Origin of the sequence: Pseudomonas sp. AKS31, assembly GCF_023634765.1 — a bacterium.
Taxonomy (GTDB): Bacteria; Pseudomonadota; Gammaproteobacteria; order Pseudomonadales; family Pseudomonadaceae; genus Aquipseudomonas.
This window is the reverse complement of the sequence record NZ_JAMLFX010000001.1, coordinates 1,303,586-1,360,826: the sequence shown is the minus strand read 5'-3', so window position 1 is coordinate 1,360,826 and position 57,241 is coordinate 1,303,586. Positions and strand designations below refer to the sequence as shown.

Annotated in this window: 53 protein-coding genes, 1 pseudogene and 1 riboswitch (1 of these 55 only partly in view); of the genes and pseudogenes, 14 read left to right on the top strand and 40 right to left on the bottom strand. The window is 59.4% G+C overall.

Annotated elements, in window-relative coordinates; all coding sequences use genetic code 11:
- A pseudogene (locus M9827_RS05970) lies at nt 1-442 on the bottom strand (MFS transporter) (its annotated part extends 141 nt beyond the left edge of the window); the annotation flags it as partial.
- Nucleotides 443-588: 146 nt separating this feature from the next.
- Here M9827_RS05970 and M9827_RS05965 point away from each other — a divergent pair.
- Nucleotides 589-1,131, top strand: a complete 543-nt coding sequence (locus M9827_RS05965; protein ID WP_250604168.1) for a TetR/AcrR family transcriptional regulator — start codon at nt 589-591, stop codon at nt 1,129-1,131.
- Nucleotides 1,132-1,390: 259 nt separating this feature from the next.
- A complete protein-coding gene (locus M9827_RS05960) occupies nt 1,391-4,861 on the top strand; it encodes a hybrid sensor histidine kinase/response regulator (protein ID WP_250604166.1) in 3,471 nt (1,156 codons plus the stop codon).
- Nucleotides 4,862-4,949: 88 nt separating this feature from the next.
- Here M9827_RS05960 and M9827_RS05955 read toward each other — a convergent pair whose 3' ends face one another.
- Nucleotides 4,950-6,314 (bottom strand): DNA recombination protein RmuC, encoded by a 1,365-nt coding sequence (locus tag M9827_RS05955; RefSeq protein WP_250604223.1) that lies wholly within the window; start codon nt 6,312-6,314, stop codon nt 4,950-4,952.
- Between the two features lie 175 nt (nt 6,315-6,489).
- A complete protein-coding gene (locus tag M9827_RS05950) occupies nt 6,490-6,813 on the bottom strand; it encodes an SEL1-like repeat protein (protein WP_250604164.1) in 324 nt (107 codons plus the stop codon).
- A 962-nt stretch (nt 6,814-7,775) separates the two neighbouring features.
- On the opposite strand from M9827_RS05950, the gene M9827_RS05945 reads away from it, so the two are divergent.
- The 3 genes from M9827_RS05945 to M9827_RS05935 all read left to right on the top strand — a co-directional run bounded on the left by M9827_RS05945 (nt 7,776) and on the right by M9827_RS05935 (nt 10,176).
- On the top strand, nt 7,776-8,000 hold the full coding sequence (locus tag M9827_RS05945; RefSeq protein ID WP_003223079.1) for a hypothetical protein: 225 nt from the start codon (nt 7,776-7,778) through the stop codon (nt 7,998-8,000).
- A gap of 275 nt (nt 8,001-8,275) precedes the next feature.
- A complete protein-coding gene (locus M9827_RS05940) occupies nt 8,276-8,758 on the top strand; it encodes a hypothetical protein (RefSeq protein WP_250604162.1) in 483 nt (160 codons plus the stop codon).
- Between the two features lie 146 nt (nt 8,759-8,904).
- Nucleotides 8,905-10,176 (top strand): OmpP1/FadL family transporter, encoded by a 1,272-nt coding sequence (locus M9827_RS05935; protein ID WP_250604160.1) that lies wholly within the window; start codon nt 8,905-8,907, stop codon nt 10,174-10,176.
- 213 nt (nt 10,177-10,389) lie between these two features.
- Here the strand turns inward: M9827_RS05935 and M9827_RS05930 are convergent, their stop codons facing one another.
- From M9827_RS05930 to cobO, 14 genes are all read right to left on the bottom strand, one after another.
- Nucleotides 10,390-10,950: a glutathione peroxidase gene (locus tag M9827_RS05930; protein WP_250604158.1), complete on the bottom strand. Its 561-nt coding sequence runs from the start codon at nt 10,948-10,950 to the stop codon at nt 10,390-10,392.
- A 55-nt stretch (nt 10,951-11,005) separates the two neighbouring features.
- Nucleotides 11,006-11,128 (bottom strand): hypothetical protein, encoded by a 123-nt coding sequence (locus M9827_RS27720; protein ID WP_268989378.1) that lies wholly within the window; start codon nt 11,126-11,128, stop codon nt 11,006-11,008.
- On the bottom strand, nt 11,125-12,333 hold the full coding sequence (locus tag M9827_RS05925; protein ID WP_250604156.1) for an MFS transporter: 1,209 nt from the start codon (nt 12,331-12,333) through the stop codon (nt 11,125-11,127). The genes M9827_RS27720 and M9827_RS05925 overlap by 4 nt, the downstream gene beginning before the upstream one ends.
- Nucleotides 12,334-12,386: 53 nt before the next feature.
- A complete protein-coding gene (locus M9827_RS05920) occupies nt 12,387-12,791 on the bottom strand; it encodes a MarR family winged helix-turn-helix transcriptional regulator (RefSeq protein WP_007919794.1) in 405 nt (134 codons plus the stop codon).
- Nucleotides 12,792-12,992: 201 nt separating this feature from the next.
- Nucleotides 12,993-13,724, bottom strand: coding sequence for an adenosylcobinamide-GDP ribazoletransferase (locus M9827_RS05915; RefSeq protein WP_250604154.1), 732 nt, complete (start codon nt 13,722-13,724; stop codon nt 12,993-12,995).
- A 1-nt stretch (nt 13,725) separates the two neighbouring features.
- Nucleotides 13,726-14,301 (bottom strand): alpha-ribazole phosphatase family protein, encoded by a 576-nt coding sequence (gene cobC / locus M9827_RS05910; RefSeq protein WP_250604152.1) that lies wholly within the window; start codon nt 14,299-14,301, stop codon nt 13,726-13,728.
- The gene (gene cobT / locus M9827_RS05905; RefSeq protein WP_250604150.1) at nt 14,298-15,353 is read right to left on the bottom strand and encodes a nicotinate-nucleotide--dimethylbenzimidazole phosphoribosyltransferase; all 1,056 of its coding nucleotides are present in this window, start codon (nt 15,351-15,353) and stop codon (nt 14,298-14,300) included. The genes cobC and cobT overlap by 4 nt, the downstream gene beginning before the upstream one ends.
- A complete protein-coding gene (gene cobU, locus M9827_RS05900; RefSeq protein WP_250604148.1) occupies nt 15,350-15,871 on the bottom strand; it encodes a bifunctional adenosylcobinamide kinase/adenosylcobinamide-phosphate guanylyltransferase in 522 nt (173 codons plus the stop codon). Before cobU ends, cobT begins: the two co-directional genes overlap by 4 nt.
- 149 nt (nt 15,872-16,020) lie before the next feature.
- A complete protein-coding gene (locus M9827_RS05895; protein ID WP_250604146.1) occupies nt 16,021-17,472 on the bottom strand; it encodes a cobyric acid synthase in 1,452 nt (483 codons plus the stop codon).
- Nucleotides 17,469-18,461, bottom strand: coding sequence for a threonine-phosphate decarboxylase CobD (gene cobD / locus M9827_RS05890; RefSeq protein WP_250604144.1), 993 nt, complete (start codon nt 18,459-18,461; stop codon nt 17,469-17,471). The genes M9827_RS05895 and cobD overlap by 4 nt, the downstream gene beginning before the upstream one ends.
- The gene (gene cbiB, locus M9827_RS05885) at nt 18,454-19,362 is read right to left on the bottom strand and encodes an adenosylcobinamide-phosphate synthase CbiB (RefSeq protein WP_250604142.1); all 909 of its coding nucleotides are present in this window, start codon (nt 19,360-19,362) and stop codon (nt 18,454-18,456) included. Before cbiB ends, cobD begins: the two co-directional genes overlap by 8 nt.
- Entirely contained in the window at nt 19,359-20,009 is a 651-nt protein-coding gene (gene bluB / locus M9827_RS05880) for a 5,6-dimethylbenzimidazole synthase (RefSeq protein WP_250604140.1), read from the bottom strand. Before bluB ends, cbiB begins: the two co-directional genes overlap by 4 nt.
- Complete coding sequence (locus M9827_RS05875) at nt 20,006-21,406, bottom strand: cobyrinic acid a,c-diamide synthase CobB (protein WP_250604138.1); 1,401 nt, start codon at nt 21,404-21,406, stop codon at nt 20,006-20,008. Before M9827_RS05875 ends, bluB begins: the two co-directional genes overlap by 4 nt.
- On the bottom strand, nt 21,403-22,014 hold the full coding sequence (gene cobO / locus M9827_RS05870) for a cob(I)yrinic acid a,c-diamide adenosyltransferase (RefSeq protein ID WP_250604136.1): 612 nt from the start codon (nt 22,012-22,014) through the stop codon (nt 21,403-21,405). Before cobO ends, M9827_RS05875 begins: the two co-directional genes overlap by 4 nt.
- Before the next feature lie 81 nt (nt 22,015-22,095).
- Nucleotides 22,096-22,321: riboswitch (cobalamin riboswitch) on the bottom strand.
- Between the two features lie 163 nt (nt 22,322-22,484).
- On the opposite strand from cobO, the gene M9827_RS05865 reads away from it, so the two are divergent.
- The gene (locus M9827_RS05865; RefSeq protein ID WP_250604134.1) at nt 22,485-23,069 is read left to right on the top strand and encodes a hypothetical protein; all 585 of its coding nucleotides are present in this window, start codon (nt 22,485-22,487) and stop codon (nt 23,067-23,069) included.
- A gap of 66 nt (nt 23,070-23,135) precedes the next feature.
- A complete protein-coding gene (locus M9827_RS05860) occupies nt 23,136-24,449 on the top strand; it encodes a PQQ-dependent sugar dehydrogenase (protein WP_250604132.1) in 1,314 nt (437 codons plus the stop codon).
- A 133-nt stretch (nt 24,450-24,582) separates the two neighbouring features.
- Here M9827_RS05860 and M9827_RS05855 read toward each other — a convergent pair whose 3' ends face one another.
- The 5 genes from M9827_RS05855 to M9827_RS05835 form a co-directional block, all read right to left on the bottom strand.
- Nucleotides 24,583-25,119 carry a C40 family peptidase gene (locus tag M9827_RS05855; RefSeq protein WP_250604130.1) on the bottom strand — a complete coding sequence of 179 codons (537 nt, stop codon included), beginning with the start codon at nt 25,117-25,119 and terminating at the stop codon, nt 24,583-24,585.
- Between the two features lie 219 nt (nt 25,120-25,338).
- The gene (locus tag M9827_RS05850) at nt 25,339-25,956 is read right to left on the bottom strand and encodes a C40 family peptidase (protein ID WP_007919826.1); all 618 of its coding nucleotides are present in this window, start codon (nt 25,954-25,956) and stop codon (nt 25,339-25,341) included.
- Nucleotides 25,957-26,170: 214 nt separating this feature from the next.
- A complete protein-coding gene (gene hda / locus M9827_RS05845; RefSeq protein ID WP_007919828.1) occupies nt 26,171-26,875 on the bottom strand; it encodes a DnaA regulatory inactivator Hda in 705 nt (234 codons plus the stop codon).
- A 206-nt stretch (nt 26,876-27,081) separates the two neighbouring features.
- Nucleotides 27,082-28,155 carry an AI-2E family transporter gene (locus M9827_RS05840; RefSeq protein WP_250604128.1) on the bottom strand — a complete coding sequence of 358 codons (1,074 nt, stop codon included), beginning with the start codon at nt 28,153-28,155 and terminating at the stop codon, nt 27,082-27,084.
- A 34-nt stretch (nt 28,156-28,189) separates the two neighbouring features.
- A complete protein-coding gene (locus tag M9827_RS05835) occupies nt 28,190-29,233 on the bottom strand; it encodes a DUF2066 domain-containing protein (RefSeq protein WP_250604126.1) in 1,044 nt (347 codons plus the stop codon).
- Between the two features lie 373 nt (nt 29,234-29,606).
- Here M9827_RS05835 and purM point away from each other — a divergent pair, with 373 nt between their 5' ends.
- Genes purM through M9827_RS05820 form a run of 3 tightly spaced genes read left to right on the top strand, consistent with a single transcriptional unit; the run spans nt 29,607 to nt 32,037 of the window.
- Nucleotides 29,607-30,665: a phosphoribosylformylglycinamidine cyclo-ligase gene (gene purM, locus M9827_RS05830; protein ID WP_034156237.1), complete on the top strand. Its 1,059-nt coding sequence runs from the start codon at nt 29,607-29,609 to the stop codon at nt 30,663-30,665.
- The gene (gene purN / locus M9827_RS05825) at nt 30,665-31,315 is read left to right on the top strand and encodes a phosphoribosylglycinamide formyltransferase (protein WP_095119952.1); all 651 of its coding nucleotides are present in this window, start codon (nt 30,665-30,667) and stop codon (nt 31,313-31,315) included. The genes purM and purN overlap by 1 nt, the downstream gene beginning before the upstream one ends.
- An 8-nt stretch (nt 31,316-31,323) precedes the next feature.
- Complete coding sequence (locus tag M9827_RS05820; RefSeq protein WP_095114118.1) at nt 31,324-32,037, top strand: DUF3108 domain-containing protein; 714 nt, start codon at nt 31,324-31,326, stop codon at nt 32,035-32,037.
- A gap of 274 nt (nt 32,038-32,311) precedes the next feature.
- Here the strand turns inward: M9827_RS05820 and M9827_RS05815 are convergent, their stop codons facing one another.
- A complete protein-coding gene (locus M9827_RS05815) occupies nt 32,312-33,937 on the bottom strand; it encodes a methyl-accepting chemotaxis protein (RefSeq protein WP_250604124.1) in 1,626 nt (541 codons plus the stop codon).
- A gap of 130 nt (nt 33,938-34,067) precedes the next feature.
- Nucleotides 34,068-35,123, bottom strand: a complete 1,056-nt coding sequence (locus M9827_RS05810) for an amidohydrolase family protein (RefSeq protein ID WP_250604122.1) — start codon at nt 35,121-35,123, stop codon at nt 34,068-34,070.
- 129 nt (nt 35,124-35,252) lie between these two features.
- Between M9827_RS05810 and M9827_RS05805 the strand changes: the two genes are divergently transcribed.
- Together M9827_RS05805 and M9827_RS05800 are read left to right on the top strand one after the other, a co-directional pair.
- Nucleotides 35,253-35,669 carry an OsmC family protein gene (locus M9827_RS05805; protein WP_007919858.1) on the top strand — a complete coding sequence of 139 codons (417 nt, stop codon included), beginning with the start codon at nt 35,253-35,255 and terminating at the stop codon, nt 35,667-35,669.
- Nucleotides 35,670-35,730: 61 nt separating this feature from the next.
- Nucleotides 35,731-36,597, top strand: coding sequence for a pirin family protein (locus M9827_RS05800; protein WP_250604120.1), 867 nt, complete (start codon nt 35,731-35,733; stop codon nt 36,595-36,597).
- Between the two features lie 226 nt (nt 36,598-36,823).
- Here M9827_RS05800 and M9827_RS05795 read toward each other — a convergent pair whose 3' ends face one another.
- From M9827_RS05795 to M9827_RS05780, 4 genes are all read right to left on the bottom strand, one after another.
- A complete protein-coding gene (locus M9827_RS05795) occupies nt 36,824-37,552 on the bottom strand; it encodes a dienelactone hydrolase family protein (protein ID WP_250604117.1) in 729 nt (242 codons plus the stop codon).
- Nucleotides 37,553-37,620: 68 nt separating this feature from the next.
- Nucleotides 37,621-39,525 carry a molecular chaperone HtpG gene (gene htpG / locus M9827_RS05790; RefSeq protein WP_250604115.1) on the bottom strand — a complete coding sequence of 635 codons (1,905 nt, stop codon included), beginning with the start codon at nt 39,523-39,525 and terminating at the stop codon, nt 37,621-37,623.
- A gap of 82 nt (nt 39,526-39,607) precedes the next feature.
- Nucleotides 39,608-40,060, bottom strand: a complete 453-nt coding sequence (locus M9827_RS05785; protein WP_123449649.1) for a PaaI family thioesterase — start codon at nt 40,058-40,060, stop codon at nt 39,608-39,610.
- Nucleotides 40,057-40,533 (bottom strand): PaaI family thioesterase, encoded by a 477-nt coding sequence (locus M9827_RS05780; protein ID WP_250604113.1) that lies wholly within the window; start codon nt 40,531-40,533, stop codon nt 40,057-40,059. Before M9827_RS05780 ends, M9827_RS05785 begins: the two co-directional genes overlap by 4 nt.
- 158 nt (nt 40,534-40,691) lie before the next feature.
- Between M9827_RS05780 and M9827_RS05775 the strand changes: the two genes are divergently transcribed.
- Nucleotides 40,692-40,928 (top strand): hypothetical protein, encoded by a 237-nt coding sequence (locus tag M9827_RS05775; RefSeq protein WP_007959016.1) that lies wholly within the window; start codon nt 40,692-40,694, stop codon nt 40,926-40,928.
- 77 nt (nt 40,929-41,005) lie between these two features.
- Here the strand turns inward: M9827_RS05775 and M9827_RS05770 are convergent, their stop codons facing one another.
- The 12 genes from M9827_RS05770 to sdhC all read right to left on the bottom strand — a co-directional run bounded on the left by M9827_RS05770 (nt 41,006) and on the right by sdhC (nt 55,445).
- Entirely contained in the window at nt 41,006-41,407 is a 402-nt protein-coding gene (locus M9827_RS05770; RefSeq protein ID WP_095119944.1) for an MAPEG family protein, read from the bottom strand.
- The gene (locus M9827_RS05765; RefSeq protein ID WP_095119943.1) at nt 41,407-42,144 is read right to left on the bottom strand and encodes a DUF599 domain-containing protein; all 738 of its coding nucleotides are present in this window, start codon (nt 42,142-42,144) and stop codon (nt 41,407-41,409) included. Before M9827_RS05765 ends, M9827_RS05770 begins: the two co-directional genes overlap by 1 nt.
- A 266-nt stretch (nt 42,145-42,410) precedes the next feature.
- Nucleotides 42,411-43,724: a branched-chain amino acid transport system II carrier protein gene (brnQ, locus tag M9827_RS05760; protein WP_250604111.1), complete on the bottom strand. Its 1,314-nt coding sequence runs from the start codon at nt 43,722-43,724 to the stop codon at nt 42,411-42,413.
- 362 nt (nt 43,725-44,086) lie between these two features.
- Entirely contained in the window at nt 44,087-44,968 is an 882-nt protein-coding gene (gene sucD, locus M9827_RS05755; RefSeq protein ID WP_007919877.1) for a succinate--CoA ligase subunit alpha, read from the bottom strand.
- A complete protein-coding gene (gene sucC / locus M9827_RS05750) occupies nt 44,968-46,134 on the bottom strand; it encodes an ADP-forming succinate--CoA ligase subunit beta (RefSeq protein ID WP_007919879.1) in 1,167 nt (388 codons plus the stop codon). The genes sucD and sucC overlap by 1 nt, the downstream gene beginning before the upstream one ends.
- A gap of 199 nt (nt 46,135-46,333) precedes the next feature.
- A complete protein-coding gene (gene lpdA, locus M9827_RS05745; protein ID WP_123465866.1) occupies nt 46,334-47,770 on the bottom strand; it encodes a dihydrolipoyl dehydrogenase in 1,437 nt (478 codons plus the stop codon).
- A 97-nt stretch (nt 47,771-47,867) separates the two neighbouring features.
- Nucleotides 47,868-49,091 (bottom strand): 2-oxoglutarate dehydrogenase complex dihydrolipoyllysine-residue succinyltransferase, encoded by a 1,224-nt coding sequence (gene odhB / locus M9827_RS05740; protein WP_103307282.1) that lies wholly within the window; start codon nt 49,089-49,091, stop codon nt 47,868-47,870.
- Between the two features lie 42 nt (nt 49,092-49,133).
- Complete coding sequence (locus tag M9827_RS05735) at nt 49,134-51,965, bottom strand: 2-oxoglutarate dehydrogenase E1 component (RefSeq protein ID WP_250604109.1); 2,832 nt, start codon at nt 51,963-51,965, stop codon at nt 49,134-49,136.
- Nucleotides 51,966-52,216: 251 nt separating this feature from the next.
- A complete protein-coding gene (locus M9827_RS05730; RefSeq protein WP_095050238.1) occupies nt 52,217-52,921 on the bottom strand; it encodes a succinate dehydrogenase iron-sulfur subunit in 705 nt (234 codons plus the stop codon).
- A gap of 11 nt (nt 52,922-52,932) precedes the next feature.
- Nucleotides 52,933-54,705 carry a succinate dehydrogenase flavoprotein subunit gene (sdhA, locus tag M9827_RS05725; protein ID WP_250604107.1) on the bottom strand — a complete coding sequence of 591 codons (1,773 nt, stop codon included), beginning with the start codon at nt 54,703-54,705 and terminating at the stop codon, nt 52,933-52,935.
- Between the two features lie 3 nt (nt 54,706-54,708).
- Nucleotides 54,709-55,077 carry a succinate dehydrogenase, hydrophobic membrane anchor protein gene (sdhD, locus tag M9827_RS05720; RefSeq protein WP_003222999.1) on the bottom strand — a complete coding sequence of 123 codons (369 nt, stop codon included), beginning with the start codon at nt 55,075-55,077 and terminating at the stop codon, nt 54,709-54,711.
- Nucleotides 55,071-55,445: a succinate dehydrogenase, cytochrome b556 subunit gene (gene sdhC / locus M9827_RS05715; RefSeq protein ID WP_016773673.1), complete on the bottom strand. Its 375-nt coding sequence runs from the start codon at nt 55,443-55,445 to the stop codon at nt 55,071-55,073. Before sdhC ends, sdhD begins: the two co-directional genes overlap by 7 nt.
- 363 nt (nt 55,446-55,808) lie before the next feature.
- Between sdhC and gltA the strand changes: the two genes are divergently transcribed.
- Complete coding sequence (gene gltA / locus M9827_RS05710) at nt 55,809-57,098, top strand: citrate synthase (protein WP_003222994.1); 1,290 nt, start codon at nt 55,809-55,811, stop codon at nt 57,096-57,098.
- Nucleotides 57,099-57,241 lie beyond the last annotated feature (143 nt).

Below are 57,241 nucleotides of genomic sequence, written 5' to 3'. Positions count from 1 at the left end.
GCCAGTAGGTCAGTTGCAACGGTGCCGGAGCAAACTCCGCCAGTAAACCGCAACCCATGCTGCCCAGGGCCATGCCGAGCAACGGCGCGACACTGTTGATCAGCGGCCCTTGCTGACGATCCGTGTCGAGCAGGGTCGCGCTTAAAACAGCGGTAGCCATGCCGGTGGCAAATCCTTGCAGAACACGCGCACTGATCAGCCACGCCACGCTGTCGGCGTAGATAAACAGCAGCATCGCCAACGCATTGAGCAACACAGCGGTGAAGATCACCGGTTTGCGTCCCAGGTGATCGGACAGCGAGCCGACGGTCAATAGCGCCGCCAACAGACTGAGTGCATAAACGCCGAAGATCAGCGTCAACACCGCCGCCGAGAAGTGCAACTGATCCTGATACAGGTGATACAACGGCGTCGGCGCCGTGGAAGCGGCGAGAAAACTCAGTAAAGTGATCGCCAGAAACCATAGGCTGGATCGATTGGAAGCAAGGCTGGTCATGGGCACACTCCGCAAAAGCTAATTTTTTGCTTTTGCGGAGTGTGCTACTGCCTCGCGCTTAAAGCAAATTCTTTGTGTTAAGGTCTGCCCCCATGGCTATTAAAGAAGGTTTACGCCCCGGCGGCCGCAGCGCCCGGGTGCAAGATGCAATTCATTCCGCAGTCCGTGCGCTCCTGCAAGAACAGGAGCGCTCAAGCGTGACTGTCCCGCAGATCGCCGCGCGCGCAGGCGTTACACCGTCGACGATTTACCGGCGTTGGGGTGATCTGTCGGCGTTATTGGCCGACGTCGCCCTCGCCCGCATGCGCCCGGACAGCGAACCGGCGCAGACCGGCAGCTTGCGCAGCGATATTCGCGCATGGGCCGAGCAGTATCTCGACGAGATGAGTTCCGAGCCCGGACGCCACATGATGCGTGACGTGCAGGCGAGCGCTACGCCGGGTTATTGCGTGACGATCATTGGCGCGCAGTTGCAGACGATCATTGACCGCCATCCGGATGAGTCGGCACCGAGTGTCGATCGGCTGATCAATCTGGTGGTCGCGCCGGTCGTCTTCCGCATTCTGTTTTCGGCGGCGGCGCTGGAGGTGGATGAACTGCATCGGCTGATCGATATTGCGTTGAACCAGCGCTGACGCCGCCGCCCATGTAGGAGCTGCGGCACGCTGCGATCTTTTGATCTTGATTGCAAAGATCAAAAGATCGCAGCCTCGTTTCACTCGACAGCTCCTACAGGGTTTTGTGTTCGGCAACGTCACCGCAAAAACCACCCGGCTCCCCGCCTGCGACACCCCGCCACGCCAAGACCTTGGTCGACACTGACTAACCGCCCCGCGCATGCGAGACTGTCCGCCCGGGCAGGATTGCCGGGGAGTCTTTTGTCGGGAGTGTTGCATGTCGCTGTCCACCGGGCTGATCGCCGCCGTCGCCCTGGCCTATATGGCCATCATGTTCGCCATCGCCTTCTACGGCGACCGCCGCAGCACGCCGTTGCCGCCGCGCGTGCGTGCCTGGGTATACAGCTTGTCGCTGGCGGTTTATTGCACCAGTTGGACGTTCTTCGGCGCAGTCGGCCAGGCAGCGGAACAACTGTGGTCATTCCTGCCGATTTACCTCGGGCCAATCCTGCTGCTGGTCGGCGCGCCGTGGGTTCTGCAGAAAATGGTGATGATCAGCAAACAGGAGAACATCACCTCCATCGCTGACTTTATCGCCGCGCGCTACGGCAAATCGCAATCGCTGGCGGTGGTCGTGGCGCTGATCTGTCTGGTCGGCGTCCTCCCCTATATCGCCCTGCAACTCAAAGGCATCGTCCTCGGCGTGAACCTGTTGATCGGCGCCGGTGCCGACGCCATGGGCACCCGCGCCCAGGACACCGCGCTGATCGTGTCGCTGGTGCTGGCGTTGTTCACCATTGTTTTCGGTACGCGCAACCTCGATGCCACCGAGCACCACCGCGGCATGGTGCTGGCGATTGCTTTCGAATCGCTGGTCAAACTGTTCGCTTTTCTCGCCGTCGGCGCCTTCGTCACTTATGGCCTTTATGACGGTTTCGATGACCTGTTCAACCAGGCCATGCTTGCCCCGCGCCTCGAGGAATACTGGAAAGAAACCATCAATTGGCCGTCGATGGTGGTGCAGACCGGCGTGGCGATGATGGCGATCATCTGCCTGCCCCGGCAGTTCCACGTTACGGTGGTGGAGAACATCGACCCGCAGGATCTGCGCCTGGCGAAATGGGTGTTTCCGGCCTATCTGGCCCTGGCCGCGCTGTTTGTCGTGCCGATCGCTCTGGCCGGTCAGATGATGCTGCCGAGCGACGTACTGCCCGACTCCTTCGTGATCAGCCTGCCACTGGCGCAGGCCCATCCGGCGCTGGCCATGCTGGCGTTTATCGGTGGTGCGTCGGCGGCGACCGGTATGGTGATTGTCGCCAGTGTGGCGTTGTCGACCATGGTCTCCAACGACATGCTGTTGCCGTGGCTGCTGCGGCGCAATAACGCCGAGCGCCCGTTCGAAGTGTTCCGCCAGTGGATGCTCTCGGTGCGCCGCGTCAGCATCGTCGTGATTCTGTTGCTGGCCTACGTCAGCTATCGCTTGCTCGGCTCCACCGCGAGCCTGGCGACCATCGGCCAGATCGCGTTCGCCGCCGTGACTCAATTGGCGCCTGCCATGCTCGGCGCGCTGTACTGGAAACAGGCCAACCGTCGCGGCGTTTTCGCCGGTTTGGCCGCTGGTACTTTCCTGTGGTTTTACACGCTGATCCTGCCGATTGCCGCGCACAGCCTCGGCTGGTCGCTAAGCAGTTTTCCGGGACTGGCGTGGCTGCACAGCAATCCGCTGAACCTGCCGATCACCCCACTGACCCAAGGCGTGGTGCTGTCGCTGGCGGGTAACTTCACCCTGTTTGCCTGGGTCTCGGTGCTGTCGCGCACGCGCGTGTCGGAGCACTGGCAGGCCGGGCGTTTCATTGGTCAGGAAATCAGTGCCCGGCCGAGTGCACGCTCAATGCTGGCGGTGCAGATCGACGACTTGCTGCAACTGGCCGCGCGCTTTGTCGGTGAAGAACGTGCACGCCAGAGCTTTATCCGTTTCGCCTACCGTCAGGGCAAAGGCTTCAACCCGAACCAGAATGCCGATGGCGAATGGATCGCCCATACCGAGCGTTTGCTGGCCGGTGTGCTCGGCGCATCTTCGACGCGCGCTGTCGTAAAAGCCGCCATCGAAGGCCGGGAGATGCAGCTGGAAGACGTCGTGCGCATCGCCGACGAAGCCTCGGAGGTGCTGCAGTTCAACCGCGCCCTGCTGCAAGGTGCGATCGAGAACATTACCCAGGGCATCAGCGTGGTCGACCAGTCACTGAAACTGGTGGCCTGGAACCGGCGCTATCTGGAGCTGTTCAACTACCCGGACGGCCTGATCAGCGTCGGCCGGCCGATTGCCGACATCATTCGCTACAACGCCGAACGGGGTTTGTGTGGCCCCGGCGAAGCGGAAGTGCACGTTGCCCGGCGTTTGCACTGGATGCGTCAGGGCCGCGCGCACACCTCTGAACGACTGTTCCCCAACGGCCGGGTGATCGAACTGATCGGCAACCCGATGCCGGGTGGCGGTTTCGTCATGAGTTTCACCGACATCACCGCGTTCCGCGAGGCCGAGCAGGCGCTGACCGAAGCCAATGAAGGGCTGGAACAACGGGTCAGCGAACGCACCCAGGAACTGTCGCAACTCAACGTCGCGCTGACCGAAGCCAAGGGCACCGCAGAAGCCGCCAACCAGTCGAAAACCCGTTTCCTTGCGGCGGTCAGTCACGACTTGATGCAACCGCTGAACGCCGCGCGGCTGTTTTCCGCCGCCCTCTCCCATCAGAACGACGGCTTGAGCAGCGAGGCACAACAACTGGTGCAACACCTCGACAGTTCGCTGCGCTCGGCCGAGGACTTGATCAGCGATCTGCTGGATATTTCCCGCTTGGAAAACGGCAAGATCAACCCGGATCGCAAGCCGTTTGCGGTCAATGAGCTGTTCGACATTCTCGGTGCCGAGTTCAAGGCGCTGGCGCAGGAACAAGGCCTGACCTTCCGCGTGCGCGGCAGTCATTTGCGTATCGACAGCGACATCAAATTGCTGCGACGGATTCTGCAGAACTTCCTCACCAACGCCTTCCGTTATGCCAAGGGCCCGGTGTTGCTCGGTGTGCGTCGACGTGGCGGCGACCTGTGCCTGGAAGTGTGGGATCGCGGGCCGGGGATTCCCAAAGATAAACAGCAGGTGATTTTCGAAGAATTCAAACGCCTCGACAGTCATCAGACCCGCGCCGAAAAAGGCCTGGGCCTGGGTTTGGCGATTGCCGATGGCTTGTGCCGGGTGCTCGGCCACACCTTGCGTGTGCGCTCGTGGCCGGGACGCGGCAGCGTGTTCAGCGTCAGCGTGCCGCTGGCTCGCTCACAAGCCATACCGGCAAGCGTCGCCGCCGAATTGAATGGCAAGTTGCCTAGCGGCGCGCGGGTCCTGTGCATCGACAATGAAGACAGCATCCTGATCGGCATGAACAGTCTGCTCAGTCGCTGGGGCTGCCAAGTGTGGACGGCGCGCAATCGTGAAGAATGTGCAGCGCTGTTAAATGACGGCGTGCGGCCGCAACTGGCGCTGGTCGACTATCACCTTGACCACGGCGATACCGGCACTGAGCTGATGGCGTGGTTGCGCACGAGCCTCGGTGAGCCGGTACCCGGGGTGGTGATCAGTGCTGACGGGCGACCGGAGATGATTGCGCAGGTGCATGCGGCGGGGCTGGATTATCTGGCCAAACCGGTGAAACCGGCGGCGCTGCGGGCGTTATTGAGTCGGTATCTGCCGCTTTAAAAGTAAAAAGATCGCAGCCTCCGGCAGCTCCTGCATTGGGATGGCGTACATCCTGTAGGAGCTGCCGGAGGCTGCGATCTTTTGATCTTTACTCAGGAAGTTCGACGAGGCCATCGACATCGGTCATCGCCCGCTCCAGCAAGTCCGCCGGCAAGCTCTTGCTCGCCCGTGCGCCGAGCAATTTGAGCTGTTCACTGCGACTGACCAGATTACCGCGCCCTTCTGTCAGCTTGTTGCGTGCTGAACTGTAGGCTTTATCCAGCTGTTGCAGGCGATTGCCGACCTCGTCGAGATCCTGAATGAACAGCACGAACTTGTCGTACAGCCATCCGGCGCGCTCGGCGATTTCCCGGGCGTTCTGGCTCTGGCGTTCCTGCTTCCACAGACTGTCGATCACCCGCAAAGTCGCCAGCAACGTCGTTGGACTGACGATGACGATGTTGCGGTCGAAGGCTTCCTGAAACAGCGCTGGCTCAGCCTGCAATGCCGCCGAAAATGCGGCCTCGATCGGCACGAAGAGCAAAACGAAGTCGAGGCTGTGCAGCCCTTCCAGACGCTTGTAATCCTTGCCGGCCAAGCCTTTGACGTGATTACGCAACGACAGCACGTGCTGTTTGATCGCGACCTGCCCGAGGCTGTCGTCGTCGGCAGCAACGTATTGCTGATAGGCGGTGAGACTCACCTTGGAGTCCACCACCACTTGCTTGTCGCCCGGCAAATAGATGATCACATCGGGCTGGAAGCGCTCGCCATCCGGGCCCTTGAGATTGACCTGGGTCTGGTACTCGCGACCCTTCTCCAGACCAGCGTGTTCGAGCACACGTTCGAGAATCAGCTCGCCCCAGTTGCCTTGGGTTTTCTGGCCTTTGAGGGCGCGGGTGAGGTTGGTGGCTTCGTCGCTCAGGCGCAGATTGAGCGCCTGCAAGCGTTCCAGTTCCTTGGCCAGCGAGAAGCGCTCGCGGGCCTCGGCCTGATAACTTTCTTCCACGCGTTTTTCGAAGGATTGAATGCGCTCCTTGAGCGGATCGAGTAACTGCCCGAGCCGTTGCTGACTGGTCTCGGCAAAGCGCTGCTCGCGCTCATCGAAGATCTTCCCGGCCAGTTCGGCAAACTGCGCACGCAGTTCATCGCGCGAGCCTTGCAGGTCGTTGAGGCGTTGCTGGTGGCTTTCCTGTTGCTCGCGCAGTTCGGCGTTCAGTGACGCGGCCTGCGCGTCGAGGCGGCGCAGCTCAGCTTCCTTGTTCGCCCGTTCGAGGTTCCAGGCGTGGGAGGCATCGCGGGCGTCATCACGCTCGATCTGCAGCAGTTCGACCTCCCGGCGCAGCGCCGCCAGGTCAGCCTGCTTGGCGGCGTTAGCCTGGCCAAGATCGGCAACTTCATCGCGGCTGGCGTCGAGCTGCGCGTTGAGTCCGTCCTGTGCCAATTGCGCCATGGCCAGCCGTTCTTCGAGCAGGGCGACCTCGGCCTGGCCGTTGCTCGCCCGGCGTTGCAGTTGCCAGGCCAGCGCCAGCAGCGGCACCCCCGCCCCTGCAAGCCCCAGCAATACGCTGGTCAAGTCAATCGCCATAGCCACTCCCGCCGATCTTATAAAGCCTGAAGGTTAACCAAGGTGTCAGGTCTTGGACAGCTCAGTCTTCGAGCAGACCGAGTTCCTGCTGCGCACGACGGTCGCCGGCGCGGGCGGCCTGGCGCAGCAGATCCTGACCGATGCGCCGATCCCGAGCGTTACCGCACTCGCGGCACATCAACAGACCGAGACGGCTTTGTGCAGCCACCACGCCTTCACGCGCAGGTTGTTTGAGCAAGCGGCCAGCGAGATGTTTGGCATTGTGACTGTCGCTCAGGCGCGGGCTGTCGAGCAGCCATTCTGCGACGCGAACGGAAAATCGCTTGGGCGGGGTGACAGGAGAAGGTTGTGAGGTAACAGAGTCTGATACTGAGCGAAACTTCATAAAGCACTGTGGGACGAATCGGAAGGCGCGCCACTCTACTCTCTTTTTCTTACAGGTAAAGTCGAAAAACAACCCGGCACGCCCGTCCTAGAGCAAGCGCTCGGGACAATCCACAGAAGCTGTGGATAACTCAGTGGACAACCGTCCTCCAACCGCCGCAAAGCCTTATGGAATGGGGCTCGCAGTCAAACTGACGATTTTTTCACCAACAAAAAAAAGCGATGTTTTTCATTGACTTAAACTTTCGATACAGGCAGCCAGTGGAGTCAGGATCGGTATGACAGTGCCGTTACAGCTTGCGCAACTAATGTGCACAAGTACCTGTTACCCGGTTATATCGATGCGCTTTTTCGGGTCGTTTTGCTAACCGGTCCGGGGATAAACCGGTCTGGCGCGCGGCTTGATGAACACACCGTCACCGACCGACGGTCAATAGCTGCGCCAAATGCGGGCAATTCTGCGAACCTCAAAGCAGACTCAACAGGCGTCTGCAATCTTTTTCTACGCGAAGTTTGCTTTAGCCGTTTCGATCCGTTAGTATCCGCGGCGTTAGTACCAAGCTGAAAGTCAATTCCGGTCGAACACATCCCCACGGTCAACCTTCTACCAAGAAGCCCTACCGAAAAAAGCGGGAACGACCCCTCGATGGTTTCCAGGTAAATCTTGCGACAACACAGCCTTCCAATGATGTGAAGGGTGTTGCGAAGAGCACTTACTCTGACCGAACCAACCTGCAAATTGATCAGGATCTTCACCCCGGGCCCAGAACCTTTGCCCTCGTTGTGATGCCTGCCCTCCTAAGTACCTACCTGCCAGCCCAAGCGCGCCAACTTAATTGCGCTTCAAACTGGCTGCTTTGTTCCAGTCGGGTTCTTCGTTCGACCAATGGTGGTCGACGTTACTGGAACGTTTTAACGTTGCACGGTTCTTATCCGTGTCATTTGTAGGAACACCTAATAACTATGTCTACTCAAATCCACACTCAGGATGCCATTCGCACCCTAACCAACGCTTTTGCACCGATGAACTGCCTGATCATGGCCGCTCGCAAAGGCTGCTTCAGCTTCACCGTCGTCAATGAACACGGGATCGCCCGCCACAGCGAGCGTCTGTACCCCGATCAATACTCCAGCGCCGAACCGCTGCAGGCCGTGATCGACCGTACCCGTCAGGCATTGATTGCCTGAGAGCCGAAAAGGCTGCAAAAGCAAAAGCCCCGCACACAATGCGGGGCTTTTTATTGCCCGATGTTTCACTTTTGGCCTCCAGCGCTTAAGCACCAACCGATATAACGGTTATAACTCGAAGCCGGAAATATTTTAAAAACAGGCCTTTACGTCGCGAATATGACACTACACTTCAACTCAAGCGGCGTGATCCGCTTGCGGCGAGCCTGAACCGATCCACAGCTGCCAAGCCCCCCCTTCAGGACTCGCCATCAATAACAAGAACCGAGGGTTATATGGGTATCGCTGCCAGCGAACTGTGCCGCTACGTGATCCGTCCCACGCTGATTTATCTGGGACGCCACAGCGCGACTGCCGAATCTCTGTTGCTGGGCATTGCCGCCAGCCAGTCAGCCCTGGGTTCCGCCCTGCATGACCGCCGTGGTCACGGCCTCTACCGTATCGCCGAGCATCGCCACCAGGCCCTTTGGGATGATTATCTGGCGCTCGATCCGGAACGCGCCAGCCTGGTTCGCGGCCTCGCCAGTCAGCATGCTTTCCTGACCGGTCCGCACCTGGAACTGACGGTCAATCTGCGTTACGCCACGGCCATTGCCTGGCTGCTGGTAGAAGAACAAAACCCCATCCTCCCCGATTCCAGCGATTTGCTGGGAATGGCGCGCATCTGGCGCCAGACCTTCCAACCCCAAGGTCGTCTGCGCGACTTCACTTACGCCTGGCACACCTGTGTTTCAACGGTGAATCAGGTCGCTTGCTGACCGTCCGGTTTTAAAAGATCTGCCAACAGGCTGCGAATCTGGTCGGATTGTCCTACAAAACCGCTCTAAATCAAGGCATACGAGCTATAGCGCTAGGGCGAAAATGTTGGTAATTTTCGCCCCGGTGATCACCAGGAGTTCTAATAATGAAAAAAGTCATGCTCAAAACCACCCTTAGCCTCGCCGTTACCCTTGCCTCCACTCAAATTTTCGCGGCCGGCTTTGCCCTCAACGAACAAAGCATCAGTGGGATGGGGACTGGTTTTGCCGGGCGATCTTCTTCTGCAGACGACGCAAGTACTGTTTATGGCAACCCTGCCGGCATGTCGCGCATCAAGCGCGAACAAGTCACCGGCGGTGTAGCCGTTGTCGATGCTCATACCGATATCAGCAATACCAGCTCCAGCCCCAACGGCGGCAGCAACAAAGGCGACATGGTGCCTTTGACCGCTGTACCTATGGGCTTCTACGTCAAACCAATTGATGAGCACTGGGCATTCGGCCTCGGCGTTTATGTGCCGTTCGGTCTGATCACTGATTATGAAAACGGCTTTGCCGGCCGTTACTTCGGCAGCAAGTCCGAAGTACAAGTCATTACCTTCCAACCGACCGTCAGCTACGCGTTCAACGACAAAGTGTCGATCGGTTTCGGCCCAACCATCAACCGCATCGACGGTTCGCTGGAATCCAATCTGTCGATCACCCAAGCTTTGCCGGATGGCAAGGTCAAGATCAAGGGTGACGACACTGCACTGGGTTACAACGTCGGCTTGCTCGTACAAGCCACCGACACCACTCGCGTCGGCCTGACCTACCACTCGAAAGTCGACTACAAGCTCGAAGGCAACACCAAGGTCAACTACGGTGCGCTGGCCGCAGTCGGTCTGGGCGCCAGCCAGAAGTACGATGCTTCGCTGAAGATCACCACGCCGGAATCCGTGGACCTGTCGGTCACCCAGGCCATCAACGATCGCTGGAACGTGTATGCCGGTACCACCTGGACCCGCTGGAGCCAGCTGGAAAAAATCACCGTGAAGAACTCCGGGGTACAGCCACTGCTGGCCGGTCAGTTCGGTTCGATCAACGAAGACCAGAACTGGCATGACTCCTGGGCCTACGCCGTGGGTACTTCGTACCAGTTGAACAAGGAATGGGTACTGCGTACCGGCCTGACATTCGACCAGTCGCCAACCAATAACGAAGACCGTTCGCCACGCATTCCGACTGGCGACCGCACCATCTTCAGTATCGGTGCCGGCTGGAGCCCGACTGACGACCTGACCATCGACGTCGCCTACTCCTACCTGAAGGAAGAGTCGGTCAAGATCCGCAACGAAAACAATCGTGGCCAGACCTACGACGCCAAGTATGAAAACTCGGCAAACGGTTTCGGTGTCGGCGCGACCTACCGCTTCTGATGCTGCACGGCGAGGCTGTTCCCTCGCCCACAAAAAAGCCCCGTTCTCTTTGCAGAAAGCGGGGCTTTTTATTGCCTTGAGTTTGCTCACCACCACAACACACTTCCCATGTGGGAGCGAGCCTGCTCGCGAAGGCGGTGTATCAATCAATACACATGTCGACTGGCTGACCGCTTTCGCGAGCAGGCTCGCTCCCACAAAAAGTTCAGCGCATCAGGGCTTCAGCGGTTTCGAGGCGATCGCCTTTTCGATCGCGGCAATAAACTCCGGATCATCCGGCTTGGTCAGGCTGGAAAAATTGGCGATCACCTTGCCCTGGCGATCGACCACATATTTATAGAAATTCCACTTCGGTGCGCTGCTCTGTGCGGCCAGCACCTGGAACAGATGCGTAGCGTCATCACCGCGAACCTTCTGCGGCTCGGTCATGGCGAACGTCACGCCATAGTTGGCGTAGCAGACCTTGGCAGTCTCGGCGCTGTCCTTGGACTCCTGTTTGAAGTCATTGGAAGGCACCCCGAGCATTTGCAACCCTTGCCCTTCGTAGCGTTTATGCAGCGCCTCAAGGCCTTCGAATTGCGGCGCGAAACCGCAGAAACTTGCGGTATTGACCACCACCAACGGTTTGTCGGCGTACTGCTTGCACAGGTCAATGGACTCCTTGGCGCGCAACTTGGGCAGCGAGCCTTGCAGCAATTCGGGACAGTCAGCGGCTTGAGCCAAACCAGTCAACGCCATCAGCAACGCGGGAACAGCACACCAGCGCATCAGCATGTCGAGCATCCTTTAGCAGTCGTTCAGAATTCGACGTTACGCGTCATGCCCGCTTCTAGCAAATGCTCATGCCCAACTGCATCAACGCCAGCCCGCCCTGCTGCCAGCCCCACCACACCAGCGCCAGCAAAGCGGCGCCGAGTGCAGTGATGGCCAATCGTGGCCAGAATCGACTCATGCGCCGCTCGCTGCGGCTTGCAGCCGCGCGACCGGACGCTCACGCACCGGCCAGTTCAGCGCGGCCGCCAGCAGGCTCAGCAGAATTGCCACTTGCCAGATCAAGTCATAACTCCCGGTTCGGTCATACACCACCCCGCCCAGCCAGCCACCAAGAAACGACCCCAACTGGTGGAAGAGGAATACGATGCCACCCAGCATGGACAGGTTTCGCACCCCGAACAAGGTCGCCACCGTACCGTTGGTCAACGGCACCGTCGACAGCCACAAGAAGCCCATGGCCATGCCGAACAGGTACGCCGAGGTAGTCGTCACCGGCAGCCACAGAAACAGCACGATCACCACTGCGCGCAACAGGTACAAGCCCGTCAGCAAGCGTGGTTTGGACATGCGCCCGCCGAGCCAGCCGGCGGTATAAGTGCCGAAGATATTGAACAGCCCGATCAACGCCAGCACCGTGGTACCGACACTGGCCGGCAGATGCTGATCGACCAGATACGCAGGCAGGTGCACACCGATGAACACCACTTGAAAACCGCAGACGAAAAAGCCAAATGCCAGCAGCCAGAAGCCGGAATGCGAACAGGCTTCACGCAGGGCTTCGGAGAGGGTTTGTTCATGGCCGAGCACCGGCAGCGGCTTGTCCTTGAGCATGCTTACCAGCGGCACGATCAGCGCCACCAGCAGGCCCAGGACCAACAACGCCGCCGACCAGCCGAGCCAGCCAATCAGACCGAGCGTGCCCGGCAACATGGCGAACTGGCCGAAAGAGCCGGCGGCGCTGGCAATGCCCATGCCCATGCTGCGTTTTTCCGGCGGCACCGCGCGGCCGACAACGCCGAGGATCACCGAGAACGAGGTGCCGGACAGACCGATACCGATGAGCAGACCGGCGCTCAGCGACAACGTCACCGCCGAATCCGACAAGCCCATGCACACCAAACCCGCCGCGTAGAGGACCCCACCGACGAGCACCACTTTCGCCGCACCAAATCGGTCAGCGAGCGCCCCGGTGAACGGCTGCGCCAGGCCCCAGATCAAGTTCTGCAGGGCGATCGCGAAAGCAAACACCTCACGCCCCCAACCGAACTGCGCGCTCATCGGTGACAGAAACAGGCCGAAACCGTGCCGCACGCCCAATGACAACGCCAGAATCAGCGCACTCCCCAGCAACACCCAACCGCACGTACGCCACATCGATGTCATTGTTATTCTCCGCTTGCGGGTATATACCCGCTTGAATCTGGAAAAAACCGGCCTCAGGCCAGTTCATCCAGCAATCTGAGCAAGGTTTCACGCTTCTCGGCGCCCAGTCGGTCGATCAACCGCTGCTGCGCCGCTTCCCAGGCCGGCAGTGCCGCAGCCAGGCGTTGCACACCGGTCTCGGTAAGTTTGACGATGCGGTTGCGCATGTCCTCGCCTTCGGCCAGCGCCACCAGCCCCTCGCCTTCGAGCACGCGCAGATTGCGCCCGAGGGTGCTGCGGTCCAGACCCATCGCCTCGGCGAGTTCGGAAATACTCGGTTGATCCAGACGCTGCAGATTGCACAGCAAAGAATACTGGGCAACGTTGATCCCGAAGCCGTCGAGAGCGCCGTCGTAATGCCTGCTGACGCCACGCGCGGCGCGACGCAGGTTGGTGCACAAACACTGAGAAGGAAGCATGATGCGTGTATATACCCGCGACTGTGTTAAATCAAGTTACAGATGAGTTTACCCGTAACATTTGTGATGCCTGACAAACCGCTATCGCTGGCAAGCCAGCTCCCACAGGGTTCAATAGCGCCCACAAAATCTACGATCCAATGCAAAACCTGTGGGAGCTGGCTTGCCAGCGATAAGGCCAGCACATCCAGCGACAATCTCTCAGATCAAAACCCATCCAACCAACACCACCATCTCCAGCAATTCCAGCAACGCCCCCGCCGTATCGCCGGTTGTCCCGCCCAACCGCCGCATCATCACCTGCCGCAACCAGACAAACACAACAACCGAAATCAGCAACGCAACGACAGCCCCGAAACCGGTGATCAGCAAGCAGGCCAGCGCACTAGCGCCCAGCACCCACCAGCCGGCCTTGCGCGGCAAATGATCCGCCAACGCCTGCCCCAACCCACCTGCACGCACATACGGCGTGGTCAGAAAAAGTCCGAGCAACGCCGCCCGCCCAAGCAGCGGCACAATGATCAACGCCAATTCTTGCCCTTGCTCGATCAGCGCCAGCAACGCCGCAAACTTGAGCAGCAACACCAACACCAGCGTCACTACCGCAATCGGCCCGCTGCGCGGGTCTTTCATGATCGTCAACGTACGCTCGCGATCACCAAAACCGCCGAGCCAGGCATCGGCGCTGTCGGCCAGACCATCCAGGTGAAGTGCACCGCTGAGCAACACCCACACCGTCAGCAACAACGCTGCATGCAGCAGCAACGGCGCCCCCGCCAACGCCAGATTCAGCGCCCACAGGATCAGGCCAAACAGCAACCCCACCAGCGGATAAAACAGCAGCGATCGCCCAAGCTGTTCCGGCTCAGGCATCCCCGGCAGGCGAATCGGCAGACTGCTGAGAAATTGCAGGGCGATCCACAGCGGCAACATGTCAGTGACCTTCCTTGAGTGAAGCGTCAGCCTCGACCGTCAGCGCAAACAACGCGCCGTGGGCAACTTCGACATTGAGCAACTGTTCGCGCGGCAACCCTCGCGCCCGCGCCAGCAACAAGCGCATCACACCGCCGTGACTGATCAGCAACACCCGCTCGCCGGCATAGGCGCGGTGCAGGCGTGCAACCGCTGCCAACACCCGAGCGGAAAACTCGCTGACCGGCTCACCCTGCGGCGGCGTGAACGAATACGGATCGGCCCAGAACAGCCCCAAGGCCTCGGCGTCCGTCTCCATCAACGCCGCTGCGCTCTGCCCTTCCCATGCGCCGAAATGCAGCTCCTGCAGATCCTTGTCCAGTTGCACCGCGAGATTCAGATGTTCGCCCAGCTCGGCGGCGAAGCGCGCACAACGCTGCAACGGCGAGCTGACGATTCGATCCCACGGCCCGCCCTCTCCCACCGCCGCACGCATCTGCGCCCAGCCCTGTTCGGTCAGTGCATCGTCGAGGCTGCCGCGCAGGCCACCGCCGAGTTCAGTTTCACCATGACGCAGCAGATCCAGGTGCAGCGTCATGCCGGACGATCCGCCACTGCCGCTTCGGCGAACGTCGCCATCTGCCCGTGCAGATCACAGGCCAGACGCAACAGCGGCACCGCCAACGCGGCGCCACTGCCCTCGCCCAAACGCAGACCGAGTTCCAGCAACGGCTCAGCTTTCAGCGTTTCCAGCACATGGCGATGGCCCGGCTCGGCGCCCCGGTGACCGAACAACAACCACTCGTGGCAGTCCGGATTCAAGCGCACCGCAACCAGCGCAGCGACCGTGCAGATAAAGCCGTCGACCAATACCGCAACACCTTCTTGAGCCGCCGCCAGATACGCGCCGACCAGCGCAGCGATTTCAAAACCGCCGAGATTGAACAGGGTCTGCAAGGCATCGCCACGTTGCGCGGCGTGCAACGCCAATGCGCGCTCGATCACTTGCGCTTTATGGCTGACGCCTTCGGCATTCAGCCCGGTGCCGGGACCGGTCAGGTGTACCACCGGGCAATCGAGCAAGGCACAGGCCAAGGCGCTCGCGGCGGTGGTGTTGCCAATGCCCATTTCGCCACCGATGAACAACTGTGCGCCTGCAGCTTTCGCCCGCAGCAGACTTTCGCGACCGGCCTGCAATGCCTGCTCGCCTTGCGCCTGGGTCATCGCCGCACCCTGGACGAAGTTGGCCGTGCCCGGGCCGATGTTCAGGTGACGCACACCCGCCAGGTTCAGCGCCGGATGCACCGTGCCCAGATCAACCACTTCCAGCTGCGCACCGAGCTGCCGCGCCAGCACGCTGATCGCCGCACCGCCGCTGACAAAGTTGAGCAGCATCTGCCCGGTGACTTCCTGCGGGAACGCCGAAACACCTTCAGCGACCACGCCGTGATCACCGGCAAAAATCGCAATCCAGACCTGCGCCAACGTCGGTTTGACCTGGCCTTGCAGACCGGCCAGTTGCACCGCGACCGATTCCAGACGCCCCAGCGAACCCGCCGGTTTGGTCAGTTGCTGTTGCCGCGCCGTCGCTTGTTCAACGACGTTGAGATCGACCGGCTTACACGGGTTCAGCCACCAGGTTTGAGTCATAACGCAGGTCCTTTCAGAGTCAGGGGCAGGCCGGCGACGGTCAGGACAACACGCTGACAGCGCTCGGCCAGAGCTTGATGCAGCCAACCGGCTGCGTCGACGTAGCGGCGAGTCAATTCGCCCAGCGGCACGACACCCATTCCGGTCTCGTTGCTGACAAAAATGATTTCCCCCGGCAAGGACGCCAGGCAGTCCAGCAAGGCCTCACGCTCGGCGGCCAGGCGTTCGGCGTCATCGAGCATCAGCAGGTTGGTCAGCCACAGTGTCAGGCAGTCGACCAGCAGGCAACGCTCGGCGCTGGCGGATTCGCGCAGGACGCGGGCCAGCTCGAGCGGCTCTTCGATGAGCGCCCATTCGACGGGACGGCGCGCGCGGTGGTGGGCGACGCGGTCGTTCATCTCGCCATCAAGGGGTTGACTGGTGGCGATGTAGGTCACGGCGAGTTGGCTGTCGCTGGCGAGTTTTTCCGCCAAGCGACTTTTGCCGGAGCGGGCGCCGCCGAGGATCAGTTGGAGCATGGGTTCATCCAGAAAGATGTCTAGTGAGGCGGCCGCCGCCTTCGCGAGCAGGCTCGCTCCCACAGGGTTATGAGTGGTGCTCAAATTTTATGGCTAACCGCATTCACTGTGGGAGCGAGCCTGCTCGCGAAGAGGCCCATACAGCCACCTCAAATCCCACAGAGCTGACGCAATAATCCGGTATCCAGATGCCTTTCCACCAGATCCGCCAAGCGCTCGATATCGCGCTCGCGCAAGCCGTGATAATCCACCTGCTGTACATCGCTCAACCCGGCCCAGCGCAACAGCGCCGCACTCGCCGCCGGCGATTCGAACACGCCATGCAGATAGGTGCCGAACACCTGTCCGTCAGCACTCAGCGCGCCGTCGCAACGACCGTCATCAAGATGCACCGCTGGGTTTTCCAGCGCCGGCCCCGTGGTCACGCCGGCATGAATTTCATAGCCACTGACTTCGGCATCTTCCAGCGCCAGCCGTCCACGTACATTGCGCAACTGCTTTTCGGCTTCAAGCGTGGTGTCGAACGTCAGCAAGCCCAGACCGGCACTGGAGCCGGGAGCACCTTCAAGGCCAAGCGGGTCATGCACCTGCTCACCGAGCATCTGCAGACCGCCGCAAATCCCCAGCACTTTGCCGCCGTAACGCAGATGCCGATTGATCGCGGCATCCCAGCCATTGGCGCGCAAATAGGCCAGATCGCTGCGCACGCTTTTCGAGCCCGGCAGGATGATCAGGTCGGCAGCAGGAATCGCCTGCCCCGGGCCGACGAATTGCAGATCAACCTGCGGATGCAGGCGCAGCGGATCGAAGTCGGTGTGGTTGCTGATGCGCGGCAGCACCGGCACCACCACTTTCAGCACTTGTTCGGCCTTGTCGGTCTGGCGCTGATCGATGCCGTCCTCGGCCTCCAGATGCAGGTCCATCACGTACGGCAACACGCCGACCACCGGTTTGCCGGTGCGCTGTTCGAGCCAGTCGAGGCCCGGTTGCAACAAGGCGATGTCGCCGCGAAACCGATTGATGATAAAACCTTTGACCCGCGCCTGTTCGCTTGGCGACAGCAGCTCAAGGGTGCCGACCAGATGGGCAAAAACCCCGCCGCGATTGATGTCGGCAATCAGCAACACCGGGCAATCTACCGCCTCGGCAAAGCCCATGTTGGCGATGTCGCCAGCACGCAGATTGATCTCGGCGGGTGAGCCCGCACCTTCGACCATCACCAGCGGATACGCGGCACTGAGTCGTTCATGAGAAACCAGCACCGCTTGCATCGCGATGGTTTTGTAGTCGTGGTAGGCAACGGCGTTCATCGTGGTGACGGCACGACCATGGATGATCACTTGCGCGCCAGTGTCGCTATTGGGCTTGAGCAGCACCGGGTTCATGTCGGTGTGCGGTTCGAGATGAGCGGCTTGCGCCTGCACCGCTTGCGCGCGGCCAATCTCACCGCCATCAGCGGTCACGGCACTGTTGAGCGCCATGTTCTGCGGCTTGAACGGTACGACCGCCACACCCTGACGAGTTGCCCAGCGGCACAGTGCCGTCACCAGTGTGCTTTTGCCGGCGTCGGAAGTGGTGCCTTGCACCATCAGGGTGGTCATGGGTGGTCCTTGGCGAAGGCTATCAAAGCCTGTTCAAGACGCGCCTCTTCGGCCGCATCGGCGGGCAGGCCAAAACGCAGGCTGCTGTTATGAGTGAAAATGCGCAGGAGAATGCCGCGACGGGCCATGAACTCGTGCAACGCTTCGGCGTGCTCGGTGATCAGCCACTGGAACAGCGCGCAACCGCCCTGGGACTTGAAGCCATAACGCTCCAGCAGCGCCGCCAGCCGCTCACTGGCTTCATCGCTGCGAATCCGTTGGCGGGTGTGACCGTCGGTGTCTTGCAGACACGCCTGGCCCAGCACACGCGTCGGCCCACTCACCGCCCATGGCCCGACCTGTTCGGCGAGCAGTTTGAGTAACTTGCGCTCGGCCAGCACAAATCCCAGTCGCACCCCGGCCAGCCCGAAAAACTTGCCGAATGAGCGCAATACGATCAGCCCGACTTGATGTGCATGGGGCGCCAGACTCAACTGCGGCGTGTTGTCCATAAAGGCCTCATCGACCACCAGCCAGCCACCGCGCCGAGCGAGTCGCGCGTGCCAGTCGAGCAGGCGTGCCGGGGTCAGACTCAGGCCGGTCGGGTTGTTCGGGTTGACCACCACCAGCACGTCGAGGCTGTCGAGAAAGAACTCGACTTCCTGCTCCAGCACTTCGCGCACGATGTAACCGCTACGGCGCCAGGCTTCGGCGTGTTCGGCATAACACGGCGACAACACGCCGACCTTGCCAGCGCGGCGCAAACGCGGCAGCAACTGGATGGCCATCTGTGAACCGGCCACCGGCAGCACCTGCGCGGCGCCGTAGTAATCGCACGCGGCTTGCTCCAGACCGTCATCGGTTTCCGGCAAACGCGCCCAGGCGCGCAGCGGGATGTCCGGGATCGGGAACGGCCACGGTGCGAGGCCGCTGGACAAGTCCAGCCAATCAGCCTCGGCAATGCCGTAATCGAGTGCAGCCTTGCGCAGCCGGCCACCGTGTTCAAGCATAGAATTCAGCCCCCACGCAGAGAATCAGCAGCCATAACCATACCCCGCGCTGGACCAATTGCCAGCCACGGTCGATGGAATCGGCATCCGCTGGAACGCCTTCGCCGAGTTGCGGACGGTCGTGAAGCTCACCGTGATAAATCGCCGCCCCCCCCAATTCCACGCCCAGCGCACCGGCCCCGGCAGCCATCACCGGCCCGGCGTTGGGGCTGTCCCACTGCGGCGCCTGGGTGCGCCAGCACTTCAACGCGAGTCGGGTTTTGCCCAGCAGAGCGTAGGTCAATGCCACCAGACGCGCAGGAATGTAGTTCAGCACATCGTCGATTTTCGCCGCCGCCCAACCGAAACGCTCAAAGCGTTCGTTGCGATAACCCCACATCGCATCCAGCGTGTTGCTCAGACGATAAAGAACCACGCCCGGTGCGCCGGCCACGACAAACCAGAACAACGCGGCAAACACCGCATCACTGCCGTTTTCGAGCACCGACTCAGTGGCGGCGCGGGCGACGGCGGTGCTGTCGAGTTCATCGGTCTGGCGGCTGACCAGATAGCCGACACGCTTGCGCGCCTCGTCCAGATCATCCGCGCGCAATGCGGCGGCCACCGGAGCGACATGCTCACCAAGGCTGCGCATGCCGAGGGCGCAATACAGCGCGAGAATCTCGACGATCCAGCCCACGTATGGCGCCCAGGAAAACGCCGTGGCGAGCAAGGTCAGCGGCAGCACCGCGATCACCCACGCAGTGACGCCGTGGCTGCGCCAGCCACGGCCACCAGCGTTGAAGCGTTGCTCGATGCGCCCGGCAAAGTTGCCGAACGCCACCAGCGGATGCCAGCGTTTCGGTTCACCGAGCAGCGCATCCAGCGCCACGGCGGCGACACTCAACAACGCCACACTCATTGACTCACTCCCCAATAATTCTCAAACAGCAACTCATTGAGCGGACGCGCCTGCGCCCACCCTTCGAGTACCAGCATCGGCGCCGGATAGAATTCCTTGACCGGGCCCAAGCATAAAACCGCCAGTGGCTTGGCGCCCTCGGGCAGCTTCAGCAGATCCGCCAGCGCTTGCGGCTCGAACAGCGAGACCCAGCCCATGCCCAGGCCTTCGGCGCGCGAAGCCAGCCACAGATTCTGGATCGCGCAGGACAGTGAGGCCATGTCCATTTCCGGCAATGTACGGCGACCGAAAATGTGCTTTTCGCGATCATCCATCAGCGCGGCGACCAGTACTTCGGCGCAATCATTGATGCCTTCAACCTTGAGTTTCATGAACTCGTCGCTGCGCTCGCCGAGGGCTTCAGCGGTGCGGATGCGCTCTTCTTCCACCAGATTCCGGATCTGCCCGCGCAGGCTTCGGTCGCTGATGCGGATGAAACGCCATGGCTGCATCAGGCCGACGCTTGGCGCTTGGTGGGCAGCTTCGAGCAGACGGCGCAGCAGTTGCGGCTCGACGGTGCCACCGGTGAAGTGGCGCATGTCGCGACGTTCGGCGATGGCTTTATAGACGGCTTGGCGCTCGGCTTCGGAGAATGCGTTGTCGGTCATGGCCCCATCGCTGGCAAGCCAGCTCCCACAGTGGGCGGTGTAATGCCTGACGAAATGCAATTCCCTGTGGGAGCTGGCTTGCCAGCGATGACGGCCTCAAGGACAGGCGCAAACAACGCAGCGACAGCCACAGGATTCGACGGAAAATAGAAGTGCACATAAGAAGCCGTCATCCGCCCCTCACGATAAACCGCCTCGGCACCCCGCCCACCATTCGGGCTCAAGCCACGGGCAATCGGCGTCAGCTCAGTGGTGGTCAGCGAATGGTGATAAGTGTGCCCGCGCAACGAACCTTCCGGCAGATCGACCGCTTGCAGCGCTAACGCCGCCAAACGCTTCTGCATCACCGCATCGCCCTTCAGCAGCCCGACCAGTTCGGCGCGAGTGCCCTCAACGTCAGTCAAAGAATCGAGCAGATACAACATGCCGCCACACTCGGCGAGCAACGGTTTGCCCGCCGCGTGGTGCGCGCGAATCGCCTCAAGCATCGCGGTGTTTTGCGCCAGTGCAGCGTGGTGCAATTCCGGATAACCACCGGGCAGATACAGACTGTCCGCCTCCGGCAATTGCGTGTCGCGGATCGGCGAGAAGAAACTCAACTCGGCGCCCATCGCGCGCAACAGATCGAGGCTCGCGCCGTAGGTGAAGGCAAACGCCTCATCGCGGGCGACGGCAATTCGCACATTCTGCAGCAGCGGCTCGACAGCGATGATGTCCGGCGCGGCGAACTCCACGGCCGGTGGCAGCGCTACCTCGCAACTGCTGGCCAATGCATCGGCGGCGGCGTCGAGACGCACATCCAGATCATTCAATTCGCTGGCCTGCACCAGGCCGAGATGACGACTCGGCAGCTCGATGCCCGTCTCACGGGACAACGCGCCATACCAACGCAAACCTTCGGTGAGGCTGCCTTCGAGCAACTGCGCATGACGCAAGGTGCCGACACGATTGGCCAGCACGCCGGCAAACGGCAGATCCGGCTGATACTTCGCCAGTCCCAGCGCCAACGCACCAAAGGTCTGCGCCATCGCCGTCCCATCAATCACGCCAAGCACCGGCACACCAAAATGCCGCGCCAGATCAGCGCTGGACGGCGTGCCATCGAACAGGCCCATCACGCCTTCGATCAGAATCAGGTCCGCCTCGGCGGCGGCTTCCCACAACAGACGGCGACTTTCCTGCTCGCCGACCATCCACATGTCCAGTTGATACACCGGCGCACCGCTGGCGCGCTCAAGAATCATCGGATCGAGAAAGTCCGGCCCGCATTTGAACACGCGCACCTTGCGCCCCTGATTGCGATGCAAACGGGCGAGCGCGGCGGTGACGGTGGTCTTGCCCTGACCGGAGGCCGGCGCGGCGATGAGGACCGCCGGGCAGTGACGTGGTTGATTCAAAGTTCGACGCCTTTCTGCGCTTTGATGCCGGCCTGAAAGGCGTGCTTGAGCATGCCCATTTCGGTGACTGTGTCACCCATCTCGATCATTTCCGGCTTGGCCCCACGACCGGTAACAACAACGTGCTGCATCGGCGGACGCGCCTGCAAATCGCTGAGCACCTGATCGAGATCGAGATAACCGTGCTTGAGGGCGATGTTCAATTCGTCGAGCACCACCAGACCGATCGACGGATCGCGCAGCAATTCGCGGGAGACGGCCCACGCGGCTTCGGCGGCAGCAATGTCACGCTGGCGATCCTGGGTTTCCCAAGTGAAGCCCTCGCCCATCACGTGAAAACGCACTTGCTCGGGGAAGCGGCGGAAGAACAACTCTTCGCCAGTGCTGTTGCGCCCCTTGATGAACTGCACCACGCCGCACTGCATACCGTGGCCCATGGCGCGCGCAAGCATGCCGAACGCCGAGCTGCTTTTGCCTTTGCCGTTGCCGGTCAGCACCAGCACCAGGCCGCACTCGTCGGGCGAGTTGGCAATGCGTTCGTCGATCACGGCTTTTTTGCGCTGCATACGCGCCAGATGGCGCTCGTCGCGCTCGGGGGAATCAGTCATGGGGGAGCTCTCCGTTGAGGCTGGATAACGGCGGGCAGGCACAAGAATAGACGGCAAAAAGCCTGGCATCGCCCACCGTGATGCCGCTGGATGAATCAGGCCGGTCTCCGGGCTCATGAGTGGCGTATGCCGGACCGCGCGCCTTCCCGCTGTTGAGCAGTGGCATTCGACGCAGTTTTCACTCATTTACCGTTGCGGGGGCAGCGCCGGGATCGTGGTGGTTCTTCGCATGAAGACAACCCTCACCGGCTTCCCTGTTTCACTCTGTCGACACCGGTCACAGAGCACCTGAAACAAGCCGCGAAGGTTAGAGGGTTGGGGGTGGAGCGTCAATTAAAGAGGCCGCCACAGGGCGAATAACTGCCGTCGATCAATTATCTGACGCCAATCTTGTGCCACACTGATACAAATGATATCAAAGAGCCATGCTTTTCTCGAAAAGCCCACGACAACAATAAAGGATGATGACGATGCAAGGCATGATCATCAGCAACCCGCGCCTGGAATTCCTGCGCCCGGTGCTCGAACGCTGGTTTGACTGTATCGACCGCTACAACGCCGTGCGCGGCGACAGCGACACCCCTTACTGGCACGACGAGAAAGCCAATCTCGGATTGCTCTCGGCCGCAGCCTGGATGGCCGAGCTGGTCACGTTGAACGACACTGCCACGCGCAAGCAGAACGAAGAAGGCGAACGCAATGCCCGCGCCGACCTGTTTATCGCCGGCGCCGAAGATCGCGCCTTCATTCAGGCCACGCAACGCTGGCCACGGGTCACGAATCTCAATCTGACCCAAGCGCTGCTGGACATCACCAACGACGCCAAACGCATCAGCTACGCCAGCGACCTCAAGCTCGGCTGCCTGTTTGTCGCGCCGCAGAAAGCCCAGCACAGCGCCAGCCCCGAAGAGCTGCAAGACATGGTCGACGACCTGCAAAAGGAACACACCTGCGCCGTCGCCTGGTATTTCCCCTATGCCTACCGCAAATTACGCAGCGAAGCCGGCAACTATCACCCGGGCATCGCCGTGCTGTTCAAGGAAGCCCGCGGCTGAGCAGTTGAACCATCGGGCTTGCGCCCTCCTCTATGATTAGGAATGCATTCATAGGGAAGATCAGCAATGCGCAAGCCCCAGCTCGTTTTTGTCATCGCCTTCGCCGGAGGTCTCGCCGCTTGCGGTGAATCCTCCAGCCTGCAAGTCTCCGACGGCACCGGCCCGTCACCGAAACTGCCCGAACCGAACAAGACCCTGATCCCGACAGTGAACATCGCCCCGGCGATCGGCTGGCCCGAGGGCGGCAAACCGACCGCCGCAGCCGGCACCCAAGTCGCAGCATTCGCCGAAGGCCTCGATCACCCACGCTGGCTCTATGTGCTGCCCAACGGCGATGTGCTGGTGGCGGAAACCAATGCCCCGCCGAAGCCTGATGACAGCAGCGGCATTCGTGGCTGGGTGATGAAGAAGGTCATGGGCAAGGCCGGCGCTGGCGTGCCGAGCCCGAACCGCATCACCCTGCTACGCGACGCCGATCATGATGGCGTCGCCGAGACCCGCACAGTGTTTCTGCAGAACCTCAACTCGCCGTTCGGCATGACTCTGGTCGGCAACGACCTGTACGTCGCCGATACCGATCGCCTGCTGCGCTTCAACTACGAACCCGGCGCGACCGAGATCAAGTCGCAGCCGATCAAGGTTGTTGATCTGCCGGGCGGGACGCTGAATCACCATTGGACCAAAAACGTCATTGCCAGCAAGGACGGCAGCAAGCTGTACGTCACGGTCGGCTCGAACAGCAACGTCGGCGAAAATGGTCTGGACAAGGAAGAAGGCCGCGCGGCGATCTGGGAAGTCGATCGGGCGACCGGCAATCACCGCATCTTCGCCTCGGGCATCCGCAACCCCAACGGCCTGGCGTGGGAGCCTACCAGTGGCGCGTTGTGGACAGCGGTCAACGAGCGCGACGAGATCGGCAGCGATCTGGTGCCGGACTACATCACTTCCGTGAAGGACGGTGGCTTTTATGGCTGGCCTTTCAGTTATTACGGTCAGCATGTCGATGTGCGCGTTACACCGCAAAACCCGGACCTGGTGGCCAAAGCGATCGCCCCGGATTACGCGGTCGGGCCGCACACCGCCTCGCTCGGCCTGAGTTTTGCCGAGGGCAACAGCTTGCCGGCGCAGTTCAAGGAAGGTGCATTCATCGGCCAGCACGGCTCATGGAACCGCAAACCGCACAGTGGCTACAAAGTGATTTTCGTGCCGTTTACCGGTGGCAAGCCGAGTGGCAAACCGGTGGATGTGCTGACCGGGTTCCTCGACAAGGACGAGAATGCACTCGGCCGCCCGGTGGGCGTGGTGATCGATCAGCAAGGTGGCTTGCTGGTGGCGGATGATGTTGGCAATAAGGTGTGGCGAGTGTCGGCCACGAAGTGATGCTGAATGTGACCTGAAACAACTGTGGGAGCAAGCCTGCTCGCGAATGCGGAGTGTCAGCCTCCATTGAGTTGACTGATACACCGCTTTCGCGAGCAGGCTCGCTCCCACATTAGGATTGCTGCGATTTTTACTATGGGTTATGCGCCAGATGCTCAGGCTGCAACACCCGCTTCGCACTCAGATACGCCTTCTGCCAATACGCCTTCGACAGGCTGTCCAGCTTCACCGTGCCCCCCGTGGCCGGCGCGTGTACAAAGCGCCCCTCCCCGACGTAAATCCCCGCATGACTGACCTGCGAGCCGCCATTGGTGGCGAAGAAGATCAGGTCGCCGGTCTGCAGACCTTCCTTGCCGACATTCGGCGCCTGCATGACGATCAGCTCGCGCGTGGAGCGCGGCAGCGAAATGCCCGCCGCGTCACGGTAGACAAAACCGATCAAGCCGCTGCAATCGAATCCCGAATCTGGCGTATTGCCGCCCCAGCGATACGGCGTGCCGACCAGGCCAAGCGCGCGAAACAGCACGTCTTCAGCAGCAGGCGAAAAAGCTTGGGAGGGCCCGAATACGACCGGAGCGCGAACCACCGGCGCAGGTGGCGGTGTACGACTGGCACAGCCGCTGAGCAGCGCTGCGAAGAGCATCAAGGTGAGGCGGGCCGACATCGTCATAAGCAGAACATCCTGATCTGGCTGCGGCTTTTTCTGCCGATGGACAGAAAACAAAACCGCCTGCGTAAGCACGCAGGCGGTTTGCCATCAATATAGATTCAGGATTCTAGCGGCTACGCGGCAAACTTCAAGTAAGACTTTAACTTCACCTTGTAAAGTCTAGGTCTACTCCGTTAGCGGGAGCCTGATTGTCGCCGCGAGCGCAGCGACATCGGGGAATTACTTGCGAGCAGTGACTACCGTCGGAGCGTTGGCCAGAGCGCGTTTCGCTTCGATGAAGGTCTTGCTCCAGTAGCTGTCACCCAGGCTGTCGATGCGAACACCGCCGCTGCGACGACTGCTGGAGTGGATGAACTGGTTGTCACCGAGGTAGATCCCGGCGTGACTGACACGACCGCGACGACCGTTGGTGGCGAAGAACAGCAGATCGCCCGGCTCAAGGTTGCTGCGCGACACCAGCGGCGCATCAACGTTGATCATTTCGCGGGTCGAGCGTGGCAGGTTCATGCCAGCTTCTTCGCGAAACAGGTAACCGATGAAACCGCTGCAATCGAAACCGGCTTCAGAGGTCCCGCCGAAACGGTAACGGGTACCGATCAGGGACATGCCGCGTTCGAGGATGCTGTCGGCCAGAACAGGAAGCTGATAAGGCTTCTTGCCATTGAATTCGTTGAGTTCTTTTTCGGTGTCCAGCTCTTCCTGATAAATAACGGAAGACTGGGCCGTTGCAGAATTTTTAACCTGTTGAGGCTGCTCTTGAACTGGAGAATGAGCAGCGCAACCGTACAACAGGGTGACGAGTGCGAGAGGCACGAGGGGTGCGAAGCGCTTTAGCATGGGCACGACCGTGGCTGATAGTTGTAAAGAAGCCGAGACTATGCCCGCTATCAACCTCATTTGCAAATTCAATCGATCTTTTTGTGACTTCTCGGTTTCTCGTTTACATCTAAGCGCTTAAGCCCATTTGAACCGATACGCGGCCTGTACACCGTGCAGGAAAGCGGATTTTCTGGCGCCTGAAATATGCCAAAACTCGCTGAAAGCCGCGCCGTTACCAGCCCAGCGTTTCTTTCAGGAAGGGGATGGTCAGCTTGCGCTGAGCCTGCAACGAGGCCTGATCGAGCTGTTCGAGCAAGTCGAACAACGCACTCATGCTGCGGGTGCCGCGAGTCAAAATAAAATGCCCGACTTCGTCGGTGAGGTGCAAACCGCGACGAGATGCGCGCAATTGCAAGGCGCGCAGCTTGTCTTCATCGGAAAGTGGGCGCATCTGGAAAATCAGCGCCAGAGTCAGGCGCGACTTCAAGTCAGCCAGTTTGACCGGCAATTCACGCGGAGAGGTGGAAGCGGCGATCAGCAGACGCCGACCGCTGTCCCGCAGACGGTTGAACAGATGAAACATCGCCTCTTCCCAGTCAGCCTTGCCGGCAATTACCTGCAAGTCATCCAGGCAAACCAGCTCGTACTGTTCAAGGTTGTCGAGGATTTCGACACCGCGATCCATCAACTCGGCCAACGGCAAATACACCGCCGGCTCGCCCATCTGTTCGAAACGCAAACATGCAGCCTGCAACAGATGCGTACGCCCTACGCCGTGTTTGCCCCACAGGTAGATCAGGCTTTCTGTCCAGCCAGCGTCGGCTTCGCATAGACGCTCGACATAGCCGAGTGCAGCGGCATTGGCGCCTGGGTAGTAGTTGATGAAGGTGGCGTCGTCACGCAGACGCACACCTAGGGGCAGCTGAATCGGTTTCATGCTGACTGAACAGTTCTCAAGGAACCGTTAGTGGCCTCTGTGTAAAGTTTGCGAAGTTTATACCCGTGAAGCTGAGCGCACAATGCGACAGAGTCCAAGCAAAATCAAAGGTTTGCGTTAACACGCTGGTTTTATGACAGATTCTTTGGCGCCAGCACCTGCAGGACATGGGCCAACCCGGCTATTCGCCGGGCCGCCCTGCGCCACTACAGCTGCGGATCGTCAACGCCACTATAGATGTCGGAGTCCTTGTACAAGTCATGCACATGGCGCACCAGCACCATGATCACCGCGGCCACCGGCAACGCCAGCAGCACACCGGTGAAACCGAACAACTCGCCGCCAGCCAGAATCGCGAAGATCACCGCCACCGGGTGCAGACCGATACGATCGCCCACCAGCAACGGCGTCAACACCATGCCCTCAAGCGCCTGACCGACCATGAACACGGCGACAATGCCGACCATCGGGTACAGATCACCACCGAACTGGAACAACCCGGCAATCAGCGCTGCGCCAATGCCGATCACGAAGCCCATGTACGGCACGATCGCCGCCAGCCCCGCGATCAGACCGATCAACAGCCCCAGCTCGAGGCCGACAATCATCAGACCCGCCGCGTAAATCACGCCCAGCGCCAGCATCACCAACAACTGACCGCGAACGAACGCGCCCAGCACTTCATGGCATTCGCCGGCCAGCGCGACCACACGTTCTTCGCGATCACGCGGCAGCAGGCTGCGGATCTTGGCCATCATCACGTCCCAGTCGCGCAGCAGGTAGAAACTCACCACCGGGATCAGTACCAGATTGGCCAGCCAGCCGATCAACGCCAGACTGGAGGCCGTTGCCTGACTCAGCACCACGCCGACGATGTCGGTGGTCTGGCCCATGTGCTCGCTGATTGCGGCCTTGACCTTGTCGAACTTCCAGAAACCGTCCGACAGCCCCAGCTTCGACTGCGCCCACGGCACTGCCGTGTGCTGCAACCAGTCAAGCATCTGCGGTGCCAGTTCGTACAGTCGCAGCAACTGCTTGGCGAGCATCGGCACCAGCACCAGCATCAGCGCCGTGACGATCAGGGTGAACAGGGCAAACACCGCGATCACGCCCCAGGTGCGCGACAAACCAAGCCGTTCCAGGCGATCCACCAGTGGATCGAACAGATACGCCAGCAGCAGCGCCACCAGAAACGGCGTGAGGATCGGATGCAGCAACCAGACAAACGCGCAAAGCAGGATTACCCCACCGAGCCAGAACCAACGCCGAGTATCGGCCATGTACCACTCCTGCTTCTTCTATATAAGGAAAGACCTACCAGCGAAACCGCAGCGCCGGGGCCGGTGCGGCGACAGGCGCTGCCCCCACCACCCCAGGCTGCGGCGCTGCCACCGGAGCAGGCGTTTCGGCCGGCAACTCCTGCAACTTCGCCAGCGACAACTGCGCACGCATCTGGTCGGCACTGCCATTGACCCGATAAACGATGCGATCGCCATCAACACTTTGCAGACGCACGCCAAACGGTTCGAGTAACCGCAACAGCGCCGCGTAATGCTCCAGAGTCATGCCCTGCACTTCCAGGGTCTGCTGGCCCGAAGCACCGGGCTTGGCCACAAAACGTGGCGCCAGCCGCTCAGCCACCGCCAGCATCACCGCATCAGCGACTGCAGCCTGATCGACGCCCTGCACGCTGCCCGCCTCTTTCTGGTCGCCCAGCCACAAATGCCACTTGGCTTGCCACTGCCCACCTTCTTCGCGGGCATGCACCGCCAGCAAGGCGTCAGCGTTGTAGCGTTCAGAGGCGCCACGCAACGGTGCCGGATCCGTGCCTTCCAGCGCTGGCGCCGTGGCAACCAATTGCTCGCTCAAGTCCGCCAACGGCAAACGCAATGGCAAGCCGCGATGTTGAGCGGCCGTGCGTAAAGGCGCGGCAGCGGCCTGACCGTCACCGACCAGACTTGAGCCTTCAGTCGAATCGTTCAGCCACCAGCTCAGAATCGACGGGCGACTGGCGCCCCACACCGACAACCCGGCCCGACGCAGCGCCTGCTCGGTGGTCGCCGGATCGAAATCGACCTTGAGCACCTCCGGCGGCCCGGCATCGAAACCGAACTGACTGATGATTTGCTGCGGATCCTTGCGAATCGCCGCCAGCCCCGGATTCTGCGGGGCTTTCGGGTCGCCGGTAAGGCGCAACACCAGCGTATCGAGCGCCGCTTGCGTGGCGCGATCACGCTCTTCCGGTGCCTGGCCATTGACCGGCTCACGTACCTGATAAAGGCCTTTGAGGTTTTCGGCGTGACTCGCCAGGCTGATGAGAGACAAACAACCCACAAACAACAATTTACAAAAACGCATGGAGAATTCCCGTCGACAGGAGCGGCTGGAACAGGCCGCGTGAACCGGTTAAGCAAGGCTGTGACAATCTGCCATCGCAAAACATTCACACGGCAGCGGTAAGTTTTTGCACAGTGATAACGATAGACGGTTAATCGCCCCACCTTATACAGGCGTTCATACGGCTCAATTGCAAAAAATTTCCGTGGATATGGCTCTGCCCGTCGGTGCGAGGATGGCCGCTGCCCCTCAAGCCTGATAAAATCGCGCGCCTTCGCAGACCGGCAACAGCCGGGCACCTCGAAACTCGCGTGAGGCCATCGCCCCCTCGATTTCGAAGTTCCCGCTGAACTCGGTCGTTACCCCTGAATCCCCTCCCCTAAAGGCCTGGATCATGAGCAAGCAACCCTCCCTGAGCTACAAGGACGCCGGTGTAGACATCGACGCCGGTGAAGCATTGGTCGAACGCATCAAGAGCGTCGCCAAGCGCACTGCGCGCCCGGAAGTCATGGGCGGCCTGGGCGGTTTCGGCGCCCTCTGCGAAATCCCGGCCGGCTACAAGCAGCCTGTGCTGGTGTCCGGCACCGACGGCGTCGGCACCAAACTGCGTCTGGCGCTGAACCTGAACAAGCACGACAGCATCGGCATCGACCTGGTTGCCATGTGCGTGAACGACCTCGTGGTTTGCGGCGCTGAGCCACTGTTCTTCCTCGACTACTACGCCACCGGCAAACTCAATGTCGACACCGCTGCCCAGGTGGTAACCGGCATCGGCGCTGGCTGCGAACTGTCGGGTTGCTCGCTGGTTGGCGGCGAAACTGCTGAAATGCCTGGCATGTACGAAGGCGAAGACTACGACCTGGCCGGCTTCTGCGTCGGCGTCGTGGAAAAATCGGAAATCATCGACGGCTCGAAAGTGGCCACCGGTGACGCCTTGATCGCCCTGCCATCGTCCGGCCCGCACTCCAACGGCTACTCGCTGATCCGCAAGATCATCGAAGTCTCCGGCGCTGACATCGAAAACACTCAGCTCGACGGCAAACCGCTGACCGATCTGCTGATGGCCCCGACCCGCATCTACGTGAAGCCGTTGCTCAAGCTGATCAAAGACACCGGCGCCGTCAAAGCCATGGCCCACATCACCGGTGGTGGCCTGCTCGACAACATCCCGCGCGTTCTGCCAAAAGGCGCACAGGCCGTGGTTGACGTAGCTAGCTGGACTCGCCCTGCCGTGTTCGACTGGCTGCAAGAAAAAGGCAACGTTGACGAGACCGAGATGCACCGCGTGCTGAACTGCGGCGTTGGCATGGTTATCTGCGTAGCTCAGGAACACGTAGAAGTTGCACTGAACACCCTGCGTGACGCCGGCGAACAGCCTTGGGTCATCGGTCAGATCGCTGCCGCTGCCGAAGGCGCTGCTCAGGTTGATCTGCAGAACCTTAAGGCTCATTAATGTCCGCAACCTGTGATGTCGTGGTGCTGTTGTCCGGCACCGGCAGTAACTTGCAGGCTCTGATCGACAGCACGCGGACCGGCGATAGCCCGGTCCGCATCGCTGCAGTGATTTCCAATCGCGCCGACGCCTACGGCCTGCAACGCGCCAGCGACGCGGGTATCGCCACCCGCTCGCTGGATCACAAGGCATTCGAAGGTCGCGAGGCCTTCGATGCTGCCCTGATCGAACTGATCGACGAATTCAATCCGAAACTCGTGGTGCTGGCCGGTTTCATGCGCATTCTCAGCGCTGATTTCGTTCGCCACTACCAAGGTCGCCTGCTCAACATCCACCCGTCGCTGCTGCCCAAATACAAAGGGTTACACACTCATCAGCGCGCGCTGGAGGCCGGCGACACTGAGCACGGCTGCTCCGTGCACTTCGTCACCGAGGAACTCGATGGCGGACCACTGGTCGTACAGGCAGTATTACCGGTAGAGTTGCACGACACGCCGCAGAGTCTCGCGCAGCGAGTCCACGTTCAGGAACACCTGATCTACCCGATGGCAGTACGCTGGTTTGCCGAAGGCAGGCTGGCACTCGGTGAACACGGTGCTTTACTGGACGGCCAGTTACTCGCGGCCAGCGGCCACTTGATTCGAAACTAGGAGATATTATGCGTCGCGCCCTGCTCTTCGCTTGCGCTCTGCTCGCCCTGCCCTTCGCGCAGGCAGCCGAACTTCAACCGTTCTCCGCCAGCTACACCGCCGACTGGAAGCAGTTGCCTATGAGCGGCACCGCCGAGCGCAGTCTGGTCAAGGAAGCCAACGGCGTCTGGAAGCTCAGCTTCAAGGCCTCGATGATGATCGCCAGCCTGACTGAAGAAAGCACCCTGACCCTGGACAAGGACACCCTGCTGCCGCAGTCCTACCACTTTGAACGTGGCGGTCTGGGCAAAGCGAAAAAGGCTGATCTGGATTTCGACTGGAACAGCAAAATGGTCACCGGCACCGACCGTGGCGACGCGGTGAAAATCCCGCTGAACCGCGGCATGGTCGACAAGTCCACCTACCAACTGGCGCTGCAGCATGATGTCGCTGCCGGCAAGAAGACCATGAGCTATCAAGTGGTCGATGACGGTGAAGTCGATACCTATGACTTCCGCGTGCTCGGTTCGGAAAAAGTCGAAACCAAGGCCGGCCAGATCGATGCGATCAAGGTCGAGCGCGTACGCGATCCGACACAAAGCAAGCGCATCACCGTCCTCTGGTTCGCCAAGGATTGGGATTACCTGCTGGTTCGTCTGCAACAGGTTGAAACCGACGGCAAGGAGTACAACATCATGCTCCAGGACGGCACGGTCAACGGCAAAACCGTTAAAGGCAGCTGATCCACCGCTACAGCAAAGAGCCCCGCGAAATGCGGGGCTTTTTTTCGTCTGCGTTTAACCCGGCTTTTTGTGCCACCTTCGCCCCTCACCCCAGCCCTCTCCCTAGTGAGAGGGAGCCGACCGAGATGTCTGACCAGCTACATCGACCTGCAAGACCCAGTCGATTACGGATTCTCCAAAGCAAGATCAGGTCGGCGTAATTCTCTAATCTCCCACGGTCAGTCCCCTCTCCCCTTGGGAGAGGGCTAGGGTGAGGGGCTTTTGAAGGCAAGCCTCAAACCGAAAACTTCGCCACCATGCTGTTCAAATCCACCGCCAGCCGCGACAACTCCTGACTCGCCGCACTCGTCTGATTGGCCCCCGTCGAGGTCTGCATCGCCAGATCACGAATATTCATCAGATTGCGATCCACCTCCCGCGCCACCGCCGCCTGCTCTTCCGAGGCACTGGCGATCACCAGATTGCGCTCATTGATCAGCGTGAACGCCGAGGCGATCTCTTCAAGCGCAGTCCCGGCGGCCTTGGCCAACTCGAGCGTCGAACGCGCACGCACATTGCTTTGCTGCATCGAATTGACCGCCGAATCGGTGCCCTGTTGGATGCCGCCGATCATCTGTTCAATCTCTTGCGTCGACTGCTGGGTACGATGCGCCAAGGCCCGCACCTCATCGGCCACTACCGCGAATCCGCGTCCGGCATCACCGGCCCGCGCGGCTTCAATCGCGGCGTTCAAAGCGAGCAGATTGGTCTGCTCGGCAATCGAACGAATCACGTCCAGTACCTTGCTGATGCCATGAACCTTCTGCGCCAGATCTTCGACCTGCGATGCATTGTTGGTCACGTCTTCGGCGAGGAACTCAATCGACGAAACGGTTTGCTGCACTTGTTCGCGACCATGCTGGGCGATGCGGTCGGATTCACGCGACGCCTCCGAGGTCGCCACTGCATTGCTGGCCACCTCCTCCACCGCCGCCGTCATCTGATTGACCGCCGTGGCGGCTTGCTCGATTTCCAGGCTCTGCTGGTGCAACCCGCGGGTAGCGTCTTCCGTGACGCAACTCAGCTCCTCCGAGGCCGAGGCCAATTGGCTGGAGGACTCCGAGATTTGCCGAATCGTATCGCGCAAGTTGTGCTGCATGCTCTTGAGCGCCTGAAGCAGCCGCGCCGGTTCGTCCTTGCCGCTGATGCTGATATCACCGGTCAGATCACCACCGGCCACCACCTCGGCTACGCCCAACGACTGCGCCAGCGGCAACACGATGCTGCGCGTCAGCAATAGGGCGAGGCCGATGGTGATCAGCGCGGTCACGCCGATCATCACCCCGACCCACACCCGCGAATTGATAAACACCAGTCGCGCCGCTTCTGTGGCGAGATTGGCGTTGTGTTTATTCAGCTCGACCAGTTCGCGCAGGATGACCGCGATTTCATCGGCCAACGGACTCATCTGGCCGTTGAGAATGGTCGCAGCCTCTTCCACCCGATTCTGCGCCGACAACTGCATGACTTGCGCCTGAAACTCCAGATACTGGTGCTCGGCGACTTTGAAGCGATCAAACAACTTGCGCTCTTCTGGTAATACGATCAGCACGTCATAACGCTGCTGGGCCTCACTCAGCACACCGCGCACGTCATTGAGCTTGGCGATATTCTGCTCCAGCGCCTGCGGATCACGATTGAGCAACAGGCGCATGGTCAACGCGCGCAGGCGCAGCATGTCCTGACTCATCTCGCCGACGGCCATCACACTCGGTAGCCAGTTGTTATCGACCTCATCGGACTGCGCGCGCATGTTCGACATTTGTAGCAGGGCGAACGCGCCGAGGGCAAACACCATCAACGCCAACAAACCAAACCCCAGGCCGGCGCGCGGGGCAATATTGAGACTACGGATACTCATTGCTCTGGTTCCTTCCAAAAGCGCTGCATCGACCCTGCAGCTGGTTGCTCTAGAAGGTATCGGCCCGGCGAAAATTTGCGTAAGACGAAAAGGCGATATCAAAAGGCCTTGATCGTTCGAACCGTTGGCATTAACGATTCCGCGTACTTTTGCCGGACTTGAGCCCCGTTCGCGGCAAGATCGCCAGGAAGTTATCCCGAGCGACTTTTTTCGCAACGCCTTCAGGCAAGGCGTCGAGGAATGGCTTAAAGCTGTGCATTTCCTCACCGAGCTTGTTGAAGCGTCCGACCACATCCGAGCCGAGCATGAAGCGTTCCGGGTATTTCTCCACCAGCGCCAGCCACTCCGCGCGCGGCGTACCCTGCTCGTCCAGCAGATAAGGCGTGAGCATGCTCCAGGACAGGTCGATAAACAGGTTGGGATACGCCTCAAGCATGCGCGTTAGGGTGGGCAGCAAGAAACTCAGTTGCGTCTGATGCCGATGGATTTCAGCGCTGGTACCGGCATGAGCCCAGATGAATCGCGTGTGCGGATGATTACGCAGCGGCTCTTCGATTTCCTTCAGGTACAGCGGATTTTTCTCACGCTTGGAGGTGATGTTCGAATGCAGCATCACCGGCAGATCATTCTCGGCCGCCAAGTGATAAATCTTGGTCATCGCTTCGTTATTGGCCCGTGGCGTGTCGCCGGACGTCAGCGCAGTGAGGTCGTCATGCCGGGTGAACACCTCGCCGATGCCCTGCCACAGCCCCGGGTACAGGTCGAGCATGCGCTGGATGTGTGCGGCGGAGTTCTTGTCGTTGGGATTGAAGCCCGACAGGAACGGATGAAAGTACGGGCGCTGCTCGGGCGAAAGCCTTTGTACGGCATCAGCGACGATCACGTCAGTGGCGCTATACCAATAAGCGTCGGCGTCGTCGCCGGCGTAATAACGCGGACGCTTGGGTTCGTCTTCGTGCCATTTCTTCGCTACCGGGATACCGGAAATCATCACGTGTTCGACAGAACCGTCCTTCATCGCCGCCAGCAGTTTCGCCATGCCTGCGCTTTCCTGGAAAAAATCCACGTAATGCAGGTGCGCATCGCTGTAGGTGTATTCGCGGGCGCTGACATTGCCGGCAAGCAGCAGAAGGCAGGCGAGACTCAAACGATACAGGGACACAAGTAATCTCCGAGAAGTAGGCATAGCCTAGACCCCGCCCTGACGACAAGGGTTCATCCCGCAGGAAAGTGGAACGCGTGCCGGTGGGAATGCTCTATAACTGCAAGGTCTTTTTTGATCGAAACGACTTTTCCTACTGCCTGTGAGGTTCCCATGACTGTTACCGTCAATACCGTCTCCGCTGAAGGTTTTCGTCACACCGTACAGATTGATGACCACGAACTGTTTGCCGACGTGCCGAAATCCGCCGGCGGCGAAGGCTCCGCCCCTGAGCCACACGACTACTTCGATGCCGCCCTTGGCGCCTGCAAAGCGCTGACCCTGAAGATGTACGCGAAGAAGAAAGACATCCCGCTGACCGGCGTCGGGGTCGACGTCAAACGCGATAACAGCGAAGAACAAAAAGGCAAATACGTGCTGCACGTCACCCTCACCCTCAAAGGTGTACTCACCGATGCCCAGCGTGAGGAACTGCTGCGCGTCGCCGACCGCTGCCCGATTCACAAACTGATGACCACGACCGACGTCAGCATCGAAACCCACGCCCCGCAAGGCTTCGATAGCCAGTAATCCTCCTCACGCCAGCGGCGGGTTATGCTTCTGGCATCACCCGCTCAGCCTGGAATGCACCATGGACACGCAACCTCTGATCATCCGCCCGCGCGCCGAAGACGTCGAAGGCCAGCCGATTCTGCGTCCGCTGCCGTCAGCCAAATGCCGCAGTGTCGGGCCTTTCGTGTTTTTTGATCACATGCTCGAGACGGTTTATCCGACGGGCAAAGGCATGAACATCCGACAGCACCCACACATCGGTCTGTCGACGCTCACCTATCTGTTTGAGGGGCAGATCCAGCACAAGGACAGCCTTGGCTCGGACCAGGTGGTCTGCGCCGGCGATGTCAGCTGGATGACCGCTGGCAGCGCGATTGCCCACGTTGAACGCACGCCTGAGCCGTTGTGGGACCAAAGCTTCACGATGCACGGCTTGCAGATCTGGCTGGCGTCGCCCAAGGATCACGAGCAAGGCCCGGGGCATTACAGCCACCACCCGGCAGCAACCTTGCCGGTGAGCGATAACCTTGGCGTACAGATTCGGATGATTGCCGGGTCAGGCTTTTGCCTGGAATCGCCGGTGCCGGTGCTTTCTCCTACGCTGTATGCGGAAGTGAAGATGCAAACGGCGACCACTCTGCTGATTCCGACCGAGCATGAAGAGCGGGCGTTGTATGTGTTGAGTGGCGATGCGCAGCTGAATGGCGAAACCATTGAAACGCATGCGCTGGTGGTGTTGCCGGCCGGGGAAGAAATGAGCCTGTTTGCCGAAAGCGATGTGCACGCGGTGGTGTTCGGCGGCGCGCCCTTGGACGGGCCTCGGCGGATCAACTGGAATTTTGTGGCGAGCGATCCGGCGGCGATCGATGAAGCGCGGCGCAAATGGGCGGCCGGGGACTGGCCGACGGTGCCGGGGGAAGTTGAGCGGATCGAGTTGCCGCGCTGAAAAGCTACCCTCCAGCCCTCTCCCGGAGGGAGAGGGGCCGACCGAGGTGTCTTAAGTCATACACCGACCTGAAATATAGCGTCGATTAGGGGGTCAGCTAAACACAGCAGACGATTTCGGATTCACATAAGCATTTTCAGGTCGGCGGACCTCTGAAATATCCCCCAATCAGTCCCCTCTCCCTCCGGGAGAGGGTTAGGGTGAGGGGCTTTTCGCTCTTCGCTTTTCAGCCCTTGAACACTTCATCCAGCAAATCATGCATCGACTTGAAGGCACGCTTGGCGGTCTTCGCGTCGTACATCATCTTGCCCGGTACATTGGCATGCGGATCAGTAAACGAGTGCACCGCACCGCCGTAGCTGAGCAACTGCCAATCCACCTTCGCCGCGTTCATCTCGTCTTCAAACGCCGGCAATTGCTCTTTCGGCACCAACGGATCGGCAGCGCCGTGCAGTACCAGCACCGAACCTTTGATGTTCTGCGCGTCGGCAGGATTCGGCGAATCCAGCGTGCCGTGGAACGATACCGCCGCCTTCACCGGCGCACCGGTGCGCGCCAGATCCAACGCACAGCAACCGCCGAAGCAGAAACCGAACACCGCCAGCTTCGACGTATCGACCGCCGCTTCGCCCTGCTTCTGCAATTGCTCGAACGCCGCTTGCATACGCTTGCGCAGGAGCGCGCGATCATCCTTCAGTGGCATCATCGCGGCACCCGCCTGATCAGCGTTTTGTGGACGCACAGCCTGGCCGTAAACGTCAGCAATCAACACCACGTAGCCCTTGGCCGCAACCGACCTGGCGATCTCTTCGGCACCGGCGCTGACGCCCATCCAGTTCGGCGCCATCAACAAACCCGGACGCGCGTCTTTGTGCTCGGCGTCGAACGCCAGACGACCTTCATAAGGCTGGCCGTCGATCTGATAGACCACGGAACGTACAGTGACTTGGCTCATTTCTGACTCCTGATTGGTTAAACACCAGAATGAAAAAACCCGCCGAAGCGGGTTTTTCAACAGCTTGGTTAAACCGACAGTTCAACCAACAGCTTGTTCAGACGGGTCACGTAAGCGGCCGGGTCTTTCAAGCTTTCGCCAGCCGCGAGGGCGGCCTGATCGAAGAGGATGTGCGACAGGTCGCCAAAACGCCCTTCGTTCTGCTCGCCGTCGAGTTTCTCGATCAGCGGGTGGCTTGGGTTGAATTCGAAGATCGGCTTCGAGTCCGGCACTTTCTGCCCACTGGCTTCGAGGATCTGACGCATTTGCAGACCCAGATCCTGCTCGCCAATGGCCAGGATGGCCGGCGAATCAGTCAGACGATGGGATACGCGGACTTCAGCCACGGAATCGCCCAGCGCGGTTTTCAGACGCTCAACCAGACCTTCTTTGGACTTGGCGACCTCTTCTGCGGCTTTCTTGTCCTCTTCCGAGTCCAGGTTGCCCAGATCGAGATCACCACGTGCCACGTCAACGAAAGTCTTGCCGTCGAATTCGCTGAGGTAGCTCATCAGCCACTCGTCGATGCGATCCGTCAGCAGCAGCACTTCGATGCCTTTCTTGCGGAAGACTTCCAGGTGCGGGCTGTTCTTGACCTGCGCGTAGGTTTCGCCGGTGAGGTAGTAGATCTTGTCCTGACCTTCCTTGGCGCGTGCCAGGTAGTCGGCCAGACCGACGATCTGCTCGCCGTCGTCGCCATTGGTCGATGCGAAACGCAGCAGACCGGCAATTTTCTCTTTGTTGGCGAAATCTTCTGCCGGGCCTTCTTTCATGACCTGACCGAAGTTCTTCCAGAAGCCTTTGTATTGCTCAGGCTCGTTTTTCGCCAGTTTTTCCAGCATGTCGAGCACGCGCTTGGTCAGCGCGGTTTTCATCGAATCGATGATCGGGTCTTTCTGCAGGATCTCACGCGACACGTTCAGCGACAGGTCGTTGGAGTCGACCACGCCTTTGATGAAGCGCAGGTACAACGGCAGGAACGACTCGGCCTGATCCATGACGAACACGCGTTGCACATACAGCTTCAGGCCTTTCGGCGCTTCACGCTGGTACAGATCGAACGGCGCGCGGGCCGGCACGTACAGCAGCGAGCTGTACTCAAGCTTGCCTTCAACCTTGTTGTGGCTCCAGGCCAGCGGGTTTTCAAAGTCGTGCGCGATGTGCTTGTAGAACTCCTGGTATTCCTCGTCCTTCACTTCAGTGCGCGGACGGGTCCACAGGGCGCTGGCGCGGTTGACGGTTTCCCATTCAACGGCCGGAGTCTCTTCGCCTTCGGCAGCTGCAGCTTCTTTAGGCAGCTCGATCGGCAACGCGATGTGGTCGGAGTACTTCTTGATGATGTTGCGCAGACGCCAGCCATCGGCGAATTCGTCTTCACCGGATTTCAGGTGCAGAACGATGCGGGTACCGCGCTCTGGCTTGTCGATGGTGGCGACTTCGAACTCGCCCTCGCCTTTCGACGACCAGTGCACGCCTTCGCTGGCCGGAGTGCCGGCACGACGGCTGTACACGTCAACTTTGTCGGCAACGATGAAGGCAGAGTAGAAGCCGACACCGAACTGGCCGATCAGGTGCGAATCCTTCTTCTGATCGCCCGAGAGATTCTTCATGAAATCGGCGGTGCCCGATTTGGCGATGGTGCCCAGGTGGGTGATCACATCGTCACGGTTCATGCCGATACCGTTGTCTTCGAGGGTGACGGTCTTGGCGTCCTTGTCGAAGCTCACACGGATTTTCAGATCAGCGCCGCCCTCAAGCAACTCTGGCTTGGCCAGGGCTTCGAAGCGCAGTTTGTCGACAGCGTCAGAGGCGTTCGAGATCAATTCGCGAAGGAAGATTTCCTTGTTGGAATACAGCGAATGGATCATGAGGTGCAGCAGCTGCTTTACCTCGGTCTGGAAGCCCAGGGTTTCCTTTTGAGTTTCCACACTCATGGTCATCAAACTCCAATCAGATGGCAGTGGCCGCGACCCGAAATGGTCGGCGGCGGGTTGTCTTGTGAGTTTGGGGCGCTGTTCAGGATTTCAAGGGCTCATCGATTTTGAAGTGCGCACGAGCGGTGGCAATCGGTTCGCTTTCGGTGCTTTGCCAGGCGGTGATGGCGACGTTGGCCACGCGACGCCCCTGACGGCACACCTGACATTTGGCCCAGGTATCGCGGAACTGCCCGGCGCGCAGGTAATCGAGGGAGAAGTCGATAATCTTCGGCACCCCTGGTGCGCCAGTGAAAATCAGCAGGTGCAGCGCGGCTGCCAGCTCCATGAACCCGGCAATCACCCCGCCGTGGATCGCTGGCAATAAAGGGTTACCAATGTTGTCCTTGTTAGCCGGCAGCTTGAACAGCAGCTCATCACCGACACGCGAACACTCGATGCCGATCAGCCCGGCGTAGGGAATCAACTTCAGCAACGGCGCGTAATCACCTTGTGCATGGGCCTGCTGCAGTTGCTGCTTGAGATCATCGCTCACTGCCGCTCTCCCTTTATCGCGCCGCCGAAACCTTTGGTGCCTTTGAGACCCTTGCCCATGCGCATAAAGGTGCCGACCACATGTGCGATAGGCTGTTCGGGGTCGTCCTGATAAGCGAAACCACGGGCAAAAATCACATCAGGGGTCACCCGATAGCACTGGGCGAAGCCATACACATCCTTGTTCGGCTCGGCCGCGTGCATGTAGTCGATGCGCAGATCGAGGGTCGGGCAGACCTCGAATTCCGGCAATACGCACAGGGTCGACATCCCGCAGGCCGTGTCCATCAATGAAGTGATCGCACCACCATGGATGACACCGGTTTCCGGATTTCCGACGATTTTCGGGCTGTACGGCAGAATCACCGTGAGCCCTTCGCTGGAGGCGCCGTGCACCTGTAAACCAAGGACCTGGCAGTGTCGCAACGCAGAAAGAAACCGCGTTGCACGCTCAAAAACGGTGTTTTCAGCCATTTGATAATTACTCTCGTTAGAGCCTTTTGCCAGTAGTGAGCAAAACAGCAAAAGTTCCGTATAAAAACAAACTTATATATCTGAAAGAAATGAGGAACTTAACCTGTAGCGCCAGGTTCTTAAGGCCAGTAGTTATTTTCCATAAGGAGAAACACCCCATGCGTAAGACTTTAGCTATTGCCTTGATGTTGACCGCTTCCCTCGGTCTCGCTGCCTGCGATAAAAAATCCGAGGACAAAGCTCAAGATGCAAACCAACATGCTGAACAAGCTCAGCAAGACATGAACAAAGCTCAGGATAAAGTGAACGACGCTGCGAAAGAAAACGCCGAAGCTGCCAAAGCTCAGGCCGAATCTAACGCTGCTGCACAAGAAGAAGCTGCCAAGAAGCAATAATTTGCTTTTTGCTGCAGAAAAAGAAAACCCGCCAAGTGCGGGTTTTCTTTTGCCTGTCATTTAGGGTCGTGCTCGCCTTAGAGCAAGACAGTTCTAAAAGTCGGACTAATCATAAGCAACAGCGAACAGACTAAACCAACTAGCCAGACCAGACTGCGCAGCTTGGGCAGATCGGCCAGATAGAACCACAGGTAGAGGATTCGCGCGATCACGAAGATGATCGCCAATGTATCGATCAGCCAGCCTGCCGTTTGCGTGGTGTGCGCCATCAACACACCGACTGCGAACAAGATGAATGCTTCGATACTGTTCTGGTGAGCCGCCAGCGCCCGCGCGCCGTAGCCGGTCAGTTGCGCCTGTTGCTGTCGCGGCAAGTGGTTGTTGTAACCGCCCTGCTCTTTCATCGCTTTGCCCACCGGCATACGCGCGATATAGATCATCAGTGCACTGATAAACACACACCAGAACGGAATACTCATCAAGCAGCCTCTTTGTTCGCCTCGGGGATGGGCGCCTCTGTAGGGGTATAGACCATTACATCGAGAACGTCGGAATGAAACTCGCGCCGATACAAGACCAATACCACCCCGGCGCTCATCAGCATGAACAGCCACGGGCTGACGAACCAGGCCAGCATGGTCATGCCGAAGTAGTAAGAGCGCAGCCCGAAGTTGAACTGGTTGGCTGCCATCGAAATCACCCGCGCCGCCCGCGCAGCGAAGGCCTTGCGCTCCTGTTCGGAAACATGTCGTTCACCGATCATCGGCGCCGAGCCAACCAGCACGGCCGCGAAGTTGTACTGACGCATGCACCAACTGAAGGTGAAGAACGCGTAGACGAACACCATCGCCAGACACAGCAACTTGATTTCCGACATGCCCTGCGACGCCTGCTGCACCATCGGGATGTCTGCCAGCAACGACACTGCCCGCTCGGACGCGCCAAGCACGGTGAGAATACCGGCGAGGATGATCAGCGTGCTGGAAGCGAAGAATGAGGCATTGCGTTCCAGGTTGCCGATCACACTGGCATCGGCAATGCGGTTGTCGCGCAGCAGCATGCGGCGCATCCAGTCTTCGCGGTACAGGTGCAGCACGCTGGCCAGACACGCTGTATCGCGCCCCTTCCAAGAGGCATAACGGGTATAACCACCCCAGCAGATGACAAACCAGACGGCGGCGAGCAGGTGGATCAGGTTGGCTTGGATGAACGACATGCAATTCCTTGTGAGGTGTGTACACGGCACTGATTACTTGTGGGAGCGAGCCTGCTCGCGAAAGAGTTGTGTCTGCCGCCATCAATGTTGCGTGATACGCCGCTTTCGCGAGCAGGCTCGCTCCCACATTAAGATTTCGGCAACCTTTCGACGTTAGCTCAGGGAAAAAGACACTGCCTGACGCGCATAAAAAATGCCCCGTATCGATTGATACGGGGCATTTCTGTTTAAGCGTTGAAGACCCGCTTGTGGCGGGTCAGACAACATCAGGCAACCGCTTCGCTGCGCTTGCCCAGCAGGCGATCGCAAACCACCGCGACCACCAGGGTCATCACACACGGCACCAGCCATGCCAGGCCCTGCTCGCTCAGCGGCAGGTGGGACAACTGCGACGGCATCCAGTCGGCCAGACCCGCACCTTTCAGCGCGTCGATGGTGCCGAACACGAACGACACCAGCATCACCGGACCGAGAATGCGGCCGTGCTCATGCCAGAAGTCTTTGCAGAAGCTCAGTGCGACCAGCACGATGCACGGCGGATAGATCGCAGTGAGCACCGGAATCGAAAACGCGATCAGCTTGGTCAGGCCCAGGTTGGACACCAGCAGCGAGAACGCCGCCAGAATGATCACCAGGGTCTTGTAGGACAGTGGCAGCACACGGCTGAAGTATTCAGCGCAAGCACACGTCAGACCAACCGCTGTCACCAGACAGGCGAGCGAGATCAGCACCGCGAGGAAACCGCTGCCCAGCGAACCGAAGGTGTGTTGCACATAGGCGTGCAATACCGCTGCGCCGTTGGTCGCGCCTACGGCCACTTCATGGCTGCCGGAACCGAGGCGGAACAGGCTGACATACACCAGCGCCAGACCGACACCGGCGATCAGGCCGGCGATAATCGCGTAACGGGTGATCAGCGCCGGCGACTCGACGCCACGGGAGCGGATCGCGTTAACGATGACGATGCCGAACACCAGTGCACCGAGGGTATCCATGGTCAGGTAACCATTGATGAAACCCTGGGAGAACGGTGCCGCTACGTACTCAGGAGTGCCATGGCCGATGTCACCCGCCGGCAAGGCAAATGCCGCGATACCGAGCACCGCCAGCGCGATGATCTTCAATGGTGCAAGGAAGCGGCCAACGGTGTCCAGCAAACGCCCAGGGTAGAGCGAGATGAAGAACACCAGCAGGAAGTACACCGAGCTGTAGAGGAACAGCGCCAGCGGGCTTTCGCCGGTCAACGGCGCCAGACCCACTTCGAAGGATACGGTCGCGGTACGCGGGGTGGCGAACAACGGGCCGACCGCCAGGTAGCACGCTGCAGCCAGAATGCCGCCAGCGATCTTGCCGATCGGGCTGCTCAGCGCATCCATCGCCCCACCAACCTTGGCCAGTGCGACGACGGTGATCACCGGCAGACCGACCGCGGTGATCAGGAAGCCCAGTGCAGCCATCCAGACGTGAGGTCCGGCCTGCAAGCCAACGATCGGCGGGAAGATGATGTTGCCAGCCCCAACGAACAGGGCAAATGTCATAAAGCCAAGTGCCAGGATGTCCTGACCTTTCAAAACTTTCATTAAGGTAATACCACACTACTGAATCGGAATTTAGAGGGGGATTGCCCTGTGTAATTAGGGAAATGCTGTCGATCCGTATGGGACTGACCCTTAAAGCGCGTTGCATGCCTTGTGGGCGGCAGACGCAAAAATGGCTGCTAGCCTAACGAATTTGGCCTGCGAACGCACTGTTAGAGGGCGAACTATCCGATACGCGACGTTTCCGTGTCGCGTTTATGTATGAAAAGCAGCTGCAAGCTACAAGTTTCAAACTGCAAGAAAAAAGCTTGTCGCCTGAAACTTGTAGCTTGTAGCTGCTCTTGAACGACAAAGGCCACCCGAAGGTGGCCTTTGTTTGGTGAAGCGTCAGCTAAGCGCGAGGCTTACTTGACAGCCCAACCGGTCAGCTCGGCCAGGGCCTTGCCGATGTCTGCCAGCGAACGCACGGTTTTCACGCCTGCGTCTTGCAGCGCAGCGAATTTCTCGTCTGCAGTGCCTTTGCCGCCAGAGATGATTGCGCCAGCATGGCCCATGCGCTTGCCCGGAGGAGCAGTCACACCAGCGATGTAGGAAACAACCGGCTTGGTCACGTGTGCCTTGATGTAGGCAGCCGCTTCTTCTTCAGCCGAACCGCCGATCTCACCGATCATTACGATCGCTTCGGTCTTCGGGTCTTCCTGGAACAGCTTCAGGATGTCGATGAAGTTCGAACCCGGGATCGGGTCACCACCGATGCCGACGCAAGTCGACTGACCGAAACCAGCGTCAGTAGTCTGCTTCACAGCTTCGTAGGTCAGGGTGCCGGAACGCGAAACGATACCAACCTTGCCTGGCAAGTGAATGTGACCTGGCATGATGCCGATCTTGCATTCGCCTGGGGTGATCACGCCAGGGCAGTTAGGGCCGATCAGGACTACGCCCAGCTCGTCGCACTTAACTTTGGCGTCCAGCATGTCCAGGGTAGGAATGCCTTCGGTGATGCAGACGATCAGCTTGATGCCGCCGAATGCCGCTTCCAGGATCGAATCTTTGCAGAAAGGAGCCGGAACGTAGATCACGCTGGCGGTAGCGCCAGTGGCCGCTACTGCGTCTTTAACGGTGTTGAACACTGGCAGACCCAGGTGCTCGGTGCCGCCTTTGCCCGGAGTTACGCCGCCAACCATCTTGGTGCCGTATTCGATGGCTTGCTGGGTGTGGAAACTACCTTGCGAACCGGTAATACCCTGGCAGATAACTTTGGTGTCTTTATTGATCAGGACGCTCATTATTTGCCCTCCGCAGCTTTGACAACTTGTTGAGCAGCGTCGGTCAGGCTGGTAGCAGCGATGATGTTCAAACCGCTTTCTGCCAGTACTTTAGCGCCCAGCTCAGCGTTGTTGCCTTCAAGGCGAACAACAACCGGGATTTTCACGCCGACTTCTTTCACAGCGCCGATGATGCCTTCGGCAATCATGTCGCAGCGAACGATGCCGCCGAAGATGTTGACCAGTACTGCAGCGACGTTGGTGTCGGACAGAATGATCTTGAACGCTTCAGTTACGCGTTCTTTGGTAGCGCCACCACCTACGTCGAGGAAGTTGGCTGGCTTGCCGCCATGCAGGTTGACGATGTCCATGGTACCCATGGCCAGGCCAGCACCGTTGACCATGCAGCCGATGTTGCCTTCCAGTGCTACGTAGTTCAGTTCGAACTTGGCAGCGTGCGCTTCGCGCGGATCGTCTTGCGACGGATCGTGGAAAGTCTTCAGCTTAGGCTGACGGTACATTGCGTTGGCGTCGATGTTGATCTTGGCGTCCAGGCAGTGCAGATCGCCGTCAGCCTTGATCACCAGCGGGTTCACTTCCAGCAGAGCCAGGTCGTGATCCTTGAACAGTTTGGCCAGACCTACGAAGATCTTGGCGAACTGAGCAACCTGCTTGCCTTCCAGACCCAGCTGGAATGCCAGCTCGCGACCCTGGAATGGCTGAGCGCCAACCAGTGGATCGATAGTGGCTTTCAGAATTTTTTCTGGAGTGTCGTGAGCGATTTTCTCGATGTCCACGCCACCTTCGGTGGAAGCCATGAACACGATGCGACGGCTCGAACGGTCAACGACAGCGCCCAGGTACAGCTCTTTAGCGATATCAGTGCACGATTCAACCAGGATCTTGGTGACTGGCTGGCCATTGGCGTCAGTCTGGTAAGTCACCAGACGCTTGCCCAGCCACTGCTGTGCGAAGGCTTTGGCGTCTTCTTTGCTGCGAACCAGCTTGACGCCGCCCGCTTTACCGCGACCACCGGCGTGGACCTGGGCTTTGACAACCCACTCGCTGCCGCCGATTTTGTCGCAAGCTTCTGCTGCTGCTTCCGGGGTGTCTACTGCGTAACCAGTGGAAACTGGCAGGCCGTATTCAGCGAACAGCTGCTTACCCTGATACTCGTGAAGATTCATGCTTTTTACCGTCTTCGTTAGGTACTGCGCATTCGGCGCTGCGCTCGTTTGAGTGCCGCGCCACCTGTGACTGCTGCTTGCGTAGCCTTTCCGGATACCCGGTGCAGCTACGCAAGACTGCGTCCAGCGGACATTCCGCGGTGAGACTTGCTCGCAAGGCTCACGACGGGCCGTTACCGCCGTGGTTTCTTATTGTCTATTAACGCTTCTTGCGGTTGGCAATGTGGATGGCGCCGCCATTCACAGCCAGAGCAGCTTCGTGCAAGGCTTCAGACAGGGTCGGATGGGAGAAAACCATCATGCCCAGGTCTTCAGCGCTGGTGCCGAATTCCATACCGATCGCGCCCTGCTGAACGAGTTCTGCAGCGCTCGGGCCAATCACGTGCACGCCCAATACGCGGTCGGTCTTGGCATCAGCGATGACCTTGACGAAACCACCGGTATCGTTGGCGGCCATGGCACGGCCGGAAGCGGCGAACGGGAAGGTGCCGACGTTAACTTCAACGCCTTCAGCTTTCAAGGCCTGCTCGGTTTTGCCAACCCACGCGATTTCCGGGTGAGTATAAATAACCGAAGGGATCAGGTCATAGTTCATCTGGGCTTTGTGGCCCTTGATGCGCTCGACAACCATGATGCCTTCTTCCGAAGCTTTGTGAGCCAGCATCATGCCGCGAACCACGTCACCGATGGCGAAAACGCCCGGTACGGTGGTCGCGCAGTGATCGTCAACGTGCACGAAACCGCGCTCGTCGAGGGTCACGCCGCTGTCGGCAGCCAGCAGATCAGTGGTCACCGGACGGCGACCAACGGCCACGATCAGCTTGTCGAACGTGATGGTCTGTTCGCCGTTGGCATCGGTGTAGTTCACAACGACTTCGTCGCCGTTCACTTTCGAGCCGGTGACGCGAGCGCCCAGCTTGATGTCCAGACCCTGTTTGGTCAGGGTTTTCAGCGCTTCCTTGGAAACAGCGGTGTCCGCTGCCATCAGGAAAGTGTCCAGCGCTTCGAGGACAGTCACTTCTGCACCCAGACGCGACCATACCGAACCCAGTTCCAGACCGATCACGCCAGCGCCGATCACGCCCAGACGTTTTGGTACGGACTGGAATTCCAGTGCGCCAGTCGAATCAACGATGACTTTCTGATCAACCGGAGCCGGTGGAATGTCGATCGGACGCGAACCTGGAGCGAGGATGACGTTTTCAGCTTCGATGACTTCAACCGAGCCGTCTGGCTTGGTGACTTCGACTTTCTTGCCAGCCAGCAGTTTGCCGTGGCCCTGGATCGAAGTAACGCCGTTGGCCTTGAACAGGGTGGCAACGCCGCCGGTCAGGTTCTTGACGATGCCAGCCTTGCGGCCAACCATCGCAGCGACGTCCATTTTGACTTCGCCAGTCGAGATACCGTGAACGTTGAAGCTTTCTTTCGCTTCCTTGTATTTCCAGGAGCTGTCGAGCAGCGCCTTGGAAGGAATGCAGCCGACGTTCAGGCAGGTGCCGCCCAGGGCTTGCTTGCCTTCAGCGTCGGTGTACTTCTCGATGCAGGCAGTGGTCAGACCCAGCTGCGCGGCCTTGATGGCAGCTACGTAACCGCCAGGGCCGGCACCGATCACTACTACGTCAAATTTCTGCGACATTCAAAAAATCCTCTTTAGCGAAAAGCTTCAAGCCGCGCGCTCCAAGCCAAGCTGCCTTTTCCTGCAGCTTGAAACTTGAAGCCCGCAGCTGCTTCTATCAGATATCCAGCAACAGACGAGCCGGATCTTCCAGCAGGTTCTTGATGGTCACCAGGAAGGTTACAGCTTCTTTGCCATCGATCAGACGGTGATCGTAGGACAGCGCCAAGTACATCATCGGACGAATAACGACCTGACCGTTGATGGCCATAGGACGCTGGATGATGTTGTGCATGCCCAGAATCGCTGCCTGCGGCGGGTTGACGATCGGGGTCGACATCATCGAACCGAAGGTACCACCGTTGGTGATGGTGAAGGTACCACCGGTCATCTCGTCCATCGACAATTTGCCGTCACGGGCTTTCTTGCCGAAAGTGGCGATGCCGCCTTCGATTTCAGCCAGGCTCATCAGTTCGGCGTTACGCAGAACCGGAACCACCAGACCGCGGTCGCTGGAAACAGCAACACCGATGTCGGCGTAGCCGTGGTAAACGATGTCGCCACCGTCGATCGACGCGTTGACAGCCGGGAAGCGTTTCAGCGCTTCGGTAGCCGCTTTGACGAAGAACGACATGAAGCCCAGGCGTACGCCGTTGTGGGACTTCTCGAACAGGTCCTTGTACTTCGAACGCAGGGCCATGACTTCGGTCATGTCGACTTCGTTGAACGTGGTCAGCATCGCCATGTTCGACTGTGCTTCAACCAGACGCTTGGCCACGGTGGCACGAACGCGGGTCATCGGCACGCGCTTCTCGATGCGGTCGCCAGCGGCGAACACTGGAGCGGCAGCCGAAGGAGCAGCAGCCTTGGCAGGTGCAGCAGCCGGAGCAGCTTTCTTGGCAGCAACAGCAGCCACCACGTCTTCCTTGGTCACACGACCGCCCTTGCCGGTGCCGGCAACGGAAGCGATGTTGATGCCGTTTTCTTCAGCCAGCTTGCGCGCAGCCGGTGCAGCAACAGGATCGTCTTCGCCTTCGGCAGCAGCCGGAGCAGCGGCAGCAGCGGCCGGAGCAGCAGCGGCGGCTGGCGCAGCGGCAGCAGCGCCACCCGCTTCGATGGAGCCCAGCACTTCGTCGGACAGAACGGTGTCGCCTTCGTTCTTGACGATTGCGCCCAGCACGCCATCAGCGGTAGCCAGCACTTCCAGTACGACTTTGTCGGTTTCGATGTCGACGATCAGATCGTCGCGCTTGACAGCGTCGCCCGGTTTTTTGTGCCAGGTGGCAACGGTGCCATCGGCAACCGATTCCGGGAAAGTGGGGGCTTTGATCTCGATAGCCATTATCTGTGGTTCCTTAAATTCGGTTTCAGGTGCGCGAAGGCGTTAAACAGTAAACGCGTCTTGCAGGAGTTTTTCCTGCTGCTCGGCGTGCATCGATGCGTAACCACAAGCAGGTGCAGCAGAAGCCTCGCGGCCCGCGTACTCAAGTACGAGAGACTTGTCGAGGTTAGCGATGCTGCGACGCAAGTGGTGCTGGCTGCAGTACCAGGCGCCCTGGTTCATCGGCTCTTCCTGACACCAGACGGCATGCTTGACGTTGGTATAAGGCGCCAGGACTTCTTTCAAGTCGTCCTCAGGGAATGGGTACAACTGCTCGATACGCACGATGGCGATATCGTCACGGCCTTCGGCACGGCGTTTTTCCAGCAGGTCGTAGTAGACCTTGCCGCTACACAGAACAACGCGCTCGACCTTTTTCGGGTCCAGTGCATCGATTTCCGGGATCACGGTCTGGAACGAACCTTCGGCCAGATCTTCCAGGGTCGAGATAGCCAGTTTGTGGCGCAACAGCGACTTCGGCGTCAGCACTACCAGCGGCTTGCGCAGCGGGCGAATCACCTGACGGCGCAGCAAGTGGTAGATCTGGGCCGGGGTGGTCGGCATGCACACCTGAATGTTGTGCTCGGCGCACAGCTGCAGGTAACGCTCAAGACGTGCCGAGCTGTGCTCAGGGCCCTGACCTTCGTAGCCGTGTGGCAGCAGCATGGTCAGACCGCAGAGACGGCCCCACTTGTGCTCGCCGCTGGTGATGAACTGGTCGATAACAACCTGTGCACCGTTGGCGAAGTCGCCGAACTGGGCTTCCCAGATCACCAGCGCGTTTGGCGTGGTGGTCGAGTAACCGTATTCGAAGGCCAGTACTGCTTCTTCCGACAGGAACGAGTCGTACAGGTCAAAACGTGGCTGACCGTCGTACAGGTTCTGCAGCGGAATGTAGGTGCCCGCGTCTTTCTGGTTGTGCAGCACAGCGTGACGGTGCGAGAACGTACCGCGGCCGATGTCCTGACCGGTCATGCGGATCGGGTGACCTTCGAACGCCAGGGTCGCGTACGCCATGGTTTCGGCGTAACCCCAGTTGATCGGCAGGCCGCCGGCTTGCATCTTCTGACGGTCTTCGTAGATCTTCGCGACCTGACGCTGAACCACGAAGCCTTCCGGAATTTCCAGCAGCTTGGCGGACAGTTCTTGCAGGGTCTTCAGATCGAAACGAGTGTCGTGACGAGCAGTCCAGGCGTGGCCCAGATACGGACGCCAGTCCACGAACAGCTCTTTGTTCGGCTCTTTGACCAGCGATTTCACCACGTGCAGACCGTTGTCCAGCGCGTTGCGGTATTCGTCGACTTTCGCCTGAACACGCTCTGCGTCCAGTACACCGCCCTGGGTCAGACGATCAGCGTACAGCTCACGGGTGGTGCGCTGTTTGGTGATCTGCTGATACATCAGAGGCTGGGTACCGCTTGGCTCGTCGGCCTCGTTGTGGCCGCGACGACGGTAGCAGACCAGGTCGATCACCACGTCACGCTTGAACTGCATGCGGTAGTCGATGGCCAGCTGGGTCACGAACAACACGGCTTCCGGATCATCACCATTCACATGGAGGATCGGCGCCTGGATCATCTTCGCAACGTCGGTGGCGTACTCGGTGGAACGCGAGTCCAGCGGGTTGCTGATGGTGAAACCAACCTGGTTGTTGATGACGATGTGCACGGTGCCGCCGGTCTTGAAACCGCGGGTCTGCGACATCTGGAAGGTTTCCATGACCACGCCCTGACCTGCGAATGCAGCGTCACCGTGGATGGAGATCGGCAGAACCTTCTCACCGGTCGGGTCGTTACGACGATCCTGACGGGCGCGCACCGAACCTTCTACCACCGGGGAAACAATTTCCAGGTGGGACGGGTTGAATGCCATGGCCAGGTGAACTTCACCGCCGGTGGTCATTACGTTGGACGAGAAGCCCTGGTGGTATTTAACGTCACCGGAACCCAGCTCGACCTTCTTCTTGCCTTCGAACTCGTCGAACAGCTCGCGCGGGTTCTTGCCGAAGGTGTTGACCAGCACGTTCAGACGGCCACGGTGGGCCATGCCGATGACGACTTCCTTGGTGCCGTAGGAACCGGAACGCTGGATCAGTTCGTCGAGCATCGGAATCAGGCTTTCGCCGCCTTCCAGACCGAAACGCTTGGTGCCCGGGTATTTGGTGCCCAGGTATTTTTCCAGGCCTTCACCGGCAGTCACGCGCTCAAGCAGGTGACTCTTGATGTCGGCGGAGTACGTCGGACGACCACGCACGCTTTCCAGACGCTGCTGGAACCACTGGCGCTGCTCGGAATCGGTGATGTGCGTAAATTCAGCGCCGATGGTGCGGCAATATGTCTGCTGCAACGCTTCGTGAATTTCGCGTAGGCTCGCTTCCTCTTTGCCGATGAACAGGTCGCCGGCACGGAAGGTCGTATCAAGATCGGCATTGGTCAAGCCGTAATGATTGATCGACAGGTCTGCAGGTGCAGGACGCTGCCACAGTCCCAGCGGGTCAAGCTGGGCTGCCTGGTGGCCACGCATACGGTAGGCCTGGATCAATCGCAACACTTCAACTTGCTTCTTCTCGTGCTCACTGCTCACGCTGCCGGCGGAAACCGGTTGGGCGCGGCGCTGGTTCTTTGCCAGCAGCACGAAATGATCGCGAATCGTGGAGTGCGAAACATCAGTGGCAGAGTTGCCGTCGGCAGGCAACTTCTGAAAGTAGGTGCGCCACTCTTCTGGCACAGCGTTAGGGTCGTGCAGGTAGAGCTCATAAAGCTCTTCCACATAGGCAGCGTTTCCACCTGAAAGGTAGGCGCTGTTCCACATGCGCTGCATCACGCTTTCTTGCATGCTTGGTCACCCTCGGTTAGGGGAACACCATCGGTGTCGACACCGAGCAAACTTGCAGAAGTCCGAATGCAGCGACTAAAACAAGCCACTTAGGATCACACTGATAGTCCGGGTACCAGCCCGGATGCCCCTGCTTGTCTCATTTCTTCAAAATAAGAGCGGCAGCTTGTGGCTACTGCTCTGGTTATAGCCATGACGCGGGTTGAAGCCCGCGCCACAGCCTCTACGGTACAGCGGTTACAGCAGCTGAATCACACGCCACTCGAAAGCAGCATGTTACGGATGTGACCGATGGCCTTAGTCGGGTTCAGGCCTTTCGGACATACGTTGACGCAGTTCATGATGCCCCGGCAGCGGAAGACGCTGAACGGGTCATCGAGCGAAGCCAGACGCTCGTTGGTCTTGGTGTCACGACTGTCTGCCAGGAAGCGGTAGGCTTGCAGCAGTGCAGCTGGACCCAGGAACTTGTCCGGGTTCCACCAGAAGGACGGGCAAGAGGTCGAGCAGCAAGCGCACAGGATGCACTCGTACAGACCGTCGAGCTTTTCGCGCTCTTCTGGCGACTGCAGACGCTCGATGGCCGGAGCCGGCGTGTCGTTCTGCAGGTAAGGCTTCACCTTCTCGTATTGCTTGTAGAAGATGCTCATATCGACGACCAGGTCACGGATAACCGGCAAACCTGGCAACGGACGAACGATCAGCTTGTTACCTTTTACAACGGCGGACAGCGGCGTGATGCATGCCAGACCGTTCTTGCCGTTGATGTTCATGCCGTCGGAGCCGCAGACGCCTTCACGGCAAGAGCGACGATAGGAGAAACCCTCGTCCTGCTCTTTGATCAGCGCCAGCACGTCCAGCACCATCAGGTCTTTACCACCGGTATCGACCTGGAATTCCTGCATGAACGGCGCAGCGTCCTGATCAGGGTTGTAGCGATAAACACTGACATTCAACATGGCGGTCACCCTTAATAAGTCCGGACTTTAGGTTCGAAAGTCGGAACAGTCTTCGGCGAGAAGTTCACGGCACGCTTGGTGACGCGCTTGTCACCCGGGAAGTACAGGGTGTGGCACAGCCAGTTTTCGTCATCACGATCTTCAAAGTCTTCACGGGCGTGTGCGCCGCGGGACTCTTTACGTACTTCGGCCGCGATGGCGGTAGCTTCAGCCACTTCCAGCAGGTTTTGCAGTTCCAGCGCTTCGATACGTGCAGTGTTGAAGGCCTGCGACTTATCGTTGATCTTCACGTTGGCGATACGCTTGCGCAGATCGGCCAGCTGAGCGATACCCTTCTGCATGTATTCGCCAGTACGGAATACACCGAAGTAGTTCTGCATGCAGCTCTGCAGCTCGCGACGCAGGGTAGCGACGTCTTCGCCGTCGGTACGGTTGTTCAGTGCGTTCAGGCGCGACAGGGCAGCTTCGATATCGGCTTCGGTAGCGTCGTCGTATTCGATGCCGTCGGTCAGTGCTTTTTCCAGGTGCAGGCCGGCAGCGCGGCCGAATACCACCAGGTCGAGCAGCGAGTTGCCGCCCAGACGGTTGGCACCGTGCACCGATACGCAAGCCACTTCACCGACCGCGAACAGACCCGGGATGATCTTATCCACGCCATCGGCGTCCTGGGTGATCGCCTGGCCATGAATGTTGGTGGCAACGCCGCCCATCATATAGTGGCAAGTCGGAACAACCGGAACCGGCGCAACAACCGGGTCAACGTGAGCGAAAGTCTTCGACAGTTCGCAGATGCCTGGCAGACGACTGTGCAGCACTTCCTCGCCCAAGTGGTCGAGTTTGAGCATTACGTGGTCGCCATTCGGACCGCAACCGTTGCCGGCGATGATTTCCTTAACCATCGAACGAGCAACCACGTCACGACCGGCAAGGTCTTTGGCGTTCGGAGCATAACGCTCCATGAAACGCTCGCCGTGCTTGTTGATCAGGTAACCACCTTCACCACGGCAACCTTCTGTAACCAGTACACCGGCGCCGGCGATGCCGGTCGGGTGGAACTGCCACATTTCGATGTCCTGGACCGGTACGCCAGCACGCAGAGCCATACCAACGCCGTCACCGGTGTTGATCAGGGCGTTAGTGGTGGAAGCGTAGATACGACCTGCACCGCCGGTAGCCAATACGGTGGCTTTAGCGCGGATGTAGGAGGTTTCGCCGGTTTCAATGCAGATCGCGATCACACCGACAAAGTCGCCTTCCTGGTTTTTCACCAGATCGACAGCGTAGTACTCGTTCAGGAACGTGGTACCGGCTTTCAGGTTGCCCTGATAAAGGGTGTGCAGCAGTGCGTGACCGGTACGGTCGGAAGCCGCGCAAGTACGGGCAGCCTGGCCACCTTTACCGTAGTCCTTGGACTGACCACCGAACGGACGCTGGTAGATACGGCCTTGCTCGGTACGCGAGAACGGCAGACCCATGTGGTCCAGCTCGAACACGGCAGCCGGGCCTTCCTGACACATGTATTCGATAGCGTCCTGGTCACCGATGTAGTCGGAACCCTTGACGGTATCGTACATGTGCCAGCGCCAGTCATCGTTCGGGTCAGCGGACGCGATTGCGCACGTGATGCCGCCCTGAGCGGATACAGTGTGCGAACGGGTCGGGAAAACCTTGGTGATCACAGCAGTTTTGTGACCGCCCTGCGCCAGTTGCAGCGCAGCGCGCATGCCGGCACCGCCACCACCAATAATGATGGCGTCGAAAGAAATCGTTGGAATGTTAGCCATGACTCAGATACCCCAGAGAATCTGCACACCCCAGACGAAGTAAGCGAACATCGCAACGCCGCATACTGCCTGGAAAAGGAAACGTATCGCCGTTGCGGACTTGCCGAACGCCATGGGCGTCAGGTAGTCAGTCGCGATGGTCCACATGCCGACCCAGGCGTGAGCGCCGAGAGCAACAAGGGCCAGGAGGCTGAAAATACGCATTCCGTTGTGGGCGAACAGTTCATGCCACTGGGCATACTCGAGGCCGGGGTGGGCCACGACGTATCCGATCAGAAAGATGAAGTAAGCCGCGAGAACGACCGCAGACACACGTTGCGCCATCCAGTCATAGAGGCCCGAACGCGACAGGTTCGTGACGTTAGTTACCATATCCAAACTCCTGCCAGAACGATTACCACCACGGAAACGGCGATAACGATTTTCGAGCCCAGCTTGCCGCCTTCCAGCGTCTCACCGATGCCCATGTCCATGATCAAATGGCGCACACCGGCTACCAGGTGATACAGCAGAGCGGACAGGATGCCCCAAATCACTAGCTTGGCTAGCGGACTGGTCAGACACGCTTTCACCTGACCGAAGCCTTCCTCGGAGCTGAGCGACTTGTCCAATGCATAAAGCATGATGGCAAGGCACACGAAGAGGATGACACCGGAGATACGGTGAAGAATGGACGTGTAAGCAGTGACTGGGAGTTTGATGGTCCTTAGGTCTAGGTTTACAGGTCGTTGGCTTTTCACGGCTTTTTTTTCACACTGAAGAGCCCCTAACAATCAGGGCAAAGTTGTTGGGGAGTGCACTGGTCAGGTAACCACCACCCAGGGATGCGACCCCCAATGAAAGCAAGCCCAAAAGCCCTTGGCGGTCGGTGGCCGAGTATAGACAGTTAGGCTACTAATGACAACGCAATCACCTACCCCAAATAGCTGATTGCACAAGTCGTATAAAAGGCGTAAATGGCAGTCAATTTCGAGGAAAAAGTACGCTTAAAGCCTTCTGGAGCAAGACTTTAGGCAAATTGACATTCGAATTTATCTCACTATAGTGGTGCGGGCCCTGCGTGGGGGGTCTGTCTGATGGTTCAAGCATAAATAGGAGGCCACATGGCTGACAAAAAAGCGCAGTTGATCATCGAGGGCGCAGCCCCCGTCGAGCTGCCCATTTTAACCGGCACCGTTGGTCCCGATGTAATCGATGTTCGGGGCCTGACGGCCACGGGCCGCTTCACTTTCGACCCAGGCTTCATGTCGACCGCCTCGTGCGAGTCGAAGATCACCTATATCGACGGCGACAACGGCATTCTGTTGCACCGCGGCTACCCGATCGAACAACTGGCTGAAAAGTCGGACTACCTGGAAACCTGCTACCTGCTGCTCAACGGCGAATTGCCGACCGCAGAACAGAAGGCCCAGTTCGTCAGCACCGTGAAAAACCACACGATGGTTCACGAGCAGTTGAAAACCTTCTTCAACGGTTTCCGTCGCGACGCCCACCCGATGGCCGTCATGTGCGGTGTAGTCGGCGCCCTCTCGGCCTTCTACCACGACTCCCTGGACATCAATAACCCGCAGCATCGCGAAATTTCCGCGATCCGTCTGGTTGCCAAGATGCCGACCCTGGCAGCGATGGTTTACAAGTACTCCATGGGCCAGCCCATGATGTACCCGCGCAACGACCTGACGTACGCGGAAAACTTCCTGCACATGATGTTCAACACCCCGTGCGAGATCAAACCGATCAGCCCGGTGCTCGCCAAGGCCATGGACCGGATCTTCATCCTCCACGCCGACCACGAGCAGAACGCCTCGACTTCCACCGTGCGTCTGGCCGGCTCTTCGGGTGCCAACCCGTTCGCCTGTATCGCCGCCGGTATCGCCGCACTGTGGGGCCCTGCCCACGGCGGTGCGAACGAAGCCGTATTGACCATGCTTGACGAGATTGGCGATGTTTCGAACATCGACAAGTTCATCGCCAAAGCCAAGGACAAGAACGATCCGTTCAAACTGATGGGCTTCGGTCACCGCGTTTACAAGAACCGCGACCCTCGTGCGACTGTAATGAAGCAGACCTGCGACGAAGTGCTGAAGGAACTGGGCATCAACAACGATCCGCAACTCGAACTGGCCATGCGCCTGGAAGAGATCGCGCTGACCGACCCGTACTTCATCGAACGCTCGCTGTACCCGAACGTCGACTTCTACTCGGGGATCATCCTCAAGGCGATCGGCATTCCGACCAGCATGTTCACCGTGATTTTCGCGCTGGCACGTACTGTTGGCTGGATCTCCCACTGGAAAGAGATGCTCTCCAGCCCGTACAAGATTGGCCGTCCGCGCCAGTTGTACACCGGCTACGAGTCGCGTGACATTACCAAGCTGGAAGACCGCAAATAAGACGTGTCTTGCGATAATGTCTTGAAGTTGTACCGGGAACGGCCTCTATTTATATAGGGGCCGTTTTTGTTTGTGTGGCCTCAGCGTCCTGAGGGCCGACTGGTTTTTTGGGGCTTGGGGGCATATCCATTGCTGCGGGTGAC

Bases quoted from the DNA above. Each gene is read 5' to 3' on its own strand.
- odhB (WP_103307282.1), bottom strand. From the start codon at position 49,091: ATGGCTATCGAGATCAAAGCCCCCACTTTCCCGGAATCGGTTGCCGAT.
- cobU (WP_250604148.1), bottom strand. From the start codon at position 15,871: ATGCTCCAACTGATCCTCGGCGGCGCCCGCTCCGGCAAAAGTCGCTTG.
- M9827_RS05895 (WP_250604146.1), bottom strand. From the start codon at position 17,472: ATGACCACCCTGATGGTGCAAGGCACCACTTCCGACGCCGGCAAAAGC.
- M9827_RS05730 (WP_095050238.1), bottom strand. From the start codon at position 52,921: ATGTTGAATGTCAGTGTTTATCGCTACAACCCTGATCAGGACGCTGCG.
- M9827_RS05850 (WP_007919826.1), bottom strand. From the start codon at position 25,956: ATGCTAAAGCGCTTCGCACCCCTCGTGCCTCTCGCACTCGTCACCCTG.
- M9827_RS05950 (WP_250604164.1), bottom strand. From the start codon at position 6,813: ATGAAGTTTCGCTCAGTATCAGACTCTGTTACCTCACAACCTTCTCCT.
- M9827_RS05940 (WP_250604162.1), top strand. From the start codon at position 8,276: ATGGGTATCGCTGCCAGCGAACTGTGCCGCTACGTGATCCGTCCCACG.
- M9827_RS05810 (WP_250604122.1), bottom strand. From the start codon at position 35,123: ATGCCTACTTCTCGGAGATTACTTGTGTCCCTGTATCGTTTGAGTCTC.
- cobC (WP_250604152.1), bottom strand. From the start codon at position 14,301: ATGACGCTGCACCTGGATCTGCTGCGTCATGGTGAAACTGAACTCGGC.
- M9827_RS05965 (WP_250604168.1), top strand. From the start codon at position 589: ATGGCTATTAAAGAAGGTTTACGCCCCGGCGGCCGCAGCGCCCGGGTG.
- M9827_RS05735 (WP_250604109.1), bottom strand. From the start codon at position 51,965: ATGCAAGAAAGCGTGATGCAGCGCATGTGGAACAGCGCCTACCTTTCA.
- M9827_RS05815 (WP_250604124.1), bottom strand. From the start codon at position 33,937: ATGAGTATCCGTAGTCTCAATATTGCCCCGCGCGCCGGCCTGGGGTTT.
- bluB (WP_250604140.1), bottom strand. From the start codon at position 20,009: ATGACCGACAACGCATTCTCCGAAGCCGAGCGCCAAGCCGTCTATAAA.
- M9827_RS05930 (WP_250604158.1), bottom strand. From the start codon at position 10,950: ATGCTGATGCGCTGGTGTGCTGTTCCCGCGTTGCTGATGGCGTTGACT.
- M9827_RS05855 (WP_250604130.1), bottom strand. From the start codon at position 25,119: ATGACGATGTCGGCCCGCCTCACCTTGATGCTCTTCGCAGCGCTGCTC.
- cobT (WP_250604150.1), bottom strand. From the start codon at position 15,353: ATGACTCAAACCTGGTGGCTGAACCCGTGTAAGCCGGTCGATCTCAAC.
- cbiB (WP_250604142.1), bottom strand. From the start codon at position 19,362: ATGAGTGTGGCGTTGTTGAGTGTCGCCGCCGTGGCGCTGGATGCGCTG.
- M9827_RS05770 (WP_095119944.1), bottom strand. From the start codon at position 41,407: ATGAGTATTCCGTTCTGGTGTGTGTTTATCAGTGCACTGATGATCTAT.
- gltA (WP_003222994.1), top strand. From the start codon at position 55,809: ATGGCTGACAAAAAAGCGCAGTTGATCATCGAGGGCGCAGCCCCCGTC.
- M9827_RS05945 (WP_003223079.1), top strand. From the start codon at position 7,776: ATGTCTACTCAAATCCACACTCAGGATGCCATTCGCACCCTAACCAAC.
- htpG (WP_250604115.1), bottom strand. From the start codon at position 39,525: ATGAGTGTGGAAACTCAAAAGGAAACCCTGGGCTTCCAGACCGAGGTA.
- M9827_RS27720 (WP_268989378.1), bottom strand. From the start codon at position 11,128: ATGAGTCGATTCTGGCCACGATTGGCCATCACTGCACTCGGCGCCGCT.
- M9827_RS05780 (WP_250604113.1), bottom strand. From the start codon at position 40,533: ATGGCTGAAAACACCGTTTTTGAGCGTGCAACGCGGTTTCTTTCTGCG.
- sdhA (WP_250604107.1), bottom strand. From the start codon at position 54,705: ATGGCTAACATTCCAACGATTTCTTTCGACGCCATCATTATTGGTGGT.
- hda (WP_007919828.1), bottom strand. From the start codon at position 26,875: ATGAAACCGATTCAGCTGCCCCTAGGTGTGCGTCTGCGTGACGACGCC.
- M9827_RS05925 (WP_250604156.1), bottom strand. From the start codon at position 12,333: ATGACATCGATGTGGCGTACGTGCGGTTGGGTGTTGCTGGGGAGTGCG.
- M9827_RS05795 (WP_250604117.1), bottom strand. From the start codon at position 37,552: ATGAGCCAAGTCACTGTACGTTCCGTGGTCTATCAGATCGACGGCCAG.
- M9827_RS05920 (WP_007919794.1), bottom strand. From the start codon at position 12,791: ATGCTTCCTTCTCAGTGTTTGTGCACCAACCTGCGTCGCGCCGCGCGT.
- M9827_RS05835 (WP_250604126.1), bottom strand. From the start codon at position 29,233: ATGCGTTTTTGTAAATTGTTGTTTGTGGGTTGTTTGTCTCTCATCAGC.
- cobO (WP_250604136.1), bottom strand. From the start codon at position 22,014: ATGACTGATTCCCCCGAGCGCGACGAGCGCCATCTGGCGCGTATGCAG.
- M9827_RS05865 (WP_250604134.1), top strand. From the start codon at position 22,485: ATGCAAGGCATGATCATCAGCAACCCGCGCCTGGAATTCCTGCGCCCG.
- sucD (WP_007919877.1), bottom strand. From the start codon at position 44,968: ATGAGCGTCCTGATCAATAAAGACACCAAAGTTATCTGCCAGGGTATT.
- M9827_RS05805 (WP_007919858.1), top strand. From the start codon at position 35,253: ATGACTGTTACCGTCAATACCGTCTCCGCTGAAGGTTTTCGTCACACC.
- lpdA (WP_123465866.1), bottom strand. From the start codon at position 47,770: ATGTCGCAGAAATTTGACGTAGTAGTGATCGGTGCCGGCCCTGGCGGT.
- M9827_RS05915 (WP_250604154.1), bottom strand. From the start codon at position 13,724: ATGTTGCCGCTGTGGATCGCCCTGCAATTTCTCAGCAGTCTGCCGATT.
- M9827_RS05840 (WP_250604128.1), bottom strand. From the start codon at position 28,155: ATGGCCGATACTCGGCGTTGGTTCTGGCTCGGTGGGGTAATCCTGCTT.
- sucC (WP_007919879.1), bottom strand. From the start codon at position 46,134: ATGAATCTTCACGAGTATCAGGGTAAGCAGCTGTTCGCTGAATACGGC.
- purN (WP_095119952.1), top strand. From the start codon at position 30,665: ATGTCCGCAACCTGTGATGTCGTGGTGCTGTTGTCCGGCACCGGCAGT.
- M9827_RS05800 (WP_250604120.1), top strand. From the start codon at position 35,731: ATGGACACGCAACCTCTGATCATCCGCCCGCGCGCCGAAGACGTCGAA.
- brnQ (WP_250604111.1), bottom strand. From the start codon at position 43,724: ATGAAAGTTTTGAAAGGTCAGGACATCCTGGCACTTGGCTTTATGACA.
- M9827_RS05765 (WP_095119943.1), bottom strand. From the start codon at position 42,144: ATGTCGTTCATCCAAGCCAACCTGATCCACCTGCTCGCCGCCGTCTGG.
- M9827_RS05860 (WP_250604132.1), top strand. From the start codon at position 23,136: ATGCGCAAGCCCCAGCTCGTTTTTGTCATCGCCTTCGCCGGAGGTCTC.
- M9827_RS05775 (WP_007959016.1), top strand. From the start codon at position 40,692: ATGCGTAAGACTTTAGCTATTGCCTTGATGTTGACCGCTTCCCTCGGT.
- cobD (WP_250604144.1), bottom strand. From the start codon at position 18,461: ATGCTTGAACACGGTGGCCGGCTGCGCAAGGCTGCACTCGATTACGGC.
- M9827_RS05935 (WP_250604160.1), top strand. From the start codon at position 8,905: ATGAAAAAAGTCATGCTCAAAACCACCCTTAGCCTCGCCGTTACCCTT.
- purM (WP_034156237.1), top strand. From the start codon at position 29,607: ATGAGCAAGCAACCCTCCCTGAGCTACAAGGACGCCGGTGTAGACATC.
- M9827_RS05820 (WP_095114118.1), top strand. From the start codon at position 31,324: ATGCGTCGCGCCCTGCTCTTCGCTTGCGCTCTGCTCGCCCTGCCCTTC.
- sdhD (WP_003222999.1), bottom strand. From the start codon at position 55,077: ATGGTAACTAACGTCACGAACCTGTCGCGTTCGGGCCTCTATGACTGG.
- M9827_RS05960 (WP_250604166.1), top strand. From the start codon at position 1,391: ATGTCGCTGTCCACCGGGCTGATCGCCGCCGTCGCCCTGGCCTATATG.